The sequence below is a fragment of the Faecalicatena contorta genome (assembly GCF_003149105.1).
In the GTDB taxonomy this organism is placed as follows: Bacteria; Bacillota; Clostridia; order Lachnospirales; family Lachnospiraceae; genus Muricomes; species Muricomes contortus_C.
The window spans coordinates 361,363-419,033 of the sequence record NZ_QGDS01000001.1 but is presented as its reverse complement, the minus strand read 5'-3'; the positions used below and the strand labels follow the sequence as shown (position 1 = coordinate 419,033).

The window sequence follows — 57,671 nt, the reverse complement described above, 5'->3', positions numbered from 1 at the left end:
ATTCTTTTTCACTACTAATTCGATTACCTCGTCTACATATGACATCCTTTTTTACCTCCTAAAATATAAAATTGCGGGATTACAATGCATCCCGCAGTTTGACTACATTGTCTACCTGTCTATTTTAAAATTTGATTGCAGTTTTGTCAATCATAAATTTCATTTTATGAAAATGTTATCACTTTATAAACATAGCTGTCGAAGAACTTTCTCTAAGGTATCCCGGAACCATCTATTTTGATTCTACGTGAAATAATACAATATTTTTATTTTGGGGAAAGAAATAAGATATTGATAAACTGCATTTCCAGTAATTCTTGATTTTTGAAGTTTTGCAGGAATTCATTATTAATCATTCAGTTTTTAATTTTTTCATCAAATTTCCCGGAATAATAAGATGTAATAGAATACAGCTTTGTAATCCTGCCAAATCTATTGAAAGAATCTCTAAAATATAATATTATCAAAGTGTAACATTCTGTTTATGTAATATAGAAAGGAATTATTATATGAATAAAAAAATGACAGCCATTTTATTTGCTTTGCTTGCCGCTATACTTTATGCGGTTAATATTCCTTTATCTAAAGTGTTATTGAAGGATGTAGAACCAGTATTTATGGCTGCATTTTTGTATTTTGGGGCTGGTTTAGGGATGTCAGTCTATTCTGTATTTACCGGGAAGCTCAAAAATGAAGACAAGCTTACGAAAAAGGAATTACCTTATACAGTAGGAATGATTATATTAGACATTGCAGCTCCTATTTGTTTGATGATAGGTTTGAATGAAGCAAGTTCTGCAAATGCATCCTTGCTGAACAATTTTGAGATTGCTGCTACTTCAGTGATTGCTTTATTTATTTTTAAGGAAGTCATATCAAGAAAGATGTGGCTGGCTATTTTGCTGATTATTTTATCAAGTATCTTACTTTCATTTGAAGGCGTGGAAAGTTTACAGTTTTCATATGGTTCCATCTATGTTTTATTGGCTTGTATGTGCTGGGGCTTAGAGAATAACTGTACCAGGATGTTATCTTCGAAAAGTACAATACAGATTGTAGTACTAAAGGGGGTATTTTCCGGTTTGGGATCCTTTGTTGTTGCTGTTATAACAGGAGAGCGCCTTCCGTCTCTTATTTATATCGTATATGTCCTTGTGCTGGGATTTGTATCCTACGGCCTGAGTATTTTCTTTTATATAAAAGCGCAGAATGAATTGGGGGCTGCAAAGACAAGTGCATGCTATGCAGTATCACCTTTTGTCGGAGCACTGCTATCCTTCGTTATTTTAAGGGAAGCTTTATCAAAAACCTATCTGATTGCTCTAATAATCATGGCTGCCGGCACAGTACTTGTTGTTTTAGACACGCTGCTTATCAGACACAGGCACCGTCATACACATACGTTTGTACATACTCATGACGGCAATACACATGAACATATCGTAGTGCATGAGCATGGGCACCGCCACCTGCTCAATAAACAAGGTAAACATTTTCATAAACACATTCACTCAAAGATGTAATTCCATACAAAATCACCCCTGCTTCATATGGAAGCGGGGGTGAAGTATCTGCCTTGACTGCAATAATTTTCTTAAAGTTGTCAGCGTCCTATAAAATTCCAAAATTTATTTTTTAACTCATGAATAGACACCAATCCGGGTAAATCATCCCTTTTTTCTCTGTAGAATGTACGGGCAAAATCCACTGTATATATTAAAATCAATACTGCACCTGCAATTCTTCCTATACGGAAAGGAATTGCATTTACAATCCGCTCTACAAACCCATGGAGGACACCAAATAAAATCAATGTATATAATCCCCAGGCCAGGGTACTCTCAAGACACAGAATGCCTTTATAATTAAAGGGCTTGTCCGTGTAGTTCCACCATATCTCTCCAAACAGCCTTTCCATAATTCTTGCAGTAATCCATTCGATTGCTGTTGCCAATATGGCACCCAGTAAAAATAACAGTACCCGGTTATGGCTGTACGGACTCAACAAAAAATAAACGGTCAGGGCACCCACTCCATAAATCGGGCATAGAGGACTTTTCGAAAATCCCCGGTTCGTCAGCTTTCTGTTACAGATTGACATATAAATGGACTCCACAATCCATCCAAGGACGCTGTATGTGAGGAACCACAGCACCACATGATACAGATCATTCCCAAATATCATCCTATTCCACATGTTTACATCTCCATTTTATCCTTGATATTCTAAATATCCCGAAAGATTCTCTAATCGCAGTGGATTGAGACAATATTATCTTCTTTTCCACCAAAATACAATCCTTCAGGAGGTGTTTCATATAATAAGGAACCTGCATTCCCTGTTATATAAAAATAGAGTGTCTTTCAACACTCTATTTATCTGCACATATTAATTATATTTACGTTTTCTAGCAGCTTCAGATTTTTTCTTACGTCTTACGCTTGGCTTTTCGTAATGCTCTCTTTTACGAATCTCCTGCTGAATGCCAGCCTTTGCACAGTTTCTTTTGAATCTGCGTAAAGCGCTATCTAACGTCTCGTTTTCTTTAACGATTACATTTGACATAGTCTCACACCTAACCTCCCCTCCAGCCTTGTATTGTGCATCATACGACTGTTCGGGTATTTTTATTGCACTACAAAAGATTATATCATATTTTCGCTAAACGTCAACTGTTTATGGCAAAAAAACTAAGAAAGTTGTCCTTTCAGTACTTCCGGCGTTTTTGCAAGTGCTTCTTTAATGCCTGCCGGATTTTTCCCGCCGGCCTGTGCCATGTTCGGGCGTCCGCCGCCTCCGCCGCCTACCAGACCTGCGATTGACTTAATCAGATTACCGGCATGGGCACCCTGCTTCATGGCACCTTCTGTTGCAGTTGCCATAAGATTTACTTTCCCTTCATTTCCAGATGCCAGAACAACAACGCCTTCACCCATTTTATCTTTTAACTGATCTCCCAAATCGCGCAGTCCTGCCATATCTACGCCATCTACCTCTATAGCCAGAAGCTTTGTGCCCTGTACCTCCTGTATCTGATTCATGACATCACCCATTGCATCCTGAGCAAGACGGTTCTTTAAACTTTCTACTTCTGCATGAAGAGCTTTATTTTCAGCAGTCATATGAGAAATCTTTTCAGCCAGATTATCCGGAGCTGCTTTGAGTACCTTTGCAGCTTCATTCAGCTTTTCTTCCAGATTGTCATAGTAATCTAATAGCCCCTTTGAAGTCAGTGCTTCAATACGTCGTACACCTGCCGCTACACCCGTCTCGGAAATAATCTTGAACGCCATGATTTCACTGGTATTCTTTACGTGTGTACCTCCGCAGAATTCAATAGAGAACCCTTTCATATTTACTACACGTACAATATCGCCGTATTTTTCTCCGAAAAGTGCCTGTGCACCAGTTTTCTTTGCCTCTTCTATTGGCATATTCTGAATATCAACGGCCAGGGATGATGCGATCTGTTCATTGACAATGTTTTCAACCTGCTTTAATTCTTCTTTTGTTAAAGCTGAAAAATGTGTAAAATCAAAACGGAGACGGTCTTCGTTTACGCTGGAACCTGCCTGCTCTACGTGAGTGCCAAGAACCGCCCGTAAAGCCTTATGAAGTAAATGTGTGGCACTGTGATTTCTTGCTGACAAAGCACGTTTCTGGGCGTTCACAGACAATTCTGCCTTATCCCCTGTCCGGATCATCCCTTTCACGACCTGCCCTGCGTGTCCTATTTTTCCGCCTAAAAGCTTGATTGTATCTTCTACCCTGAATTCTCCATCTGCTGTACGAATGATACCTGTATCCGCAGCCTGACCGCCGCTGGCAGCATAAAATGGAGTATCCATCACAAAAATGGTTCCTCGTTCTCCTTCTGAAAGCGCATCCACAATTTCAGTCTCAGAAGTTAATACAGTAATCTCAGACTCATAGTCCAGGTTTTCATAGCCTACAAATGTACTTGTGACATTTGGGTCAATAGACTCATACACGGTCACATCCGCTCCCATATAGTTGGTCACGCCACGTGCGGCACGTGCAGTATTCCGCTGTATTTCCATAGCAGCCTGGAATCCTTCTTCGTCCACATGCATTCCTTTTTCTTCCAGTATTTCTTTTGTCAGATCAATAGGAAATCCATAAGTATCATACAATTTAAACGCGTCTTCACCAGACAATGTTTTCTGTTGCCCTGCCTCCATTTCCGCGACAATGTCAGATAGAATTCCCAGCCCCTGGTCAATGGTCTTATTAAACTGTTCTTCTTCCTTTGAAATTACTTTAAGAATAAAATCTCTCTTTTCTTCCAGCTCCGGATAACCATCCTTAGAGCCTTCTATAACAGTTCCAGCCAGTGAAGGAAGGAAATTATCCTCGATATTCAGCAGTCTTCCGTGACGGCATGCCCTGCGCAGCAGACGGCGCAGTACATATCCTCTTCCCTCATTGGACGGCATAATACCATCAGATATCATAAATGTAACTGAGCGGGCATGATCTGTAATTACGCGGATAGAAATATCAGTAAGAGAATCTTTTCCATACTCCACATGAGCAATCTGGCATACATGGGTACGGAGTGCCTTGATCGTGTCAACGTCAAATATAGAATCTACATCCTGCACTGCCGATGCAAGCCTTTCCAGGCCCATTCCTGTATCGATATTCTTCTGTTCCAGTTCTTCGTAGTGTCCCTTTCCATCATTATCAAACTGGGTAAACACATTATTCCATATTTCCATATAACGGTCACACTCGCAGCCTACCGTACAGTCCGGGCTTCCACATCCGTATTTTTCGCCCCTGTCATAATAAATCTCTGAACAGGGACCACATGGACCGGAACCATGTTCCCAAAAATTATCTTCTTTTCCAAACTTAAAAATACGCTCTGCAGGAATTCCCATCTTTTCATTCCATATTTTAAAAGCCTCATCATCGTCTACATATACAGATGGATATAACCTGTCCGGGTCAAGGCCCACAACGTCTGTCAGGAATTCCCATGACCATTCAATGGCCTCATTTTTAAAATAATCTCCAAATGAAAAGTTCCCCAGCATTTCAAAAAATGTGCCGTGGCGTGCAGTCTTTCCTACGTTCTCAATATCTCCTGTACGGATACATTTTTGGCAGGTTGCCACTCTCTTCCTCGGAGGAATCTCCTGTCCTGTAAAATATGGCTTCAACGGCGCCATACCTGAATTAATGAGCAGAAGACTCTTATCATTGTGTGGCACTAAAGAAAAACTTTTTAGTACCAAATGCCCTTTACTTTCAAAGAATTCCAAAAACATCGTTCTTAATTGGTTCACTCCATATGGCTGCATAATCTAGCCCTCCCTGTTTCTTTATCTGAGGCAGCATTTTCTGCCTTTATATGTGTATCATTATAGTTTGCATCTGACTCTGGAAAAAACATCATAAAATGTCCAATATTCCGCCAAATACCCTATCCAATAGAAACAGAGTGGATATTATCCACTCTGCATGCCTAACCTATCATATCATAGCCGTAAAAGTTTTTCAAATGTTATTTCAGTTCAATATCAGCCAGTTCCTTAGACGGAATGCTGCTGGAAGAATTCTTCACATAATTGTTGAGAGCTTTTTTGGCTTTTGCTACTGGAATATTTGTTCCTGCTCCTGCAATACATCCTCCCGGACATCCCATACCTTCAATCAGGCATCCGTTCATTTTCCCGGCTTTTGCCAGTGTCAGAATCTTTTTACATTCAGCAAGTCCTTCAGCATGTTCAATATTTACGTCCACATCGGGATAGTATTCATTGATACATTTTTCAATAGCTTCCGCAACACCGCCTGCACAGGCATAGCCGCGTCCTGCACCTGTAGCATCATGGAAGGAAGACTCTGCTTCATATTTGCTCAGATCAATTCCTTTCGCGTCAAACATAGCCTGAACTTCTTCAAAGGTTACTACAAAGTCTACATCGCTGCGGACAGACCTTCTGGAAGCCTCTAACTTTTTAGCTGCACAGGGACCTATGAATACAACCTTTGCATCTGGATTTTCCTGCTTGATTGTTCTTGCTGTAGCTACCATAGGAGTTAGTTCCCGGGAAATCTGATCAATTAAGTCCGGGAAAAACTTTTTCGCCATCATTGCCCAGGAAGGACAACATGACGTCAGAAGAAAGGGCAGATCCCCTGATACTACCTTTTCCACATAGTGATGAGCTTCTGCAACTGCACCGATATCCGCTCCAAGAGCAACTTCATATACTTCAGAAAAGCCCAGTTCCTGAAGGGCGGCCTTGATATTCCTTTGGGTAATATAATCCCCAAACTGACCGATAAAAGCAGGAGCAATCTCAGCTATGATTTCTCCGCCCTCCTGCAATGCACGGGTGAGCTGGAATATCTGAGATTTATCAGAAATGGCTCCAAACGGGCAGCTTACCATACACATTCCGCAGGATACACATTTATCTGTATCAATATACGCTCTTCCGTATTTATCTGATATAATTGCATTTACACCGCAGGCGTTTTTGCAAGGTCTTTCTTTTTTAGCTATGGCATCATAAGGGCAGGCAGATTTACATTTCCCGCATTTGATACATTTTTCCTGGTCGATGTAAGACTTTCTTCCTTCTACAAAAGAAATTGCATCTTTTGGACAGACCTCATGGCAGGGATGTGCAAGACAGCCTTTACACATATTGCTGACCTCATATTTATTTTCTTCACAGCTTTCACAGCCTGAAGGAATTACCTGCATAAGCGGCGGCTCGTAATACTTTTCTGAAATATTACTAAATTCCACTCCTGAGGTAAGATGTACTGGTTTATTCTCCGGGCGCAGTGACAGGCCCATGGCAAGACGAAGCCGTTCCCTGACTATTGCCCGGGCGCGGTAGGTGCTCTCACGGTATTTTTCAGTGTCATCATTTACAATTTCATAAGGAATTGCTTCCATATCATCCAAAAGCGTATCCGCATTCGCTTTAAAGCCCAATTTCGCAACTTCCGTAAACACTTGTCTCCGAATTGCCCTTACCGGGGTCTGCAGTCCTCTTATCATAGGTTCTCATCCTCCTGAATTCCCTTGAAAAACGGCAGTGCTTCCACTGCCGGGTTCACAATCATTTATCTTGCTGCCAATACTCGGTAAGCATATTTCAACATATCCTATTGAACACTAGCAGTTCAATAAGTATACCTTTTTGTAAAATAATCGTCAATACTTCCGCTTGTATAAAATAGGGTACATTTATCGCTTCCGAAACAGATCCTGGGCATAATAAACAGACTGCATTGCATCCTTCCCATAGAAGTCAGCTCCAATCATATCCGCATATTCCTGGTTTAAAACTGCGCCTCCAACCATAACTTTACAGTCCGGCACATTCTTTCGGAGCTGAGTTATAGTTTCTTCCATGCTGACTACCGTAGTTGTCATAAGAGCACTTAATCCTACAAGATACACCTCTTCCTCTTTTGCCTTTTCCACAATCAGCTCCGGTGCCACATCCTTGCCCAGATCGATGACATCGAAACTGTAGTTTTCCAGCAGAACCTTCACAATATTTTTTCCGATATCATGAATATCCCCCTTTACGGTGGCCAGTATAATCTTATTTTTCTTTTCGCGCTCCCCGCTTTCTGCAGGCAGGGATTCCTTTAAAATGGCAAACGCTGCCTTTGCAGCTTCCGCACTCATCAAAAGCTGAGGCAGGAAAACAGTTCCTTTTTCAAACCCCTTCCCTACATAATCCAGTGCAGGTATCAGATGTTCATTGATAATATCCAGCGGAGCCTGTTCTTTTACCAGTGATTCCGTGATATGGTGTGCCTCTTCCCTCAGTCCCTTTTCTATTGCCGCTTTGAGAGACATCTCGGCAGCACCGGAGGATACAAAAGGTGCCGCGGGGTTCTCTCCTGCATATTGGGAAATATATTTCTCACAGTTGCTATCCAGATTCATGAGAGCATGATATGCATAATATGATTTCATCATGTCCCCGGAGGAAGGATTGATAATTCCTGCACTCAGGCCGTTTAACATAGCCATTGTATAAAAGTTTGAATTAATAACAGGGCGGCTGGGCAGACCAAAGGAAATATTCGATACGCCGAGAACTGTGTTGACACCCAGACCTTCACGCACCTTTTTTAAAGCTTCCAGTGTTACCTTTGCTCCCTCTGGTTCAGAGCTGATTGTCATAGCCAGCACATCAATTACAATATCCTTCTTGTGTATTCCGTACTTTCCGGCTTCAGTAATGATGCGCCGGGCAACCTCTGCTCTTCCATCCGCTGTTTTAGGAATTCCTTCTTCATCCAGGGTAAGCCCGATGACAACCCCGCCATATTTTTGTATCAGAGGAAATACGGCATCCATAGATTCCTGCTTTCCGCTGACGGAGTTCACCATAGCCTTGCCGTTATAAATGCGCAGAGCCGCCTCCATGGCTTTCGTATCCACAGTATCAATCTGGAGAGGAAGACTGGTCACACTCTGCAATTCTTCCACCACTTCTACCATCATGGCTGCTTCGTCTATGTCAGGAAGCCCTACATTCACATCCAGAATATGTGCACCCTGATCCTGCTGGATGATACCTTCTTTCAGGATATAATCCATGTCATGTTCTTTCAGTGCCTGTTTAAATCTCTTTTTCCCGGTTGGGTTAATACGCTCGCCGATGATTTTAGAACCCTGTCCCAGACATACAGACTGTCCGTAAGAAGAAACTATTGTAATGTCTTTTTCCATGACTGGTTCAGGAGTCATTCCACGGCAAAGTTCTGTCATTGCCTTGATGTGCTCAGGTGTGGTGCCGCAGCATCCGCCGATAATAACAGCCCCCTGGTTTACAACCTCCTGCATGGTAGCTGCAAATTCCTGAGGGAGAACATCATAACATGTTTCTCCCTGAATCTGCTTTGGCAGACCAGCATTGGGTTTTACAATTACAGGCAGTGAAGTGTACTGGAGTATCTGGTTAAGAATGGGAAGCATCTGACGCGGCCCCAAACCACAATTAATGCCTAAAGCATCCACGCGAAGTCCCTCCAGAAGTGCTACAACTGCAGGTACATCCGCTCCAGTAAGAAGCTTACCTCTCTCATCAAAAATGGTAGTTACAAATACCGGCAGGCTGGTATTTTCCTTTGCGGCTAATACGGCTGCTTTCAGCTCATAGGTGTCGCTCATCGTCTCAATATGAATCAGGTCAGCTCCTGCCTGGGCACCGTAAATCATTACTTCACTGAAGGTTTTATAAGCATCCTCAAAGTCCAGGTCTCCCATGGGCTTTAAGAGCTTTCCGGTAGGTCCGATGTCCAAAGCAGTGTAAATTGTCTTCCCAGCCGTTTGTGCTTCCCCGGCTGCTCTTTTCGCATGTTCCACTGCTGTATATACGATTTCCTTAAGGGAACAGGATTCGTCGTGAAATTTCAATGCATTCGCTCCAAATGTATTCGTCAGTATAATATCACTGCCTGATTCGATATATTTTTTATGAATGTCTGTAATGATGTCTGCATGGGTTATATTCCATGTTTCCGGAAGCTCTCCGGGCTTTAAGCCCTCCGCCTGAAGTAATGTTCCCATACCGCCGTCGAAAAACAGCAGCTCTTTTCCTAATCTGTCTAAAATCATAAAGTATCCCTTCTATATGTGCAGTCTTTTTTGCCGCAGGATTCGCAGCCTTTGATGTGACATTTTTCCATTGTGGCGCTGGCGCCTATGACAGCTGTGACGGACTTTGTCGGAGTCATCATATAACTGTCTGTCATAGTCAGTCCGATATGCTTTGCACAGTCCAGCATCTGCATGAGTACAGCCTGATGGCGGATATCAAAATCCCCATATCCGGGGCTGAACCTGGGCCTGAGATAAAGTCCCTCAGCTTCGAGTTCTCTGCCGATATTACGCTGGCATTCATCACAATATTCTTCCAGCATGGCGGCTGCACATGCCTGGTGTATTACTGCCTTAGCCATATCAGTTAGAGATGTTCTTGTAATCAGCCTGTCAACTTCTGTTCCCAGGGTTGCACCAAATAGCACAATCTTACTGCATCCCCGGAGATTCCGCCCGAGATTCCGACTTTGTATCTCCGCTTTGCCGATTATAAACTTGTCATCCGCTATCTGCTCCAAATCAAAGATGCGATAGATGGATTTCCTGCCTGCAGCAGCTTCCAGATTCCTGAAAGAATCTGAAATCAGTGCAAGAGTAGAATCGTCTACCGCATGCTTTCCATATCCCAGATAACGGATGGCTTCTTTTGTCAGCATATCCATCTGTTATACTCCTAGCTCTTTATAATTTCTGATAAATTAGACATAATTGCTTCTGCGATTTCCGGCTTATTCATAGAATAAATGTGAATGTTCTTCACACCATTTGCCAGCAGGTCAATAATCTGATCCGTGGCATAGGCAATGCCTGCCTGCCACATGGCATCCGGGCATCCGCCAAATCGATCCAGGATAGCCAGAAACCTTCTGGGGAATATAGTTCCGGACAGCTCTTGGCTTCGCTTCATCTGCGCTGCACTTGTAATAGGCATAATACCTGGCAAAATAGGTACTGTGATACCAGCCTCCCGGATACGGTACAAAAAGTTATAGTGGATATCATTATCAAAGAACATCTGTGTAGTCAGAAAGTCTACTCCTTTGTCCACCTTTTCCTTCAGGAATCCGATGTCCTCCTTCTTATTCTCACTTTCCACATGCCCTTCCGGATAGCATGCTGCACCAATACAGAAATCCCCGTTTTTATGTATCTCCTCAACCAGCTCGGATGCATGCTGGAAGCGGTCTTCCGAGGGGAATGTCATTCCTTCCGGAATGTCCCCGCGCAATGCCAATATATTTTCGATACCAAGCTCTTTCAGATTCTTTATTACATTTCTTACTTCATCCTTTGTGGAAGAGGCACAAGTGAGATGGGCCAGGCTTTCCACACCCAGGTCTTCCTTAATATGCCTTGCAATTTCTGCCGTATTCTTACTGGTTCCTCCTCCGGCTCCATAAGTAACACTGATAAAATCGGGTTTCAATTCTGCAATTTTATCTGTGGCCTTCAATACCCTGTCAAATCCCGCGTCCGTTTTGGGCGGGAATACCTCAAAGGATATATGAATTTTGTCTTCCCTCAGTCTGTCTATAATCTTCATGTCATTCGTTCTCCTGTTTTGTATCTTAAACTGTCTTTCGAACAGTTTTTTTCTTTATTCTTCAATCAGGCTTTTATATAATTCCTGATATTGTTTTGCAGAATTTTTCCACGAAAAGTCCTTATTCATGGCGCGTTCTACAATTTTATTCCAGTCACGCTTCTTATCGTAATAAATACGTTCTGCATAACGGATTGTGCTCAGCATTTCGTGTGCATTGTAATTAGAAAAACTAAATCCTGTTCCAGTTTTTTCGAATTCATTGTATGGTTCTACGGTGTCTTTAAGTCCTCCGGTTTCTCTCACAATAGGAATCGTGCCATAGCGAAGGCTCATAAGCTGGCTTAAACCACATGGTTCAAACAGCGACGGCATCAGAAATGCATCGCATGATGCATAAATTTTGTGGGATAAGTCTTCCGAATAAAAGATATTTGCGGACACCTTTCCTGAATATTTCCATGCAAAATGCCGGAACATATTCTCATATCTTGCATCACCTGTACCAAGTACAACAATTTGTACTTTATCCTGGCATAATTCGTCCATGATATAATCTATCAGGTCGAATCCTTTCTGGTCTGTCAGTCTGGATACCATTCCAATAAGCATGGTTTTGGAATCCTTCTCCAGGCCCAGTTCCTCCTGCAGAGCCAGTTTATTTAATGGCTTATTCTTGCGGAAGGTGTCTACCGTAAATTTCCTGGCAATCCTGGAATCCAGGAAGGGGCTGTACTCCTCGTAATCAAGTCCATTCACAATACCACACAAATCATTGGAGCGTGCCCTCATCAGGCCGTCAAGTGATTCTCCGTAGAATGGAGTCTTAATCTCCTCAGAATAAGTCTGGCTGACAGTTGTAACCTTGTCTGCATATACGATTCCGCCTTTCAGCAGATTGGCATCTTTGTATGCCTCCATTTTATCTGGTACAAAATAATACTCCGGCAGTTCCGTAATCTGACGGACAGTCTTAGTATCCCATATACCCTGGAACTTGAGATTATGTATCGTCATAATGGTCTTAATTCCTCTGTAATATTCTCCTAGGTAGCGGAAATTGTCAATATAAACCGGTATCAATCCAGTCTGCCAGTCATGACAGTGGATTAGGTCAGGACGGAATTCGATGACGGGAAGGATACTGAGTACTGCTTTTGAAAAAAATGCAAACTTTTCAATATTCCACTTGGGATCTCCATCATAAGGAGCAGGACCGTTGAAATAATACTCATTGTCGATAAAATAAAATGTAATATTTTCATAGACACATTTCATAATTCCCACATATTGATTCTGGCCGGCAATGTCCATATAGAAATGTTCTTGATATTCCATCATATCTTTCCATTTTTGATTTATACAGGAGTATTTTGGCAGTACAACGCGTACATCATATTTTTTCCTGTTAAAATATTTTGGCAGTGAGCCTACAACATCCGCAAGACCTCCGGTCTTAATAAACGGTACACATTCTGAAGATGCAAATAAAATGTTTTTCATAGATACCCTCCCATTCCTTAGTACTAAGTGCAATAACTTTACCCGCTTGCAATCGAACTACTTTTAGACATTATAACTCATTTTACGAGTAAAGGAAAGAATTATCTGTGCTTATATTCTAGTTGGATGGTATCTGCAATCAGGGCTATAAACTCTGAATTTGTCGGTTTGCCTTTTCCGGTGCTGACTGTATAGCCGAACAATTCATCCAGTGTATCTAACTTACCGCGGTTCCAGGCAACTTCAATGGCATGGCGTATAGCACGCTCCACCCGGCTGGAGGTTGTCTGATATTTTTTTGCAACGGTAGGATAAAGCACCTTCGTGATTGCGTTGAGTACATCCATGTCCTCAACAGACATCATAATTGCATCTCTCAGGTAATGGTATCCTTTGATATGGGCCGGTATCCCAATTTCATGCAGCATATTTGTGACACGATTTTCAAGGTCCTCTTCCCTGGAATGGGTATTTACGGTTAATTCTTCATTTTTCTTATCGTGATTTTGGAACATGTTTCTTACAGTTTTGATACGATTCACTAACATTTCGTTATTGAAAGGTTTCATGATGTAGTAATTTGCGCCTTTGTTGAAAGCATCTTCTGTAATTTTTTCCTGTCCAACCGCTGTTACGACAATAAAATCAGGGCGTTTTGTCATAGTTTTATCTTGATTAATGCGCTCCATAACGGTTAATCCGTCCATTTTCGGCATAATCAGATCAAGAAGAACCACATCAGGCTGTTGATTTTTGATGATTTGACACATCTCTTCACCATTTTTAGCCTTTCCCACCACATTGAGTTCCTTGTCCATGTTGATAATCTCTTCCAGCAGATTCAGAATTCTTTCATTATCATCAGCGATGGCCACGTTCAAATGTTCCATAATCCCTCTCTCCTCTAAGGACCCGGACTGAGAAACGCCACGCGATTATTATATCTGCCAATCCTTGCAGAATCAAGGGTAATTTGTTTCATTAATTCGACAAACAACGTCACAAGGCTGTCACGCAACATTTCTCAGCATATTTTCTATAAAAATACCGTAGCCTTTTGTGGAATCCTGTACAAACACATGAGTTACTGCACCTATCAATTTTCCATTCTGCAAAATGGGGCTGCCGCTCATTCCCTGTATAATTCCGCCTGTTTTCTCAAGAAGTGCGGGGTCTGTAACCTGAATGACCAGACCTTTGTTCACTTCTTGTCCGGAATAGTCGATATCTGTCACTCGAATATTATATTCCTGAACCTCATTATCAATGAAGCAACGTATCGTCGCGTCACCGATTTCTATTTCATCTACAGAAGCAACCTCAACAGGAAGCTGTTCTGTAAACAAGTCGTCGATTTTTTCTACTTTTCCATAAATCCCCGCATCTGTGTTTTTTTCAATTGTACCAAGTTCATTATACCCATTATACACAATAATTCCTTCCATGCTCCCCGGAATCCCATTTTCACCTTTTTTTATGGAGTGGATGCTGGTTTTATATAAAGTGCCGTCGGCAATGGAGAGTAATACATTGGTATCGGTATCATGTATCCCATGTCCCAGAGCTCCAAATTCACTGTTTCCCGTCAGAAATGTAATCGTTCCCAGTCCTTGTATATTATCTCTCACCCAGATTCCTAATTTATACTCATTAGGTCCGGATTCCACTGGTTTGATTTTAACATCCAGAATTTCCTCGTTTCTTCTAAGCTGAAGAATAACCTCCTTTTCATTTAATTTCTTTAAAGCATTTATCAGTTCTTTTTTATTTTCAATCGCTGATCCATTTAGCCCGGTAATATAATCACCTGATTTTACAAGGTGGCCCGCAGGTTCGTACTCTACCCCGTCTACTCCTTTAATATGTTCTGTGTCCAGAACCATGACTCCGTCAGTTTCCATATAAATACCCACAGGCATACCGCCAACCAGAACAGTGTCGCTGCTGATAGCCTCAGTACTGACTTCCGTCTTCTGGTCCATGGCATCTGCGGCAATCCACCCGAAATAAGCTGCAGCAGATAAAAAAGCAGCAGAAAACAGAACGAGCATTTTATTCTGCCAGTGTCTCATGCACCCACATCCTTTCTTTATTTTTTATAAAGACAAAAAAACAGATACCAATTCGGTATCTGTTTTAGTATGTGTGCATGTAGTCTGTTTCACACTAGTATTATATTTCACTCTTTGCCATTTCTTTCATTTCGGCAGCGCTCTCCAAAATTTTACTGGTTATGTTCGCTCCACCAAGCAGTCTTGCTATCTCTTGAACCGAGTCTTGTTCTTCCAGGCAGAAGATTTCTGTTTTTGTTATATTTGATTTTGATTCTTTACGAATCAGATAATGGGCATCGGCCATAGCTGCTATTTGGGGAAGATGGGTAATACATATAACTTGCCTGCTTCTGCCTATCACACGCATTTTCTCTCCAACTCTGCCGGCGGTAATACCGCTGATTCCCGTATCTATTTCATCAAAAATTAAAGTAGGCGTGTCCTCTTTATCAGCCAGTACAGATTTGACTGCAAGCATAATCCTGGAAAGCTCGCCGCCAGATGCTACATTGCCTAATGGCTTTACAGTTTCACCTGGATTCGTAGACATATAGAACTCACCTTCATCTACTCCATTTGAAGAATAGACATCCAGCCTGCTGATTTTCATTTCAAACTCTACCTCAAGAAAATTTAAATCATTTAATCCTTGTTTAATCTCTTTCACAAAGATTTGTGCGGCTTTTTTTCTCGCTTTTGTCAGTGCATCTGAATATTTTTTCAATTCCTTTTCACTGTCTGCATATTTTTTTTCTAGTTCTGCAATATAGTTTTCATAATCTTTCAGTTCATTTAGTCTTTCTTTTTTGGCGCTGCAATATTCTTTGATTTCATTTACATTATTTCCATATTTTGCCTTTAAATAATTTAATAAGTTCAGGCGGTTTTCTGTCTCATAATACTCTTCCTCAGAAAATTCAAAACTTTTTTCATATTCCGACAGCTCCCGGTTAAAGTCATTCAAAAGGCTGTCAATCTCTACAAGCTGCTGATACAGGGCTGCCCCCTGCTCGTCACAGTCTTCAACACTCTGAAAGCAGCGGATAGCACGGCTTAGAAAGTCACTGGCATTCCCCTGGGCACTCTCGCTTGTATATCTGTATGTTTCTGCGATGCTTTCTGTGAAACGTCTGCTTTTTGTCATACGCTGATATAGGGTGTCCAGTTCCTCGTCTTCCCCATCCTGCAGCTCAGCCTCTTCTATTTCGCGGATTTCGAATTCAGCAAGTGAGATTTCTTTCCTCCTGTGCTCCTCGTCCAGACCTGACTCTTCCAGTGTCCGTCTGCACTTTTGAAATTTCCGGAATGCCGAAGAAACGGAAGCTTTCAAAGCTCCTACTTCGTCCCGGGCATATGTATCCAAAAGGGCCAGATGGTTTTTCTTATGGAGGAGGGCCTGATGTTCATGCTGGCCGTGAATATCAATTAAAAGGCTGGCCACATCCTTGAGAATCCCCATATTAACTGTTTCACCATTAATCTTGCTGATACTGCGGCCTTCCATTAGCTTCCTGGTCAGCACAAGCATTCCATCCTCCGGAAAAATATCCAGTGTTTCCAATTGCCTTCTGACAGCCTCATCCTCTACTGAAAATGCCAGCTCCACAAGTCCGAATCCGGCACCCTGCCTCAACATATCGGCATTGTATCTGCCCCCCAGGGCAAGATTTACAGAGCCCAGAATAATGGATTTCCCGGCTCCTGTTTCTCCAGTCAGAATATTGAGTCCCGGCTGGAATTCTACTTCAATTTCATCAATTAATGCTAAGTTTTTTACGTGCAGATATTGTAACATATATTTTCCCTAATTCCCTTTTGACACAATCTTCCGAATCTTGTCCATGACAGCTACGGTTTCTTCTGCACTGCGGATTGCACACATAATCGTGTCATCTCCTGCAATACATCCCACCACTTCTTTCCATTTCATAGCGTCCACTGCGGCAGCCACTGCCATTGCCATACCGGATACAGTCTTAATTACAAGGATATTCTGTGCCATATCCATAGAAACATAGCCATCCCTCAGCACACGAATATACTTTTCACTCATCCCATCCTCTTTTGGCTTCAGGATTACATACTTCTGCTTACTGCCATCCACAGATACCTTTGTAAGCTTCAAATCCCTGATATCCCTGGAAACCGTTGCCTGAGTCACTTTAAACCCGGCATGCTTTAAACGTTCCGCCAGCTCCTCCTGCGTTTCAATATTATTCTGGCTGATTAGTTCAATGATTTTTGCATGGCGACTGACTTTCATGATTCTAGTTTCCTTTCATTTTTTTGCGCAATGTTTTCATAAAGCTTTCTTTACTGAGCTTGACTAACTTTGTTGTTTCTGACGCTTTTTTTATAAAAACTCTATTTCCCGTTACGAGAGGAATTGTGTTAGTACCATCAAAGGTAACAGAAGCATGCTCCACTCTGCCGTACCGCCCCTTCCCGATTTCCACTTCGATGGTATCTTCCGATGACAATACGATACTGCTTGTATTCAGTGCATGAGGGCAGATAGGCGTTATAACAAACATGCTTGCCGTAGGCTCCACAATGGGGCCTCCTGCCGAAAGGTTATATCCTGTCGTTCCTGTAGGCGTAGAGATAATCACTCCGTCAGCTTCATAACTGTTCAGCAGCTCCCCGTTGACGTAGATATTAAAGTGTATGACGCGAAGGGATCCTTCCCGGGTAACCACAATGTCATTTAGTGCTACATGTTCCCCCATATACTGCACCTTGCCGCGCATCATCATCCGTTCTTCAATGACGGGCCTGGAATGAAATAATGTATCCAGAGCGCTGCGGAAATCCTGCACCTCCACTTCTGTCAGATACCCCAGTGTACCCAGGTTAACGCCAAGCAGCGGAACATTGTAGCCCTCCAGCTCCCTTGCCGAGCGGATGAAGGTTCCGTCACCTCCCAGTACCAGTGCACAGTCCATTCCTTCAGGAATCGTCCCCGCTATGATATTTCCTTCTTCATCTTTTTGGGACAGAATACCTGTTTTGCCGTTTTGCCTGATATATTCCAGGATTTCATTTGTGATGCAAAAGTCAGCATCTTTCAGTTTATTTGTTATAATGTAAAAATTATCCATCATATTCCTCTTACTTCGTCAATGTTTCAAATGCTTCCTCTACCACTGTTTTTAAGTCAATTTCTATTTCAGGCGCATCTGTGCTGCATTTCTTTAGATGTATCAGATATTCAATATTGCCCTCCGGCCCCTTAATTGGAGAAAAGTCAATATTTTTCACTTCAAATCCGATAGAATTTGCATACACCGCTACCTTTTCTATTACCTCATGGTGGGTGCTCTTCTCCCGGACTACGCCTTTTTTCCCCACCTTTTCTCTGCCTGCCTCGAATTGCGGCTTAATCAGAGCTACAATCTCTCCACTCTCTTTCAGATAGTTGCGGATAGGCTCCAGCACTTTCGTCAGGGAAATAAAAGAAACGTCTATGGAGGAAAAATCCACGGGCTCCCCGATATCCTCAGGGGTAACATAACGGATATTGGTTTTTTCCATGCATACTACACGGCTATCCTGCCTCAGTTTCCAGTCAAGCTGTCCTCTGCCTACATCTATGGCAAATACCTTTAAGGCACCGTTTTGCAGCATACAGTCGGTAAATCCTCCTGTGGAGGATCCCACATCCGTACATACCTTGTCCTTCACATTAACGTCAAATCTGGCGAGGGCCTTTTCCAGCTTCAGGCCGCCCCTGCTCACATAAGGCAATAGGTTTCCTTTTATTTCGATTTGTACATCCTGGGAAAATGCAGATCCGGCCTTATCTTCCCGCTGTCCTTCTACAAAAACATTTCCGGACATGATAACCGCCTTCGCCTTTTCCCTGGATTCTGCCAAACCGCGTTTTACCAGCAGTATGTCTAGTCTTTCCTTCATCCTGTTCTTTATCCTACGCTTTCCTGTTCCTTATTGTTATATACTCCGTAATAATTCTTTTCGTAACTGTTTTACAGTCCAGCCCGACCTCACAGCGCAGCACATCTACACTGCCATGCTCTATATAATCATCTGGAATTCCAATATTGAGCACATGAGCATCCAGGTAGGCACGGGACATGTATGTAAGCACCTGCTCCCCATAACCGCCGGTCAGAACATTTTCTTCTATCGTCACAAAAAGTGTGTGATCCCGGACCATTTTTTCCAGTATTTCTGTATCCAGAGGTTTTATAAAACGGGCGTTGACCAGACTGCAGCTGTAGCCGATGTCTTTCAGCTCTGTACGTACTTCCTCTGCCAGGGCAGCCATATGTCCAGCAAAGAAAATCACAATATCCTCCTCTTCATAGAGAACTTCACTTTTTCCATATGCAATAGGAGTGCGGAATTCCTTCAGACCTTCATAAGCATCTCCTCTGGGATATCTCAGCGCAATAGGATATTCAAAATCCACGGCAAATCTCACCATGTCTGCCATCTCCCAGCGGTTCTTTGGTGACATAACGGTCATATTCGGGATCGTGGACAAAAAGGACAGGTCAAACAAGCCCTGATGCGTCTCGCCATCACTTCCTACCAGACCTCCCCGGTCCACTGCCAGAACAACCGGCAGCTTTTGCAGACAAATATCATGAATTGCCTGGTCATATGCGCGTTGCAAAAAGGAAGAATACAGTGCAACAACCGGTTTCATGCCCCCTGCGGCAAGACCGGCAGCAAAGGTCAGTGCATGTTCCTCTGCAATTCCCACGTCAAAAAAACGTTCCGGAAAATATTTCTGAAAACGTGAAAGTCCTGTGCCGTCTGCCATGGCAGCCGTAATTGCAGTGATCTTATTATCCTGCCGGGCAGCGTCGCAGAGTACTTTAGAAAACACATCTGTATAGCTGTCCTTTTGAGCGGTACCTTTTGATTCTCCTGTCTCTACTTTAAAGGGTCCGGTTCCATGAAAACGGGAGGGGTTTTCCTCCGCAGGCTTATAGCCTTTCCCTTTTTTTGTCAGAACATGGACGAGAACCGCATGGTTCACTCTCTTTGCCTCATTAAGAATCTTGCAAAGCTTTCTTACATCATGACCGTCTACGGGACCAAGGTAGGTGATTCCCATATCCTCAAAAAACATGCCCGGAACAACAAGTTGTTTGATACCGCTTTTGGTTTTTTTCATTTGGTGTAAGATTTTTTCCCCCTGTACAGGTATCTTTAAAAGGGTATCTTCCACTCCTCTTTTCAACCCGGTGTAGGCCTGAGCTGTACGCAGACCATTCAAATACTGGGACATTCCTCCCACATTTTCAGAGATGGACATATTATTGTCATTCAGAACAATAATAAAATTACTTTTCAGCCGGGCAGCATTGTTCAAAGCCTCGTACGCCATACCGCCTGTCATGGCCCCGTCACCGATGACAGAAACAACAGAATGGGACTCTCCAAGAATATCCCTGGCAGCCACATACCCCATTCCGGCGGAAATAGAAGTGGAACTGTGCCCCGTATCAAAGGCATCACAGTCACTTTCTTTTCTTTTCGGGAACCCGCTCATACCTCCGTATTTGCGCAGGTCATCAAACCCCGCCTGCCTGCCTGTTAAAAGCTTGTGGGTGTAAGCCTGATGTCCTACGTCCCAGATCAGCTTATCTTCCGGCAGAGAAAAGACAAGGTGTAATGCCATGGTAAGTTCTACCACACCCAGATTTGAGGCCAGATGTCCTCCAGTTTTACTGATTTTTTCAACCAAAAATTCCCGAATTTCTTTTGATAAAATTTCCAGTTCTTCCGGATTCAGCTCTTTTATATCATTTTCCTTTTGAATTTTTTCTAATATCATAAGGAGACCTCCCTATTTGTCTCTATCTATCAGTGATTCCAATAATTGGGGAAGATATTCGTCCTTCGGCTTCAGACTCATAAGAAGCTGTACTGCCTCATGAGAAATTTTCTCAACCAGTGCCTTTGCTTCTTCAAGCCCCTTCCAGGTGACATAGGTGGTCTTTTCATTTTTTTCGTCGCTGTGTATTGGTTTTCCCAGAACTTCCTCGGTGCTTGTTACATCAAGGATATCATCCTGAATCTGGAAAGCCAGACCTATCTTTCCTGCAATTGCTTCTACTGCGTCTACCTGTTTTGCATCTGCACCTGCAAGAATTGCCCCAATCATCATAGATGCCTCAATCAGGGCACCTGTTTTCAGTTTGTAAATGAAATCCAGTTTTTCCCCGGATATGACCTCCCCGGCAGACTTCACATCTACCACCTGTCCGCCAATCATTCCATAAATGCCGGCCTTTGACGACAGAATCTGAATTGCCTTTCCTATCCGGCAGCTCTGCTCCGGCTCTATATCAAAAGCTTTTGCTGCCGTTTCAAAAGCACAGTTAAGCAGTGCGTCACCGGCCAGAATCCCCATATCTTCACCGTACACAATATGCGTTGTCTTTCTTCCCCTGCGGTAATCATCATTATCCATAGCAGGCAGATCATCGTGAACCAAAGAATAGGTATGAATCATCTCTATAGCTGCCATAAAAGGCTCAATCACCTGGCTCTTTCCGCCCAAGAGTCCATAAGTCTCCTGCATCAGCATAGGGCGGATACGTTTGCCCCCTGCCATCAGGCTGTATTCCATAGCTTCCATAATGACTGCCTGGTAACCTTCCGGCTTTGGAAGATAGGCACGCAGTACATTTTCAATTGCTTCTACTTTTCTTTGATATGTTTCCTTAAAATTCATGGGCCTCTCCATCCTCGTCCAGTATCTGTACTTTCTTTTCTACAGTATCTATCGTTGTATTACACTGTTTTAATAGGTTCATCCCTTTCTGATAGAGTTGGAAGGATTCCTCCAGGGTAACTTCTTCTCTCTCCAGCCTGGAAATCACGCCCTCCAGACCTTCGAACAACTCTTCTAAAGAAGGGGTATTCTCATTCTGCATTTTATTCTCCTGCTCTGCCACCTGGCTTCACCTCCGTCATACTTTTTACTTCTGCCTCCATGTATCCATCCGTCACATAAGCCTGTATTATGTCTCCAGGAGAAACCTGTTTCACAGATTTAATATTTTCTCCTTTTGCTCCTTCTATATAAGAATAACCATGATTTAACTTTTCTAACGGTGAAAGACCTTTTATCTGCTCCAAATATAGTGCAAACTGGTGTTTTTTTTCCTCCAGGCTGCGTTTCATCAGCATCCGCAGCTTCTGTTCCATATCTGCGGCGTACTGTCTTTTCTCTATAAGTTTCTGGCGGGGATGTGCAAATCTTAGTTTCAGCGCCGCCTGTTCACTTCTCATTCTCTCTTTGGAAATCCTCTGTGTTATGGTTCTTCTCAGGCGGATTTCATATTCCCGCATAAGTCCTGCTGTCCCAAGGTATTCATAAACCGCCAGCTCCGCCGCCGCTGACGGGGTCGGTGCCCGTAAATCTGAAACATAGTCTGCAATGGTCGTGTCTGTCTCATGCCCTACGGCAGATATCACAGGTACACGGCAATGGAAAATAGCCCGGGCTACTGCTTCCTCGTTGAATGCCCATAAATCTTCCATAGAGCCTCCGCCCCGCCCCACAATCATCACATCCACACCTTTCTTTTCCAGGGTTTCAATTCCACGGACAATGCTGGATGCTGCGCCTTCTCCCTGTACAAGGGCCGGATACAGAATCAGCTGCACATAAGGATTCCTTCTGGATGCGATATTGATAATATCCCGGACTGCCGCCCCTGTGGGCGCAGTTACGATGCCGACTGTTTTGACATACTTTGGAATAGGAAGTTTGTATTCCTGGGCAAACATCCCCATCTCCTCCAGCTCCCGCTTCAGCATCTCAAATTTTTCATATAAAAGACCGGCTCCGTCCAGTATGATTTCCTTGGCATAAAGCTGATATTTGCCGTCTCTCTCATAGACACTGACTGAGCCAAGGGCAATCACCTGCTGTCCCTCCTGCATACGAAAAGAAAGCCCTGACCGTGACCCTGCAAACATCACACAGGGAATCGTGCCGGACTCGTCTTTTAAGGAGAAATAGATATGTCCTGAAGTATGATATTTGCAATTAGAAACTTCGCCTTTTACATAAATTCTATTCAGCATGAAGTCCTGGGCAAACATATTTTTAATATATGCATTTACCTGCTTTACCGTATAGACGTTACGCATAGCAGCCTCCTAAAATGAAGTTCTTTTCGCTAAGCTCGTAAGAACCTCGCTAATCACTGTCGGTCAGCTTTGCAAGTACTCCATTGACAAAAGAAGGGCCTTCCTCTCCGCTGAACCGCTTTGACAGTTCTACCGCCTCATTGATAGCTACGCCCATGGGAATATCTTCATCCCATTTCATTTCATAAACAGCAAGGCGCAGAATTGTTAAATCCACCTTATTCATACGGGTAGTTTTCCAGCCTGTTGTCTTCTCATTCAAAATTGTGTCAATCTCGGTTACTTTTTCTATCACTGCCCGTGTCTTGTTCTTTATATGCTCTTTCTCTTCCTCTGTAGCACTTTGAAGGTAATCAAGATAAAGGACCAGATGCTCCGGTATATCTTCCATATCAATAAACTCTATCTGAAACAGCATCTTAAAAATATGCTCTCTAAGTTCCCTTCTTACCATATCGGCTCCTTTCCATTCACATCCTGCCACCCCGAAGCGCGGTCGCTTTAGCGGCCATTTTCATTATGCGCGCAGCGCGGTCCCCGGTCGGGTTTTTATTTAACAGGAAAAGTACCTTCCTGTTAAATAAAAAAGGATGTCTTACGACATCCCCTATTATACTACACTTCTGCTATTGTTTGCAATGAAAAGGTTATTCCTGGCTTTCCATTTCCACACCCGCTACTTTGATGTTGACATCAGCCACTTCCAGACCGGTCATGTTTTCCACGGCATTCTTCACCTTTTCCTGTACTTTGGAAGAAATCTCCATGATGCTGTAGTTATATTTCAGGTTCAATGCCAGGGAAACGGTTACTACTCCCTCAAGCACATCTACCTTCACACCTTTTGAAAGGTTCTTCATGCCTAGTTTGCTGACCAGTTCATTCGTAATATTTCCGGCCATAGATGCCACGCCGTCAACCTCTGTGGCAGCAAGGGCAGCAATAATTGCAACTACTTCGTCCGCAATCTTTACCTCTCCCATGCTGGAATCGTTCTGTATAGTATAAGTATTTCTTTCGTCCTTTGTCATCGTAAAAACCTCCTGTTTGGATTAATTTCTTCCCATATTATAACAAATATCCACCTGTTTGAAAAGGACAATATCAAGACTGTCCGAACTCAGAGAGTTTTAAATCCTTATTTCTGTCCAGAGTCATGCGTATACTCCATTCATGTGCAAACAAAAGCAGAGGTCTGTCTTTTAAGTCCTTAATCTTCTTCATATCGGAAGTTCCTACCAGTTTATCCAGATTAATTTCCTTATTCTCAATCCAGCGGATATGTTCGTAGGGAAGGTTCTCCAGTTTAATTTCTACATTATATTCATTTTGCAGGCGGTACTTCAGCACATCAAATTGCAGGACTCCGACTACACCTACAATGATTTCCTCCATTCCGGTGTTGTATTCCTGGAATATCTGAATAGCACCTTCCTGTGCTATCTGGTTGATGCCTTTTACAAACTGCTTACGCTTCATAGTATCTACCTGGCGTACCCTGGCAAAATGCTCAGGAGCAAAAGTAGGAATTCCTTCATAAGTGAACTTGTCCTTTGAAGTGGTCAGCGTATCCCCAATGGAAAAAATCCCCGGGTCAAATACGCCGATAATATCTCCGCCGTAAGCGGTTTCAATCATCTTTCTCTCACTGGCCATCATTTGCTGAGGCTGGGAAAGCCGTACATCCTTTCCTCCTTGAATATGATATACAGGCATACCGGCTTCAAACATGCCTGAACAGATTCTCATAAAAGCAATTCTATCTCTGTGTGCCTTATTCATATTTGCCTGAATCTTGAATACAAAAGCGGAGAAATCCTTTTCTGTCATTGGATCTATCTCCCCCTGGTCAGACATTCTGGGAAGCGGAGAACTGGTCATTGCCAGAAAATGTTTCAGAAAGGTTTCAACGCCAAAGTTTGTAAGCGCGGAACCAAAGAAAACCGGTGAGAGCTCTCCCTGGCTGACCAGCTCCTGATCAAACTCCGCAGCAGCGCCGTCCAAAAGCTCTATCTCCTCTTCCAGCGTGACACGTGCTTGCGTATCAAGTATCCAGTCCAGTTCCGGATTATTAGCATCAAGCTTCTTCACTTCCCCCACAGAGGTTCCTTTATGTGTGTCTGAAAACAACTCTACTTCCTTTTTCTGTCTGTCATACACTCCTTTAAATTCCTTACCTGAGCCAATAGGCCAGTTCATCGGACATGTTGCGATGCCCAGCTCCTTTTCAATATCGTCCAGCAGATCAAAGGTATCCTTTGCTTCTCTATCCATTTTATTAATGAACGTGAAAATCGGGATATGCCTCATCACACATACCTTAAATAATTTGCGGGTCTGTGCTTCCACTCCCTTAGACGCATCAATTACCATTACCGCCGAGTCTGCAGCCATCAGTGTCCGGTAGGTATCTTCGGAGAAATCCTGATGTCCCGGCGTATCCAGGATATTGATGCAGTATCCGCCGTAATGAAACTGCAATACGGAAGAAGTAACAGAAATACCTCTCTCCTTCTCGATTTCCATCCAGTCTGAAACTGCATGTTTTGCTGTTGCTTTTCCCTTTACAGAGCCGGCATGATTGATTGCCCCCCCATAAAGCAAAAACTTTTCAGTCAGGGTGGTTTTACCGGCATCCGGGTGGGAAATAATGGCAAACGTCCTTCTTTTCTTTATTTCATTTGTAATCTCTGACATATTTATAATCTCCAGTCTTCATTTAGCATACTAAGTAAGTTTATCATAAGACGAAATCTGCCGCAATTAGTTACTGGAAATATTCTGCCCATTTTCCCAAAAATATTCTTTTCCAGAGTATCTTTTTACTCTCCGCCTGTTATTTCTCCTTCACTGATAGGCGTAATAACAACATTTTCCGGTGCAATACTGGTCTTTCTTGTTACAATATCTTCAATTTGTGCACGGTTGGCATCTGTCAGTTCCGCACTCTTTACAACGATATCTGCAGAATCGGCTGTTAAGCTTACCACAGCTTCTGAAAATCCTTTTGATGCCATCAGTGTCTCAATTGTTACTTCCTGCTCGGATAACTGTGTCATCTGTACCATCTGTGCAATCGCATCCTGTTTTTCTGCATCACTGATGTTTGTATTATCAATGATAGCCTGTAAGGTTTCCTTATTCTGGGCACGTACCTGTTCTCTGGCTACTTTAGCCTGTGCTACAGTTTTATCTGTTCCGCTGCTTGTCAATACTGCTTCTCCTGGTGTTCCATCCACCTCGGAATCCGTACTTGCTATATCCCCGGTGCCTGTTTCCAGGTCTTCCTCCGATATATCCAGTAGCTCCTTATTCGCCAGCTCTGCATTTGCCTCTGTAGAACTTTTCTCTGACTGTCCGAACAGCCGGCCTGAATAATTCAGGTATCCGGCAATGGCAATCATAATTGCCAGGGTAGTAATGATGATCTGATTTTTCTTAAATAAACGCTTCACTTGGAATCCTCCTTTTATGTATCAGTCCTTTTCATTATTTTTATTTTATGCGCCTCTACACCGAATAATGCCTGGATTGCTTCCGTAATATTCTGCACCACTACTGCATTATCCCCGCCCTGTGCAATGACAATCACACCCTCAATATCCGGTGTCAGCTCTTTACTTACATAGGGAGATTGGGAACCGTCAGAAGACTGCTCATAGATACTTGTTTTATCTGCCGTGTTATCCCGGACAGACCGTGTCCCACCGGAACTGTCCTCTTCCTCCGTAGTTTGGCTGCTGCTTTGCTGGTCCTTTTCTACGACCTTCTGACCGGAGGATTTCAACGTAATCATTACTTCGGCTTTTCCAACTCCCTGCACATATTCTAAAGCCCTGGAAATGCGTTTTTCCAGATACTGCTCATACTCCTCATCAAAATTGGGGTTAGAAGTGCCGGTACTCCCCGGACTGTCAGCATTTCCTGTGATGTCCGCCGTTTTTTTATCTGATGTTGGAATTACAATTACGACAAGCAGAATCCCCACAAGCAGAAGAATTAAAAGCTGGTTTTTTCCGGGGAGCCTGTTTTTATCTTTTAGCTGCCTTAATATTTCTTTCCATTTATTCTCCAATTTGAATGTCCTCCACTTTTATCTCATTAGAGGTATCCTCTGTCTCTTGCTCCCCTCCTGTATGATATTGGTATTCATTGGGAAGGAAGTCCAGAATATCCAAATCTTCAAAATATTTTTGCTGTTTTTCAATATCTTCCTTTGACATTTCATACTCTTTGCTGTGATACAGCTTATAAAACTGCTTTTCAATTCCGGTGAGCTTTAAGATTGGTGTCAGCATCAGCAGTATCATAACCATTCCGGAAAAAAACTGAACATATTTTTTATATCCCTTTCCAGGTATGATCTGAAGCACTGCTGTGACAATTACAAGAAAAAATGCCAGGTTTTGGATCCAGTCATATAAATAATCAAACATTCCTCTTCCCCTCTATCTTCCGGGTTAAGTGGTGGTAGCAGTTACAACTGCGATTGTCAGCAGAAATAATACTCCTGTTGAAAATACCACTTTTACAAGAAGCTCATACCCTTCACTCACACTACTGATACAGTTTGTAATCCTTTTATCAGAAACAGGCTGGACCAAGGCTGCCGCCAGTTTATACATCAGCATCATAAAAACAACCTGTAAAATAGGTACCGCACAGATGGAAATTAGTATGACTGCCCCTGCCATCCCAATCCCGTTTTTAATTAGTACGGCAGTACCCAATACCACATCTGCAACTCCTCCGATTGCATTTCCAATTCCCGGTATGGCCTGGGCGGTCCTTGTCAGGGCGCTGCGCCTTAATGCATCAATGGCAGGTGCAAGCATACCCTGAATGATATTAATTCCAATTACAAGAGTAACCAGTGTTTTCAGAATCCAGGAAACCAGCTTTTTTAAAAGCTCTGCAAATTGGGACAGATACTCCTCTTCTGCCAGGTAATTCATCACCTGTACCATGATATAAATATTGACGATTGGCAGGAGGAACCGTAAAATCAAAGCCTCCGCCACATAAATTAAAAATAATACGATGTTATAAAAAATCAGTGAGCTGCTGCTTCCTGATGCAATCGCTACCGCAAGAAAATAGCTTGGACACAGTACCCTCATAAAATCCAGCAGTACTTCCAATTGTCCCTCAATTCCTTCCATTGCAATCCGAAATGCATTGAGGCACATTGTAATCAAAAGCATATACAAAACATAAAAGCTAATTTCTGATACCTGTTTGTTTTGAAAGGCATTGGAAAAGTTTGTAAAAACAGCAGCTATAATTGCGATTAGGAGCATATAGACCAGATTTTGCCTGTTATGTTTGAATTCATAAAAAAACCGGTCCGATATAAACTGTATAATCTCTTTTCCCGCATTTTCTCCATCTCCCTGTATTAGGGAGGATACCAATTCCTGAAAGCTAAGCTTTTTCTCCGGGAATATTTTTTTCAGACTGTCATCTATTTCTGCAAAATCAAATTCCGAGAACAGTTTATTTTCTGTTTCAGTCTCAACTGCATCATAGTCCACCTCATCCAAGGCCTGTACCTCATCAGAGGCTGTCTCCTGCCCGGATTCATTACCGGTGGCATGCACAGTCATACAAGTCCCCCAAAAAGCACCTAAAAGCAGAGCCATAAAAATCAGAGGAATTAAAATGACACGGCCATATAATTTTCTTTTTTCTCTCTTCATGCCAAAAACTCCCGGATTGTTTCTAAAAGAGCAAGTAATACAGGCATTCCAAGGGCCAGTATGGTCAGCTTGCTGAAGATTTCAATTTGTACAGCTATTGTCTGATAGCCTGCATCCTTACAAACGCTGGAAGAGAACTCAGCAATATAAGTAATCCCCACCATTTTCAGCATGGTAGCAATGTAACTTGTATCAATTTTAATGAATTGGTTCACTTGGGCCACGGCTTTTACGAATAACTCCAGCCTGTCTACAATACATGCAAAAATAAGAATACTAATTGCCACGCTCATGTAAACCCCATATTCTGATTTTCCGCTTTTAAGCTGTATAGACAAAAGGGCACCTATTACACCGATCGCCCCTATCTGAATCATGCTCATAGAATATTGCTCCTTTCAAAACTGCCGCCGGAAAACATCTATAGGGAAAATAATTGTTTAATAGAAGTGAATAAATCATATATGTAAGGCAGTACCCATGATAATACAAGTATCAATCCTGCAAAGCTGGCGAGAAACGCATGTTCGTCCCGTCCGCTGTGCTTGAGCACCTGGCTTAAAATAGAAACCAGTATCCCGACTGCCGCAATTTTAAATATTAGATTTATGGTCATGGAAGCCTCCCGTTTACGTCAAATTAGTATGACAACCAGAAAAATTCCCCCCATCACACCAAGACAGTTGCCAATTCTTTTCTTTGCTGCCATCCCTTCTCTCACTTTTTCTATTTCCAGCTCCAGTCTGTTCAAATAAAGCTGCATTGTTTTGCTTGAAGTATCTCCGTCCAACTGGCCCAAGAAAGTTCCCAGTTCTTTTAATTGAATAGAATGTACACTTTTTAAGCGAAGTTCACATAGGTATTTGTCTATGGACCTGTTCCATATCTTGGAAAATCCATTCTCTTCCCGGGCTTCAACCTGCCGTTCCATAGCCCTGAGCCAGGTCCGGTATGGTTCTTTTACCCTCATAGAAACTCTTCCAAACACCTCACCAAGAGGGGCATTGGAGTATTCCATCTCACCTTTCAGCATATACACAATATGGCGGATATATAAAAGCTTTTCCAAATACCGCTGCAATTCCGTCCCATATACAACGCCTGCACCTGTAGTTGCAGCAATAATCAACAGGCTGCCTATAAATCTTTGCATAACAGGCTCCCCCGTTCATCATAAACTGCCCGGATTTCTCCGGGGGTTCTCTCATTTCCCAGTATAATATAACGTTCAAACCTGCGTTCCCGAATCAGTTTTCCCAACACAGGCTTATCCGTAGCTTCATCCATAGACATTCCATGTACACTTGCAATCATCTTACAGCCGCACTGCATGGCATATTCAATGGCATGGATATCCTCGGGGGACCCAATTTCATCTACTGCTATGACCTGAGGTGCCATAGAGCGTATCAGCATAATCATTCCCTCTGCCTTAGGGCAGCCATCTAATATGTCCGTACGCATCCCCAATTGATTTTGGGGAATTCCCAGATAACATCCGCCAATCTCAGAGCGTTCATCCACCACTCCCACGGTGCAGCCTTTGGTATACATATTTCCGTCAGATATCTGGCGTATCAAATCACGGATTAATGTTGTCTTCCCGCAGCGGGGCGGCGAAATCACCAGTGTATGGCATACCTGTCGGTTCTTTGTAATAAAAGGCATTACCCTGTCCGCGCATCCCAGAACCTCATGGGACATTCTTACATTTACAGACGAAATATATTGCAGATTTTTCACCTTATTACCTTCCAGTATTGCTTTTCCCATCATACCCACACGATGTCCTCCTTCAATCGTAATAAATCCCTGTCTCATCTCCTGTTCATAAGCGTAAAGGGAGTAATGGCTGATATATTCCAAAGTCTCTCTAACTTCCTCCTTAGTAACTAAATGCCCCTGCTCCTGTCCTGACGGCAGAAGCCGTTCCTCATTGTTATATACCAGGCTGAGAGGCTTCCCAATCCTCATTCGAATCTCCTGTACTTTCCTAAAATCAAGTCCCTCCGCTTCTACAACAGCCCGGACAGACTTTGCAAGCACCTGGAGCACTTGCTGTTCTCTGCTTTCTATATTCATCTTGTCCACCTCTTTAAACAATATATGTAGACATCTTGAAAATATGCCTGTAAATGATTTGCGCGGAGAAGATGGATTTTTGGCGGTTGTAATTGCCGGTTAGGAAAAAATTTGTTACAATAAATGCATTATTCCAGTGAAGAACTTTCCGCACAAGCCAGTGTACTTGATAACCTGACAAAACAATTTAAATTGTCTTAAAAATTTTCTTATAGCGGTTTTTTCATTGTATTTATACATGCCAGAATTTATACAAAAAACCCTCCCCAAGGCACTTCGAAAGTACCTTGAGGAGGGTTTATCTCATATGACCGGCAGCTTTTTATTCTGCTACATCTCTCATACTGAAACTAAATCTTCCCATTTTATCTTTACCCATACATACGACTTTCACTACATCGCCCAGTTTGAGTACATCTTCTACCTTATTTACTCTTTCTTTGGAAATTTTAGAAATGTGTACCATTCCTTCTTTTCCAGGCGCAAATTCTAAAAATGCACCAAATTCTTTGATACTGATTACCTTTCCTTCAAATACCTGCCCGGCCTCGAAGTCCGTAGTAATTGTTACGATGATTTTTGCTGCGTTATCCATGTTCTCTTTGTCTGTTCCACAGATAGATACAGCACCATCGTCTGTAATATCTATTTTCACACCAGTCTGCTCAATAATGGCGTTAATGGTCTTTCCTCGCTGCCCTACCACATCACCAATTTTCTGAGGATCAATCTGCATCTGCATAATCTTCGGTGCAAATTGTCCAACCTCTGCTCTTGGTTCTGCGATAGCTTTGTTCATGACTTCATCTAAGATATAAGTCCTTGCTTTCTTGGTAGATGCGATTGCTTCTTCAATAATCTGTCTTGTCAGTCCATGAATCTTGATATCCATCTGGATAGCTGTGATACCTTTGTGAGTACCGGCTACTTTAAAGTCCATGTCTCCGAAGAAATCTTCCAGCCCCTGAATATCTGTAAGAACTAAATAATCATCATCTGTATCTCCTGTCACCAGGCCCGCAGAGATACCTGCTACTGCTGCTTTAATCGGTACACCGGCAGCCATCAGGGACATACTGGATGCACAGATACTTGCCTGTGAGGTGGAACCATTAGACTCAAAAGTCTCTGATACCGTACGGATTGCATAAGGAAATTCTGCTTCACTAGGCAATACAGGTATCAGTGCCTTTTCAGCAAGTGCGCCATGCCCGATTTCACGGCGTCCCGGTCCTCTGGATGGTCTGGTCTCCCCTACAGAATAAGACGGGAAATTATAGTGATGCATGTATCGTTTGGAAGTTTCTGCTTCATCCAGTCCGTCAATTCTTTGTGCATCAGATAAAGGCGCCAGTGTGGTTATAGTACAAATCTGAGTCTGTCCACGGGTAAACATTGCAGCACCGTGTACCCTGGGAATCAAATCGATCTCTGCATCTAAAGCACGGAGCTGGTCGATTGCACGGCCGTCAGGACGCTTGTGGTCTTTTAAAATCATCTTTCTGACAGTCTTTTTCTGGTACTGGTATACGGCTTCATCCAATACAGACATCCATTCTCCGTTTTCGGCAAATGCTTTTTCAAGTCTGTCTTTGATGACACGGATATTCTCTTCTCTTACCTGTTTCTCATCTGTAAAAACAGCTTCTTCCATCTCAGAAGGGGGTACGATTTCTTTGATTGCTGCGAACAACTCTTCCGGCACTGCACAGCTCTCGTAAGAATGTTTCTCCTTTCCACATTCTGCAACAATTGTCTCGATAAAAGCAATAACCTGCTGATTCATCTCATGTGCTGCAAAAATGGCATCTATCATCTGAGCCTCCGGCACTTCATTGGCACCGGCTTCAATCATAATTACTTTTTCTTTTGTAGAAGCGACTGTAAGTGTAAGATCTGAAACTTCTTTTTGTGAAGCAGTAGGATTGAACACAAACTCTCCGTTTACCAATCCTACCTGTGTTGTAGAAGTCGGTCCATCGAAAGGAATATCAGAAATACTTGTAGCAATAGCTGCTCCAAGCATTGCTGTCAGCTCAGGACTGCAATCCTGATCCACAGACATAACCAGATTCTCCAAAGTTACGTCATTTCTGTAATCCTTTGGGAACAAAGGTCTCATCGGCCTGTCAATAACACGGCAGGTAAGAACCGCATTCTCAGATGCCTTTCCCTCTCTCTTATTAAAGCCTCCCGGAATTTTGCCTACGGCGTACAGTCTTTCATTATATTCCACACTGAGAGGGAAGAAATCAATCCCTTCTCTTGGTTTTTCGGATGCTGTTGCCGTACAAAGCACCGTTGTATCTCCATAGTGCATCAATACAGCACCATTTGCCTGTTTGCCGACTCTGTCCACGTCTACCCGCAGAGTTCTGCCGGCCAGTTCCATTTCAAATTTTTTAAACATATTTGTCTCCTTTAAAATACAATTATTCGGACAGGAGACTCCGAAACTACTGAAAAACACATTAGAATCCGCTAATATCCTTTTCAGTGGTCTCGGGTGTTTCTCACCTGCCCACAACCTTAAATATTATATCATAGGAAAATCCTTTTCGCAAGCAAAGGAATCTTGGATGTTTCCTATTATATAAAAAGAGTTCCGATGCAAATTATATGCAGGCGGAACTCTAATGGATTTGAAATTATTTTCTTAATCCAAGTTTTTCAATCAAAGCACGATATCTTTCGATATCTGTCTTCTTCAGATATGCAAGCAGACCACGTCTCTGTCCTACCATTTTCAGAAGCCCCCTTCTTGAATGGTGATCTTTCGGGTTAGATTTGAAATGATCTGTCAGTTCGTTGATTCTTGCTGTCAGAATTGCAATCTGTACTTCCGGAGAACCTGTATCTCCTTCGCTTCTTGCATGCTCTGCAATGATTGCCTGTTTTTTATCCTTAGCGATCATGTTTATTTCCTCCTTTTATTTTTTGTAAAAACGCCTGACATTAAGCAACGGTTGGAGTCATCCAATTACCGAACGCCGGCTGAATTTATACTTGAGTAGTTTAACATACAATATTACTGATGTAAAGGCACTTTACATATATTTTCACTTAATATTTCCCCAAATCAGAAGTGAATGCGGTCACATCTTTATTATCTCCGGATTCATTTTCCCAATGGGAAGTCATTGAAACTTCACTATTTCTCATAGATGATTCCAATTTGAACCGCCCAACCTCTCCCCGCAGCGTAACTGCCTGGGCAGACATTTCTTCACTTGTTGCAGAGTTCTCTTCTGCAGTGGCAGCGTTGGTCTGCACTACAGCCGATACCTGAGTAAGACCCTCTTTTACTTGCTCGATTGCATCGCTCTGTTCAGCGGAAGCCTGCTCAATTTTTGTGAAGCTTTCTGTAACCTTGTCAGTACTCTCGCCTACCTCCAGCAGAATCTTTGCTGTTTCAGCCGTAATTTGAGTCCCCCTTGACACGATAGCAACAGAACTATGAATCAAATCTGCTGTCTGCTTGGCTGCCTCAGCAGATTTTGCGGCAAGGGTACGCACTTCATCTGCCACCACAGCAAAGCCTTTCCCGGCCTCTCCTGCGCGTGCTGCTTCTATAGCAGCATTCAGAGCCAGAATATTCGTCTGGAATGCGATGTCCTCAATCACCTTTGTGATATTTGCAATCTGATCTGAGGATGAGCCGATCTCCCTCATGGCATCTGTGAGCTTTATCATATGTTCATTTCCGGCAGCGACATCGGTTCCGGTCTTCGTTACATATTGAGTTGCTGTTCTAACATGCTCCGCGTTCTGTGCTGCCTGATCGGCAATACTCATAACAGAAGCACTAAGTTCTTGTATGGAAGCCGCCTGCTCTGTTGACCCTGCGGCCAGTGCCTGAGCTCCTTGTGAAACCTGATCTGCTCCCACACTAACCTGCTCAGCAGTGTCATTAATGAGATGCAGCGCATGATTTAAGGAGGAGGAGATGTCTCCAAAAGCCATCTTGATAGATGCAAACTCACCTACATAGTCTTCTTCAAGATGAATACGCATATCCCCCCGTGCCATAGCCTCTAGTGTACGGGTAATTTCACCGATGTATGCAGTATATCTGCGCAGCTGAACAACGGTACGGTTCATCGCTTCACCCATTTGGCCGGTCTCATCTGCAGAACTTGCGTCTACACTAATATCCAGGTTACCTTCCGCAATCAAGTTCGCCGTGTTGGTAAGCTTTTTCATCGGAGTAACAATCTGTTTTGAAATCAACAAGACGATGATTACAACAACAATTAACGCAATGGCGAAAATAATCAGCATTGTAGTCTGAATTGCAGTATAAGCCTCATTGTATTCCGCATCCGGCAGTCCTGTGGCAACCATCCAGCCTGTTTTCCCAACGGCAGAAAGATAGCCGTGGCTGTGTGTACCTTTAGAAGTATACTGTATTTCTCCCGTTTTCTGGGACTTCACCGCGTCTTTGATATTACCGGACATATCTGTATCTGCAATATTCTGGTTAATATAGTCAGCAACGGGATGATGGATTACCTGACCTCCGGCAGTTGCCAGAATAAAATAACCGGTTTCCCCTAAAGTATAAGAGGACATCACCTCCCCAAGCTTATCCAGTGTAAAATCTACGCCGGCCGCCCCAGCAATTTCTGTGGTGCCTGATTTATATACCGGAGCAATAACACTTACTATATGTTTCTTCGTAACGGTGTCTTCATATGGCTCTGTTATAATCGTTTTGCCGGCAGACTGAATCTCTGAAAACCAGGGACGGCTGTGAACATCCCAACTGTCATCAGAAAAGAATCCGCTGTCATCCGTCAGCTGGCTTGTATCCACATCTGCAATCCAAACAGATAGAAGAGAGTCACTATTGGCATCCTTTACTGCTTCCAGAGTTTTTTTTACCGACAAAAAGCTCTGGGCATCTGCCATTTTCACACTTCCTGAAGCTTCCTGAAAAAGAGTTCCCATTTCACTGTTCTGAGCCAGGGAATCTGCCATCTCAAAGTATTTGACAAAATAGCTGTTGATATCATTGGAAGCTGATTGTGACTGGGCATTCAGTTCACTGTTTCTGAGCTCAATTACGGAACTAGCGGTAATCTTCATAACAATAAGAATCAGAACAACAAATGAAAGAACAACCATTCCCCCTATATACATTAAAATCTTAGTAGAAATACTTCGAAATCCCTTTCTTTTTCCCGCCTTCCCCTTCTCTTTCCTTTTCTTCTCCATGTTGAAAAGCTCCTTTCAAAATGATTTAGTACGCTACTCTCATCCAGATTGTACATGTTACACATGTATTGTTGCGATTCATTCTATCACTAAACTTGGTATAGTTCAATAAATATTTCGACAAATTTCGACAAAGAAATTTACGGAGTTTTATGAAAACTTCCGATGTAATAAATACGTTTATATACAAATAAAAATCATAAGTAAGTTATATTCTTTGCTGTATCCCTCTCAAATTCGAATTTACTTTTATATAGTAAGATGTTAAACTAGTTCTATCTTGGGACAAGCTCCCTGCCTCTGCAGGCGGGAGACTTGAAGATTTACATATGATTATTACGGGAAAGGAATTTGGTTTATGATGACAAAGAAAATAGGTTTTATTGGTCTGGGCCTTATCGGCGGTTCTATTGCAAAGGCAATCCGCCAGTATCATCCGGACTATGAACTTCTTGCCTTTGATAAAAGCAAGGAAACTCTGGCCCTGGCGGTCCAGGAAGGTACCATCCAGACCTCCTGCTCTACTATTGACGGAAATTTTGAGGGATGCAGCTATATTTTTCTCTGTGCCCCCATTGCATATAATACGCCTTATCTTACGCAATTAAAGGATTTTATTCATCCGGATTGTATTCTTACGGATGTGGGAAGTGTAAAGACCTCAATCCATGAGGAGGTTATCCGGCTGGGAATGGAAGAAAATTTTATCGGGGGACATCCTATGGCTGGTTCTGAAAAGAGCGGGTACCCTAATTCAAAGCCTGTTCTGATCGAGAATGCTTATTATATCCTGACGCCTTCTGCAAAGGTCCCGGATAAAAAGGTTTATGAGTACCGTAATTTTGTAGAATCGCTCAAATCACTTCCTATTATATTGGATTATAAGGAGCATGATTACATTACCGGAACTATCAGTCATCTGCCTCATATTATTGCGTCCAGTTTAGTGAATTTCGTGCGCGAGACAGATACGAAGGATGAGCTGATGAAGAATCTGGCTGCTGGTGGTTTCAAGGATATTACGAGAATTGCCTCCTCCTCTCCTATTATGTGGCAGCAAATCTGTCTCAAGAACCAGGAAAATATTTCCCGGATTCTGGGTGATTATATTGAAGTGTTAAAAAAAGCCAGGGAATCCATAGATGAAGGCTCAGAAAAAAATTTGTTCACCTTGTTCGAATCTTCCAAGGATTACCGGGATTCCATGCCCAACAGTTCTGCCGGGCCGATTAAAAAGAGTTTTGCAGTTTACTGTGACATCATTGACGAAGCCGGGGGAATCGCTACAATTGCTACTATTCTTGCAAGTAACAATATTAGTATTAAGAATATTGGCATTGTGCATAACCGTGAATTTGAGGAAGGTGTGCTTCGTATTGAGTTTTATAACGAATCCGCTGCGGCTAAAGCCGCCGAACTGCTGCAAAAATACAGATATATTGTTTATGAGGTATAACAAAGGAAGAAAGGATAACAGAATATGGAATTAACTAACATTACCGGATTAAAAGGGCAGGTCACAATCCCCGGAGATAAATCAATTTCCCACCGTTCCATTATGCTCGGCTCTATTGCAAAAGGGATTACCGAGGTACATAATTTTCTGGAAGGAGCGGACTGCCTGGCTACAATAGAGTGTTTCCGTAAGCTGGGAATCGAAATTGAGAAAAACCAGGACACTGTTGTTGTCCATGGGAAGGGACTTCATGGATTAACCCCTCCCACAGATATACTGGATGTAGGAAACAGCGGCACCACTACGAGACTCCTTGCTGGAATTCTCTGCGGACAGGAATTTGATTCTAAGATTTCAGGGGATGAGTCTTTGAATTCACGCCCTATGAAACGCATTATGGAACCGCTGACTCAGATGGGCGCCAATATTTCCAGTATTCTGCGTAACGACTGCGCTCCTCTTTATATCACTAAAGGGAAGCTTCATGGTTTTCACTATGATTCACCTATTGCTTCTGCCCAGGTGAAATCCTGTATTCTCCTGGCCGGACTTTACGCAGACGGAGAAACTTCTGTCACTGAGCCAAATCTCTCCCGCAACCATACGGAACTCATGCTCAAAGAGTTTGGGGCAGACCTTATGTCTGCACACGAACTTACGAATACCCGTACAACAGCGTCTGTCCGGCCGTGCCAGGAATTATACGGGCAGAAAATCACGGTTCCCGGGGACATCTCTTCTGCTGCATATTTTATTGCTGCCGGACTGCTCGTTCCAGATTCCGAAATATTAATCAAAGACATTGGTATCAATCCAACCCGTGCCGGTTTTCTTAAGGTGTGTGAGGACATGGGAGGAGACATTATTTTACAAAATGAACATTTCTGCGGAGGGGAAAGAGTTGCTGATATTCTTGTACGTACCAGTAATCTGCATGGTATTACGATTGAAGGAAGCATCATTCCTACATTAATCGATGAAATTCCCATCATCGCTGTTATGGCGGCTATGGCGGAAGGAACGACCATTATACGGGATGCGGAAGAATTGAAAGTTAAGGAAACCGACCGGATAGAAACCGTCACCGATAATTTAAAAGCAATGAGCTGTGATGTAACGCCAACCTTTGACGGCATGATTATAGAAGGCGGAAAGCCGCTTTTGGGAGCAACCATTCACACCCTGCTGGACCACCGGATTGCCATGGCTTTTAGCATTGCCGCACTGGTGGCAGAGGGGACAACCAACATACTGGACAGTGACTGCGTGGATGTATCCTATCCCTCCTTTTATGACACATTTGAACTGCTGCTTTAAATAGGAAAAGCACTTTCCTATTACACATAGAAACTCCCCCCCGGCACGTGGATTTCACTGCCGGAGAGGGCGTTTTTTATATCGGCCATGCTTTGGCGGAAAAGTCCGGTAAGCCCGACTACTTTGTTCTCTGATTTTTATATTTCTTCTTTTTTCAATTCTGCCAGCATTTCCAACACTGTTTTCCCGGTTCCCGGGTGGTGCTTATATGGTGCAATTTCCTGCAGCGGCTTCAACACAAAATCCCGCTTCTGCACTTCCATATGGGGAATACATAAAGTTTCAGATTCAAAAATCAAGTCATCATAAAATAGGATATCCAAGTCCAGAGTTCTCGGCCCCCAGCGGACGGTTCTTTCCCGTTTTGCCTCCTGTTCAATCTGATGCAGGGCATCCAGCAGTTCTTCCGGGGACAACAATGTTTTAAGTTCCAGGCATCCATTGAGGAAATCATCCTGCTCTACCATCCCATAAGGGGGAGTAATCAGCCAGGAGGATGTTTTTACGACCCGGCAGCCCGGAACATGATTCAGAGCCTCTGTGGCGCTGTCCAAATATTGCTGCTTATTTCCCATATTAGAGCCCAAAGCAATATAAGCGGTGTGCCACTGCCGCTTAATTTTTACGGAAACATATTCCACAGGCAGCCCTACAGGCGCCCACGGTTTTTTCACCTCCAGCTCTATCTTCTCTAAATGCCTTGTATGAAGCAGGAGTTCTTCAGCCAGACTTTCCGCTGCCCGCTCAATAAGCTGATAGGTGTGTTCCTTCATATAGGTATCTATAAACTGACTGACCTCCCCATAGTGAATGGAGGCAGTCAGATCATCGGTCTTCCCGGCATTTCTTGTATTTGTATACAGGGTGGCGCAAATGAGAAATTTCTGCCCCAGCACATTTTCCTCCGGGAATACCCCGTGATTTGCAAACACCTCTAAGTTTTCTATTTTAATCTGATCCATCTTTATACCTCATGTTTCCTCAGAATAGCCTTTGTCATTTGTATGGCACGCCTGTTTCCTTTGACATCGTGCACGCGCACAAAAGAGCATCCGTTTACAATTCCCAACACAGTTGTCACAAGAGTCCCTTCCTCTCTCTGGTCTGAGGGAAGGTCTAAAGTCAGGCCGATTACACCTTTTCTGGAGGTCCCAAGAAGGATGGGGTATTCCAGAGTCTTTAAATGGTTCAGTTTTTTGATGATTTCCAGATTCATTTCGTAGGTTTTCGCAAATCCCACCCCTGGGTCCAGAATAATCTTGTCCTTCTCAATCCCCGCATTCCTGGCCATATCCACACTCATCTGCAAATCTGCCAGTACATCCGGCAAAAAATCTTCATATTCTGCTTTTTCCCTGTTATGCATCAGACAGCAGGGTACCTGGCTTTTTGCAATCACCTCTGCCATGGTGCCATCATATTTCAGGCCCCAAATATCATTCACCAAATCTGCTCCAGCCAAAATAGCCGCTTCTGCGACTTTACTTTTATACGTATCAATAGACAGGGGCACATCAAACTCTCCTTGCAGCCTTTCCAGCACAGGCGCAATCCGCTCGATTTCCTCTTCTTCTGTAATTTGTGTGTGTCCGGGACGGGTAGATTCCCCGCCTATATCCAGGATATCCGCACCGTCCCGGACCATTTCCTGGGCATGTTTCAGGGCAGCATCTATGCGGTTGTATCTGCCGCCGTCAGAAAAAGAATCCGGCGTCACATTCAAAATTCCCATGATGTAGGTTTGATTCTCTGTGTCAAATTCTCTGTTTCCTATTTTCATATTCTCAGCACTCCTATTCAGTATTCAATCGTTGTATTCTTTTTTTCACTGCTCCAACTGCATTCTGCCTCTGCCGGACAGGAATAGCAGGCCCTGGATAATTTATCACTTTCATATAAAAGCCGTCCAAGAACTGTCATATCAGGAACAAGTCTCCGGTGTTCCAAAATCGCCTGCAGAATCACCTCTTTTTCTTCCTGAGAAAACATGCCAATGTCATTTAATATGATCTCTGCGATTTCCCTTCCCGCCATTTCATGAGGAGTGCCATCCTCATACTGCCTGAATTTCCCGATATCATGAAGTAGGGAGGCGGCATAGATGACTTCCTTTTTCAGACCCATGTCTGCCTCTAAATTGCGTATATAAGCAATGCGCGCCACATCCAGAAGATGAGTCATCTGGTGTCTGCAAAATTTCCGCTTTACTTCCGCATCTTCCAGTTTTTTATAATTTACCACATAAAGTGGATGCTGTCTGATTTTTTCCAGTGCTTCCATATTTATACCATTTGAAAGAATAAATTCACGAGTTCCGGGTTATTTTGAAATTCTCCCCGTTTTGCAACGGTAACGGTTTTACTGCCTGGCTTCTTAATTCCCCGCATTGTCATGCACATGTGCTCTGCCTCCAGCATCACCAATACTCCTTTTGGATTCAAATTCTCCACCAGGGCATCTGCAATCTGTACGGTAAGCTGTTCCTGAAGCTGTAATCTTTTGGCAAATACCTCTACCGTTTTTGCCAGCTTGCTTAAACCGACCACTTTTCCGTCAGGGATATATGCAATATGGGCTTTCCCATAAAACGGAAGAAGGTGATGCTCACAGGTGGAATAAAAGGTAATATCCTTCTCCACCACAATCTCATTGGTACTCACCGAAAAAGTTTTTCCAAGATGCTTTGCCGCATCCTCCTCCATTCCCCCGCAGATTTCTTCATACATCCGGGCAATGCGGTCCGGTGTCTCCAAAAGCCCTTCCCGGTTCACGTCCTCCCCGATTCCTTCCAGCAAAAGCTTGATTCCCTGCATAATCTTTTCCTGATTCATCATTCCTTCTCCCCCATTCTTTCAAGTTCAAGACAAACCAGCTCTGTAACCTGTCCAAGATAAGACAGTGATCCAAATGCCAGTATTACATCATTTCCTTTCGCCGAAAACAAAGCCGCCTTTACAGCCGCCTCAATATCCTGTTTTGCCTCTGTATTTTTACAATAAGGCTTTACAGCACATTCTAGTTCACTGGCTTTCAGGCTTCTATCTGAATCCGGCAAATCCACCGTATAAATCTCATCTGCCAAAGGTGCCATAATAGAGGCAATTTTATCATACTCCTTATCGCGGAATACCCCCATAATAAAAATAAGACGCCTTCCATTAAAATAACGTTCCACAGATTCCCGGAGTCTGAGGACTGCATCTTCGTTATGAGCTCCATCTATAATAAACAAAGGATTCCGGTTAATACATGTAAATCTTCCCGGCCATGTTGCTTTGCGTAAACCTCTTTTTACTGCAACGTCGGAAACCGCATACCCTGCTGTCCTCAGCAATTCTATTGTTTCTAATGCTGTTACCGCATTTTCAACCTGATGTCTGCCCGCCAGAGAAATCTCAATGTCCTCCAGGCCCCGGTAAGAAAAACGCTGCCCGTTCCAGTCTTCTCTGCTGACTTTAGCTTCTCCCATATCCGCAGTCCGTATGCTGCATTTCATTTCCTCAGCCTTCCTGCTGAGCACCTTCAGAACCTCTGGCTTCTGCTGTGCAGTCACAACGGTGCATCCCGGCTTTATAATTCCGGCTTTAACTGCAGCTATTTCTTCCAATGTATCCCCAAGAAAGCCCATATGGTCCCTGCTTATAGGCGTGAAAACAGAAGCCACTGTATTCTTTACAATATTTGTGGCATCCAGTTCCCCGCCCAGCCCTGTTTCTAAAACTACAAGATCACAATTCATTTTCCGGAAATACAAAAAAGCTACCGCCGTCTCTGCTTCAAATACAGTAGGGCTTCCCTTGCCCTCCGCTTCCATACGTGCAATAGCTTTCTGAACTTCTTCCACTAATTCTGCGAAATCATCTTCCGGTATCCATTTTCCATCTACCTGAATCCGCTCTAAATAGGAAACTACTGTTGGTGAAACATATCTTCCTGTTCTGTATCCTGCCTCACTTAATATTGTAGAAGTGTATGCCAGTACAGATCCCTTGCCATTCGTTCCTGCGATATGTATGAACTTCAGGCTATCCTGTGGATTCCCAAGTTCACCCAACAGACCTCGAATCATGTCCAAACCAAGTACACTTCCGTATTTCGACACTTCGTCCAAATATACCCTTGCTTCTTTATAGGTCACGTTTCTTATTTCCTTTCCTCGTTATGTTGTTACCACTGTTGTCAATCATAGCATTAAATCCAGTTTATCACAAGAGAAAGAAGAAAAAAGGAAACCTGATTTTGTGCTTCAGGTCCCCTTTTTTAATCAAAGTGGATATTCTTAAATTACTTCTTTAAACATGAGAAACATCTTCCGTAGAGTTATGAAGCAGCTTATGTTCCTTGCCCTTTAAAATCCCTTCATAAACTGTGGTCACAATCGGATTCTGATTTGAGAGCTTTATCTGAGCCATATTATCAATCTTATAGATTCCGTCCAGTCTTGCCTTCTTCGTCCTTGGTCCTATTGGTACAGGCTGCCCGCCTCCGGCGATACATCCTCTCTTGCAGGCCATTACTTCAACAAAATCATAATATGCTTCGCCTGCTTTTATTTTATCCAGTACTTCTGCCGCAGACTGTAAACCATTCACCACTGCAATCTTTACTTCCCTGTCGCCAAGCTGTATTGTGGCTTCTTTTATGCTGTCTACACCACGCACTCCTGTAAAGCTGATTGCTTCCAAATCTTCTGCACGGTTGCTGTCAACCAGACGGCGCAGTACTGCCTCGGACACACCTCCCGTTACACCAAAGATTGCACCGGCACCTGACGCAATACCAAATGGCATATCCATAGCCTCCGGCTGCACCTGGGCAAGGTCAATTCCTGCCTCCTGGATCATGCGGGTTATTTCTGTCGTAGTCAATACATAATCCACGTCCTGCTCCCCGTCTGTAAAGTGCTCCGGCCTTTTAATCTCTGCCTTTTTGGCGGTACATGGCATAATGGATACAACCATTGTCTTCCGGGTATCCTTCTCTGCATTCATCCGGGCCTCTTCTTTTATCAGAGCACCGAACATCTCCTGAGGTGAACGGCAGGAAGAAATATTTCTTCTGAATTCCGGATATTTTTTCTCACAGAATGTCACCCATGCAGGACAGCATGATGTGAACAGCGGAAGGCTCTCATCGGCCTCTAAACGCTCCAGGAATTCCTTAGACTCTTCCATAACAGTCAGGTCCGCACCAAAGTTTGTATCATAAACCTCAGCAAACCCAATTCTGCGCAGGGCTGCTACCAGACGTCCAAGTGCATTTTCACCTTTCTTGATTCCAAACTTATCTCCAATTGCCACCCGTACCGCAGGAGCAATCTGAGCTACCACTCTTATATTCTTATCAGACAGTATCTTCCACACATCTCTCACATTCGGCTTGAGGGTGATGGCTCCTGTGGGGCAAACTGCACGGCACTGCCCGCATCCCACACAATCTGTCTCAGCCAAATCTTTATTAAATGCGGGAGTTACCTGCATTTTCGAGCCACGGAACGCAAAATCTAATATACCCAGCCCCTGGATCTCATCACAAGTTCTAACACAGTCACCGCATAAAATGCATTTGTTTGGATCTCTTATGATACATTCTGATGTCAAATCCAACGGAAGCTGTTTTTTATTATTTTCAAAACGGACTTCCCGTACCCCTAGCTGTCTGGACAGCTTCTGCAATGTACAGACACCGTTCTTGGCACAGGTCGTACAGTCGCGGCAGTGGGAAGCTAAGAGAAGCTCAAGAATCATTTTTCTGTGATGCTGCAATTTGGGTGTGTTTGTGTAAATTGTCATCCCGTCTCTTGGGGTTTCCGAACAAGACGCAAACACTCTTCCTCTTTCATCTTCGACCACGCACATACGGCATGCACCATAGGTGGACAATTCGGAATGATAGCAGAAAGTAGGCAGATCTATCCCTGATTTTCGGATGATAGAAAGAACATTTTTCTCGTTTGTAAATGTCACCTTTCTATTATTGATTGTCATATAACTCATGCTTATTTCCTCCTACCCTTCAATATATATTGCATTAAATGCGCAGGTACTTTCACAGGCACCGCACTTAATACATTTCTCAATATCTATGACATATGGTTCCTTTATCCGTCCGCTGATTGCATTTACAGGACAGCTTCTTGCACACTTGGAGCAGCCTTTGCAAAGTTCAGGGCTAATGATGAATTTTCTGAATGCGGTGCAGGTGCGGGATGCACACTTCTTATCCGACACATGTTCTACATATTCATCCCGGAACAGCTTTAATGTACTCATAACGGGCAGGGCAGCACTCTTTCCAAGTCCGCACAGCGCAGTTTCTGTAATTGTAGATGACAGTTCTTCCAGTAAATCCAAGTCTTCCAGATTTCCGTTGCCTGCTGCGATTCTTTCCAGAATTTCAAGCATCCGCTTCGTTCCTTCCCTGCAGGGAACACATTTTCCGCAGCTTTCGTTCTGGGTAAAGTTCATAAAGAACCTTGCTACTTCTACCATACAGGTATTCTCATCCATGACAACCAGTCCACCGGAGCCTATCATGGCCCCCATCTTTTTCAGGGAATCAAAGTCCAGACTTACATCCAGATGAGGTGAAATCAGACATCCGCCGGAAGGTCCGCCAATCTGTACCGCCTTAAACTCCCCGTCATCCTTGATTCCTCCGCCGATATCATAAATAACTTCACGCAGAGTCGTCCCCATAGGAACCTCAATCAGCCCTGTGTGCTTTACACTTCCTGTCAGAGCAAAGGCTTTTGTTCCAGGACTGCTCTCAGGTCCGATACTCTTGAACCATTGAGAACCCTCAAGAATAATCAAAGGTACGTTCGCGAATGTCTCCACATTATTTAATACAGTTGGTTTGCCGAATAATCCCTGTTCCACGGTTCTTGGCGGCTTTACACGGGGCATTCCCCTGTTTCCTTCGATGGATGCAGTTAGTGCGCTGCCTTCCCCGCATACGAAAGCTCCCGCTCCCCGGTTAATATGTAAGTGGAAAGAAAATCCTGTTCCTAAAATATTATCCCCAAGCAGACCACATTCCTCTGCCTGTGCAATGGCCAGCTTCAGCCTGCTGATTGCCAGAGGATATTCTGCACGGACATAAACATATCCCTCCTTTGCCCCAACTGCATAGGCTGCAATCATCATACCTTCTATCATCTTATGAGGGTCGCCTTCCATGATGCTTCTGTCCATAAATGCACCCGGATCCCCTTCATCGCCATTACAGACCACATAGCGTATTTTTTCATTCTGTCTCGCTACCTGGGACCATTTGTAACCTGTATCAAAACCTCCGCCCCCGCGTCCCCGCAGGTTAGATTCGGTAATTTCCTGGATAACATCTCCCGGCTTCATATGGAATAATACTTTCTCCAATGCCTCGTATCCACCTGTAGCCATATATTCCTGAATATGTTCTGCATCAATGTGGCCGCAATTTTTCAGAACATGCCGTGTCTGCTTCTTATAAAAAGGAATATCCTCCTGCTTCTGGTATTCCACATCCCCCTGCTTAAATAGCAGATGAGAAACCACCTCTCCTTTTTCAATTGTTTTGTGGAAGATTTCCTCACAGTCTTCCAACTGCACCTTTGTATACAATATACCATGAGGCTCTATCTTCACAAGCGGTCCCATCTCGCAAAAGCCATGACATCCGCTCTTCTTAATTCCAATCTCACCATCTTTATGTGCAGCCTCTGCCTCAAAGTGAACTTCTATATCCGGGTTTTCATTCACTAATTCGCACATTCTATCATAAATGGCGCCGGATCCTCCTGCCAGGCATCCTGTGCCGGCACAAATCAGCACCCTGCATTTACTTTGTTCTATCCATGTTTTAGAAACTTCACGAACCTGTCCGAGAGCTTCCCTGCTTTCAATTCTTTCCATCTTTAGGCTCCTCTCAACTCGTGAATCAATTCTGTTGCCGCATCCGGAGTCATAGCCGGATATACTTTGTCATTCACTGTCAGAACCGGTGCAAGGCCGCAGGCGCCCAGACAAGAAACTGTTTCCAAAGTAAACATCATATCCTCTGTGGTGGCCTTCTCTTTAGAAAGCCCTAATTCACTGTAAAGCCTTTCCAGAATTGGAATAGATTTTCGTACATGACAGGCTGTTCCATCACAAATCTTGATTATGTACTTGCCTTTTGGCTCAAAAGAAAAATTTTCATAAAATGTCGCAACACTATATGCCTTTGCCTCGTTAATCCCCAGCTGCTCTGCCACATAGCTTAAAAGCTCCGACGGCAGGTAGCGGTATTCCGTTTGAATGTCTTGAATAATGGGGATAAGAGATGCCTGTTCGGCTCCATGAGATGCTATGATTTCATCTGTCTTATCATAGTAAATCTGTTCTAACATAGGGGGTACCTCCTCAAATGATGTTTCACTAAATGTTTCTTGATAGTTAAAAAAATATCAATCTTTCATCATTATATTAGAAAGTGCCGTAATAAGCAATAGTAAATTTTATTTTCTTTATATGTTGACGGGACAGGCATCTAATAATATTTTAAAGTAACCTTTTTCCCCATTTTTTCAGCTACTGTGTTTAACTGCTCTACCAGATTCATTCTTAAACTAAGATCAAAGCTTAGTTCCGAATCCTGATGTGTTTCATTAACTGCTGTCCCTACGAATAAGTTTAGCTCTGTACACTCTTCAATTAATATCTTCGCAAGCTTTGAAGCACCGTTATTGGCATCCAGCTCATCAAAGAATTCCACATCAAATTCATCGTTGACATAACGCTTTAACAACTTTAATGCCCTGCCTAATGTCAAAATTCCTTCTGTCACCAGATCCAGCCCCTCTATTACAGCCATTGGAGGTACGTCAGGATGATTATAATCTACCTTTGTAGTAATATCTTTCCTCAGGGCACGGGCCGCTATGTTGGCGCTGGTCCCTCCAGATACAATCTTTTTTCCTTCCATATGCATGAAATCATACATAATCTTCTCATCATCCTCTTTATTTTTCGGCGGGCCTGTAAAGATATTTACTACTCTTCTCTCAATAATTCTTGCAACAGCAACTGTCGTATCATCTCCCGGCTTCTGCATATACAAATCATCACAGGCCTGACTCAGCAGTGCGGCAAGCCTGGATGCGGACAGTGTTTTTTGGGTACACTTCAGGGTGTATTCTGCCATATTCTCCCAGGTCCATCCCTGGAGATTCAATATTTCTCCCGTGCCTGCATAAATCACACCATCGCTCATCAGCACAAAGCAATCATTCTGCTCCACCCGGAAGCAATATTCATGGATTTTCTTGCCTTCTATAATCCTTTCCTCACAAGGATAGTTTATAATCTTTTTATCACGGATGAATAAACAGGCCGGATTATCATACTCTACCAGATGTGCAAACCCGTTATGGAAGATTTGAAGGATGCTGAAAGTCGCGTAGGCGGCATTCCGTACACGGCAGACAGGCAGCGTCTTGGCAATGGTTTCTACGCAGGAATCAATGTCTGCTCCTTCATGCAGCATAGTTCCGAGAATTTTAGAAGTTAGAGTAGCCAGGATGTTGGCTTTCACACCGCTCCCCATTCCATCAGCTAAAATCACAATGTCGGAGTTTTTCGTTTTTAATATCTCGACCTTATCCCCGCACAGCTCCTCCTTATGCTTGTTCAGGCTTTTCCAGGCTACATCAATACTTACGCTCATGTCATTCCGCCCCCTCATTGAGAATGGTATCCCGAAGTTTTGTTAGTGTTACCTTCGTTTCCGCAGTTGTCTCTCCTAAGAGTCCTGCTATTTCCTGGGCAACCATCATCTGTTTTTCAATGACCTTCTGTGCCATTTCCATCATCTCTGCATTTAGATTGTAGCGCTTTTCCTTGATTTTTTCTTCCTTTGTCACATCCTGGAAAATCACAAGCACAGAATCCATGTTTTCAATATATACAGTGGTCTCCTCCGCGATGATATTCTCATGCTTAAATTCTACCTTTTTGTGGATGATCGTCTCTTTTGTGCGCAAAGTTTCCTCAATATCTCCTGCTTCCATAAATTCAAAAATAAAACGCTGCACCGCCTCTTCCCTGCTGATTCCTAAAAATCTTTGTGCTTTGTTATTACATTCTATAATACGCATATTGCTGTCAACAATAAATATCATGTTTGGTGTCACATCCAGCACTACATTAGACATGGATTCAGCCTGAGTCAATGCATAAGGCATACACATGGAAAGCTCCGCCTTATTCTGGTAGACTGCAACCGCCTTATCCCGGCAAGTGGGATAACCACAAGCCCCACAGTTCAACTGATCTTCAGCAGAATATTTCCCGGTAGATTTCAAAATTTCCTCAATTTCTTCTTCCTCAGGCACCGCATCTGTCAGGTGCCTGTCCTGGAATTCTTTTGCAAGTTCTCTGGTGCTCATATCCGGCAGGTCCTTCACTGCATTATAGGATACCGCGTTTGCAATTTTTACCTTTGCTTTTACATAAGAGGTATTCCATCTTGCAGAAGCGGGGCCTTTTGTGCAGCCACCCTCACAGACGTTTGCCTCAATAAAGCAGTGGTCCAGTTCTCCTCTTTGCAGGGACTCCAGCATTTCCATACAGTTTGCAAGTCCGTCTACATAAACTTTGTGATATGTATCGGCATCTTCTTCTGCCACCACGGATTGGATAATCCCTCCGCTGACTGGATAGATACGGTTGACCTTTGGATCAGGATTGCCCACAGGCATATTCTGACAGGTGGCAATCTGAATCCCGGCTTCTTCCAGCCAAATAGCCAATTCTTCAAATGTAAGAATAGCATCAATGGCACCAATCACTCTTTCATCTCCGATAGCTTCTTGTTTCTTTGCAATACAAGGCCCCAAAAAGACAACCTTTACATCATCCCCGTACAGTTTTTTTATGTATCTTCCATGGGCGATCATGGGCGATACTACCGGGGCAAGCAGTGGAACACAGTCAGGATAATACTTCTCCACAAGGTCATTGATGCTTGGGCAGCACGTGGTAATAATATTCGTCATCTTCTTTTCACGTAGAATTTTCTTATATTCATCCGTCACCATAGCCGCGCCTTCGGCTGTCTCCCTGACCTCAGAAAATCCCAGCTTATGAAGGGCATCTACAACCTGGCCGGGAGAATCGAAATCCAGTACTCCCAGGTAGGACGGAGCTATGGAAATAATGGTTTTATATCCCTGCTTTAAATACCTTTTTACCCGCTCCATATCACTGGCAAATGTTTTGGCATTCTGAGGACATATCTCCAGACAGCGCCCACAGTTGATGCAGTGGTTTTTCAAAATATGTGCCTGCTCACTTTGGACGGAAATGGCCTTCACTTTGCAGTGACGCACACATTTGTAGCAGTGCCGGCATTTCGCATCTTTAAAATCAATCACTCTCACGATTCCATGCTCCTCTCATCTTACACGATTTAGAACACCGTAATGCGGCCCGTATCATCCGCTATCACGGTGTTCTCTCTGCTTATACCGCTAAAGGCTTGGTCTTTTCAAGCCTTAGCAGCAAAGTACATCCTGTGGGCTAAGGTGGGGTATTTTCGCACCTTAGTCACATGGATGTTTCGCTTTTTAATTAATGCTGCGTTTTACATAGGTTGTATGTAGTATATGATGTGCTTTTTCACCGCCGGGTTCACCAAGAAATTCCTCATATAATCTCTTGATAGAAGGGTTCTCATGTGATTTTCTGATTGCCTTTGCCTCATCATTATCATACAATGCCTTTGCGCGGATAGCTCTGACATCCACATAGTTTCGCACTTCTGCGTGTACCTGTGGCTGTCCCCCGCCGTTCACACATCCGCCCGGGCAGCCCATAATCTCAACAAAGTGATAATCTGCTTCTCCTGCGCGGACCTTATCCATAATCTGCTTTGCATTGGACAAGCCGGAAGCAACTGCCACCTTCACGTCCATTCCTGCCACATTGTAAGTCGCTTCTTTAATCCCTTGCGTACCGCGGACTTCCTGGAATTCTACATTTTCCAGTTCTTCCCCTGTCAGTGTTTCTACTGCCGTACGCAGTGCTGCTTCCATAACACCGCCGGTAGCGCCGAAAATAACACCCGCTCCCGTAGACTCACCCAGCGGATCATCAAAGGGTTCGTCAGGCAGGCTCTTAAAGTCAATGCCCAATTTACGGATCAAACGTGCCAATTCCCTTGTTGTGATAGAAATATCTACATCAGGTACTCCGGCCGCATTCTGGTCCTCACGGTCAATTTCAAACTTCTTCGCGGTACATGGCATTACGCTGACACATACGATATTTTTTGGATCAAGCCCCATTTTTTCAGCATAATATGTCTTTGCAACCGCACCGAACATTTGCTGAGGTGACTTGCAGCTTGACAGGTGTTCCAGCTGATCCGGATAATAATGCTCACAGTATTTAATCCATCCCGGTGAACAGGACGTCAGCAGTGGAAGAACCCCGCCGTTTTGCACACGCCCAAGGAATTCATGTGCCTCTTCTATAATTGTCAAATCTGCACTAAAGTCAGTATCAAAGACTCTGTCAAATCCAATTCTCCGCAGTGCGGCAGCCAGTTTGCCCTCTACATCGGTTCCCATAGGATAGCCAAACTCTTCTCCCAGGGCTGCTCTTACAGAAGGTGCCGGCTGTACAATCACATGTTTGCTCTCATCTGCGATTGCCGCAAGCACATCATCCGTAAAATCTTTCTCATACAATGCACCTGTGGGACAGGCTACAATACACTGTCCGCAGGATACGCAGCTTGTATCTCCCAGCCCCATATCAAAAGCGGAGCCAATGAATGTTGAAAATCCTCTGTTATTCGGTCCGATTACTGCTACAGACTGAACCTTCTCACAGACAGCAGTACATCTTCTGCAGAGAATACATTTGTTATTGTCACGGATCATGTGGGCAGCACTTTCATCCAGCTCATATTCAGGGGATTCCCCTTCAAAGTAATTTTCATCTTCTACGCCCAATTCCTGACAAAGCTCCTGCAGCTCGCACTTGCCGCTTCTTACACAGGAAAGGCATCTTTTATCATGAGTTGAAAGAATCAGTTCCAGCGTGCGTCTTCTGGATTCAATCAGTGCAGACGTATTCGTAAGAATTTCCATTCCCTCATTGATCGGGTGCACACAGGCTGCAACCAGATTCCTTGCGCCTTTTACTTCTACGACACACATGCGGCAGGCACCAATCTCATTGATTTCCTTCAGAAAACACAAAGTTGGGATTTTAACTCCTGCAATATGTGCCGCATCCAGAATCGTAGAGCCTGCCGGTGCACAGACATCCAGGCCATTGATTTTTATATTTACATTTTCCATTTTTCTATCCTCCATTACTCTTTGTAAATTGCACCGAAACGGCATTTTTCCATACAGGCACCGCACTTGACACATTTTTCCGGATTTATCATGTGTATTTCTTTTACGCTGCCGGTAATTGCATCTGCCGGACAGACTCTTGCACATAAAGTACATCCCTTACATTTGTCTGCATCAATCTTGTACTGGAGCAAGTCTTTACATACCCCTGACGGGCATCTCTTATCGGTGATATGTGCAACATATTCATCTCTGAAATAACGGAGAGTAGAAAGTACCGGGTTAGGTGCTGTCTGCCCCAAAGCACACAGAGAATTGGATTTCAGATGATAACACAGTTCTTCCAGTTTATCCAAATCGGCCATCGTTGCCTGGCCTTTCGTGATTTTTTCCAGAATCTCCAGCATACGTCTTGTACCAATACGGCACGGTGTGCACTTACCGCAGGATTCATCTACTGTAAATTCCAGGAAGAATTTTGCAATGTCTACCATACAGTTGTCTTCGTCCATAACAATCAGACCGCCTGACCCCATCATGGAGCCGATGGCAAGCAGGTTATCATAATCGATGGGCACATCAAAATGCTCAGCCGGGATACATCCACCGGATGGACCTCCCGTCTGTGCAGCTTTGAACTTCTTGCCGTCAGGAACACCGCCGCCGATTTCTTCAACAATCTCCCGCAGTGTGGTTCCCATTGGAATCTCCACCAGACCTGTATTGTTAATCTTACCGCCAAGAGCAAATACTTTCGTTCCTTTTGACTTCTCCGTACCCATAGACGCAAACCACTCCGGGCCGTTCACAATAATCTGAGGAATATTTGCATAAGTTTCAACATTGTTCAAAATGGTAGGTCTCTGGAATAATCCCTTTACTGCGGGGAACGGCGGACGGGGTCTCGGTTCTCCTCTATTTCCTTCGATGGAGGTCATAAGCGCTGTCTCTTCTCCACAGACAAAGGCACCTGCGCCAAGTCTCAGTTCAATATCAAAATCAAAGCCGCTTCCAAAAATATTTTTTCCAAGCAGACCGTATTCTCTTGCCTGGTCTATTGCAATTTCCAGACGCTTTACTGCGATTGGATACTCTGCACGTACATAGATGTAACCCTGGGATGCACCGATGGCATAACCTGCAATTGTCATTGCTTCCAGAACAACATGAGGATCACCTTCCAATACGGAACGGTCCATAAATGCTCCCGGATCACCTTCATCCGCATTACAGCATACATACTTCTGCTCTGCATCATTTGCTGCCGCAAATTTCCACTTCAATCCCGTGGGAAATCCGGCGCCCCCTCTTCCTCTCAGACCACTGTCCAAAAGAATCTGAATAACATCCTCCGGTGTCTTTTCTGTCAGCACGACTCCCAATGCTTCATAACCGCCTGTCCCTATGTACTCCTCAATATTCTCCGGATTGATAACACCACAGTTGCGCAGTGCAACTCTTCTCTGCTTTTTGTAGAAGTTCGTCTCATTCAGTGGGAGAATATCGTCTGTCTTTGTTGTTTCATCGTAAAGAAGACGTTTTACAACCCTTCCTTTTAGCAGATGCTCTGATACAATTTCCGGGATGTCTTCTTCCTGAACCATGGAATAAAACGAGCCTTCCGGATAAACTATCATAATAGGACCCAGGGCACATAATCCGAAACAACCGGTTTTTACAACGCCGACTTCTTCCTGCAGCTCCTGTGCTTTAATCTCTTTTTCCAGCTTATTTATAATCCTCTGGCTTCCGGAGGAAGTACAGCCTGTTCCACCACAAACCAAAACATGCGAACGATACATAATCATTTGCCTCCTTTTTCTTATTCAGCACTCTTTTTTGCAGCGCCTAATGTGTATTTTGTCACCACCTGGCCATCCAGCAAATGCATTCTCAATACTTCCATCGCTTTTTCAGGAGTCATTTTTACATATGTAACTTTCTCCTTGCCTGGTTCCATAACCTCAATAATCGGCTCATACTGACACAGCCCGATACAGCCTGTCTGGGTCACATTAATATTTAAAAGTCCCTGTTCCTGGACTGCATCTGAAAGAGCGGTCAGAACCGGTCTTGCACCACTTGCAATACCACAGGTTGCCATTCCTACAATCACTCTGGTCTGGTCTTCATTTTCTGCGCGGACTCCGACTTTTCCCTGCATTTTTTCTCTGATTGCGCGTAATTCTTCAAGAGATTTCATATATTTCCTCCATTCCTATCCTCTTCCCACTGCTTATACTACTTAATGAGGTTCTTTCGAACTTAGCAGCATGGTTCTTTCCTTCCTATATATCCGCCCCCTGGTCTGTTTCCTCTTTATTGGATTTGAGATATTCTTTAATGAACCCTGAAACTTCCGGATTGGAGAACGAAATATCTTCCCCTAATATCTCCCGGATTTCCCGGGTATCCAACACAAATTCATTCTCGTCATATTGATATGTATAGATAAAATGAATCTTTTCATTAAAAACAACCAGCGTATAGATTGTTGTATTTATATCACCCAGCGGCATTCTGTCTATATGTGATAATTTAAAAACAGCTTTTACAACTGTTCCTTTTCCCAGCTCTGACACAATGGAAAAGCTTCCTCCCGTACTTTCTGCAGCTTGTTTGAAAAAAGGCACTCCCAAACCTACTCTTCTCGTAGTCCTAGTTGTGTAAAATGGGTCCTGCACCTTTTCTACCTGTTCTGCAGACATACCACAGCCGTTATCCTTGATGACAACAGTCAGCGTGTCCGCTGACTTCAGCACAGAAACCCTTATTTCAATAAGTGATGCTCCTGCACATACAGAATTTTCAGCCACATCCAATATGTTCAGCGATATTTCCGGCATCATAGCTATTCGTATTTTGCTAAGACATCATCAATATCATCTACTGACAGGCGGCCGTACACCTCGCCGTTTACCATCAGGACCGGTGCCAACCCACAGGCCCCTACACAGCGGCAGGCATCCAGGGAAAACTTCCCGTCCGGTGTGCACTCTCCGCCTACAATCCCAAGCTTTTCCATCAATGCATTGTAAATATCTCCCGAGCCTTTTACATAACAGGCGGTTCCAAGACAGACGGAAATCTGGTATTTTCCCTTAGGGCTTAATGTGAATTGTGAATAAAATGTTGCTACACCGTAAATCTTTTCCAGAGGGATTCCTGTTTCATTGGAAATTATCGTTTGTACCTCTATTGGAAGGTAGCCGTAGATATCCTGGGCTTTTTGTAAGATTGGCATCATTGCACCTTTTTCATCTTTCAGCTCAGATATCACTTTTAATAATGATTCTTCTTGTTCCTTTGTTCCTGAGAACGGAACTGTCTCCTTCTTTGCGAGCATCACTTGACCTCCATTTTTTATTTTATCTATAATTTACATTATGATATCATGATATATGACTATTTTCCAGCATTATTTATTTGTATATTTGTTGGTTTTTGCTGATATCTTTCTCAAATTCGGAAAAATTTTTCTAAAATTTAACCTATTCCATTTCCTTTTTTTCTTGTTTTTTATAAGTTTGGCATAATTGTGAACATTGCTTTTTGCCTGCCCAAATGCTATACTAAATGCAAGTTTTTACCTTACATAAACACTTTTCTACGGGAGGGCCTATGACAATAAAGGAAATTCAGAAACTGCTGGATGCCGATATTTTATTCGGAGAAGAATTATTGGATTTGGATACAACGTTTGCCTTTTCAGCCGATATGATGAGCGATGTCCTTGCTTTTGCGGAACAATGCTCAGTGTTAATTACCGGTTTGTGCAATCCTCAGGTTGTAAGGACTGCGGAGATGCTGGATATTGCCTGTGTTATCTTTGTACATGGCAAAATGCCGGATGAGCATATTGTGGCACTTGCACAGGGAAAAGGAATGGTAATTCTTTCTACCGGTCATTTCATGTTTACTACATGCGGTATCCTCTATGAACATGGACTTAGAGGAGGTGTTTAAATGGAAGAACAGTTAATATTTACCTATTCCATATCAGGAGATGATTTCACACGTGCCGGAGAAGCCAGCAGTGATATTAAGAATAAGCTGAAGATGCTCGGTGTTGATAACCAGGCCATCCGAAAGGTTGCAATCTCCATGTATGAAGGCGAGATTAATATGGTGATTCACGCCGACGGCGGCGAAATCACTGTCACCATTTCCAATGAGGAAATCATTATGGTACTCGCTGACAAAGGTCCTGGAATTGCTGACATTTCTAAGGCCATGCAGGAGGGATATTCTACGGCCCCGGAAGAAGTCCGCTCCCTTGGCTTTGGCGCCGGGATGGGGCTTCCTAATATGAAAAAGTATTCCGATGAATTTCAGATAGAGTCCGAGCTGGGCGTGGGGACTACAGTTACTATGAAAGTACACCTGTTATAATTTCCGTTTTTTCTGAAATAACATGACAGAAAGGAGCCATCATGGATAAATTTATGCGTTCTGTCCGTTTGAAGACGGAGGCCTGCCAGGGCTGTATTAATTGTATTAAATACTGCCCCACCCAGGCCATCCGGGTACATAATGGGAAAGCTCATATTATAGATAAATTTTGTATAGATTGCGGCCGGTGTATCCGCTACTGCCCCCATCATGCCAAAATTCCAATCTATGATTCTTTAAATGTACTAAACCGTTACAAATACACGGTAGCGCTCCCTGCACCATCACTCTATGCGCAGTATAACAATCTCACCAATGTAGATATTGTATTGAATGCCCTGCTTAAACTAGGATTTGATGATGTTTATGAAGTCAGCGCCGCCGCAGAATTAGTTTCCGAAGCCTCCAGGGAATACATGAAAGCCCATGCGGATGAAGGGCCGTTTATCAGCTCTGCCTGTCCCTCTGTGATACGGCTGATTCGCGTGAAGTTTCCTTCACTCCTTTCCAAACTTCTGCCTATAAAACCTCCGGTAGAAGTTGCCGCTGAGATTGCCAGAGCACGGGCAATTGCAGAGACAGGGCTCCCTTCAGAGGATATAGGGATTATCTTCATATCGCCTTGCCCCTCCAAAGTTTCTTATGTCAAGGCACCCCTTGGAATTGAAAAAAGCAGTGTTGATAACGTAGTAGCAATCAAAGATATTTATCCGCTGCTCCTCCCTCATATGAGCCGGGACGAAAGCCATCTCAAACCTCTTTCCAAGTCCGGGCGTATCGGGCTCGGCTGGGGCAACTCAGGTGGGGAAGTAGGGGGCCTTTTAATTGACAGCTATCTTGCTGCCGACGGTATTATAAATATTATGCGTGTTCTTGAAGAGATTGAAGATGAAAAAATACACGGCCTCAAATTTATCGAATTGGGTGCCTGCAACGGCGGCTGCGTGGGCGGCACTCTTACTGTGGAAAATGCCTATGTAGCCACAACCAAGACCAAGCGTCTTCAGCGTTATCAGCCCGTGTCACAGAGCCATCTGTCTGCCCACCCTGAACTGGAAAATATCGGTTGGGATGACGGAATCCAATATGAACCGGTATTCCGATTGGGTAATACTTTCAAAGAAAGTTTAGAGATGATGAGCACTGTGGAGGAGCTGACAAAGAAGTTTCCGGGGCTGGATTGCGGTTCCTGCGGAGCACCCACCTGCCAGACTCTCGCCGAAGATATTGTAAGGGGGGCAGCCACCAGTAATGACTGTATCTATGTTCTGCGTGAGCATATTGCAAGTCTTTCCAAAGAGATTGATTTCCTCTCCAAGGCC

The 57,671-nt window shown here is 43.4% G+C and carries 54 protein-coding genes (2 of these 54 only partly in view); 6 read left to right on the top strand and 48 right to left on the bottom strand.

The genetic code is table 11. From position 1 onward, the window contains the following. Positions 1-45: the 5' portion of an NADP-specific glutamate dehydrogenase gene (gene gdhA, locus A8805_RS02035; protein ID WP_109708531.1), read on the bottom strand. Its footprint begins 1,290 nt before the window's first position; only the first 45 of its 1,335 coding nucleotides appear in the window; the start codon lies at positions 43-45; its stop codon lies off the left edge, out of view. 464 nt (positions 46-509) lie between these two features. On the opposite strand from gdhA, the gene A8805_RS02030 reads away from it, so the two are divergent. After that, on the top strand, positions 510-1,523 hold the full coding sequence (locus A8805_RS02030) for a DMT family transporter (protein ID WP_109708530.1): 1,014 nt from the start codon (positions 510-512) through the stop codon (positions 1,521-1,523). Positions 1,524-1,603: 80 nt separating this feature from the next. Here A8805_RS02030 and A8805_RS02025 read toward each other — a convergent pair whose 3' ends face one another. From A8805_RS02025 to A8805_RS01870, 32 genes are all read right to left on the bottom strand, one after another. Next, positions 1,604-2,197, bottom strand: a complete 594-nt coding sequence (locus A8805_RS02025; RefSeq protein ID WP_109708529.1) for a putative ABC transporter permease — start codon at positions 2,195-2,197, stop codon at positions 1,604-1,606. A 192-nt stretch (positions 2,198-2,389) separates the two neighbouring features. Then, positions 2,390-2,566 carry a 30S ribosomal protein S21 gene (rpsU, locus tag A8805_RS02020; protein WP_004054229.1) on the bottom strand — a complete coding sequence of 59 codons (177 nt, stop codon included), beginning with the start codon at positions 2,564-2,566 and terminating at the stop codon, positions 2,390-2,392. Positions 2,567-2,691: 125 nt separating this feature from the next. Next, positions 2,692-5,331, bottom strand: coding sequence for an alanine--tRNA ligase (gene alaS, locus A8805_RS02015; protein WP_109708528.1), 2,640 nt, complete (start codon positions 5,329-5,331; stop codon positions 2,692-2,694). 203 nt (positions 5,332-5,534) lie between these two features. Further along, on the bottom strand, positions 5,535-7,049 hold the full coding sequence (locus A8805_RS02010) for a 4Fe-4S dicluster domain-containing protein (RefSeq protein WP_109708527.1): 1,515 nt from the start codon (positions 7,047-7,049) through the stop codon (positions 5,535-5,537). Between the two features lie 189 nt (positions 7,050-7,238). Beyond that, entirely contained in the window at positions 7,239-9,632 is a 2,394-nt protein-coding gene (locus A8805_RS02005; protein WP_109708526.1) for a homocysteine S-methyltransferase family protein, read from the bottom strand. Further along, the gene (locus tag A8805_RS02000) at positions 9,629-10,279 is read right to left on the bottom strand and encodes a vitamin B12 dependent-methionine synthase activation domain-containing protein (RefSeq protein WP_109708525.1); all 651 of its coding nucleotides are present in this window, start codon (positions 10,277-10,279) and stop codon (positions 9,629-9,631) included. The genes A8805_RS02005 and A8805_RS02000 overlap by 4 nt, the downstream gene beginning before the upstream one ends. Before the next feature lie 11 nt (positions 10,280-10,290). Next, positions 10,291-11,160, bottom strand: coding sequence for a methylenetetrahydrofolate reductase [NAD(P)H] (gene metF, locus A8805_RS01995; RefSeq protein ID WP_109708524.1), 870 nt, complete (start codon positions 11,158-11,160; stop codon positions 10,291-10,293). 54 nt (positions 11,161-11,214) lie between these two features. Next, the gene (gene glgA, locus A8805_RS01990; protein WP_109708523.1) at positions 11,215-12,663 is read right to left on the bottom strand and encodes a glycogen synthase GlgA; all 1,449 of its coding nucleotides are present in this window, start codon (positions 12,661-12,663) and stop codon (positions 11,215-11,217) included. 101 nt (positions 12,664-12,764) lie between these two features. Further along, positions 12,765-13,553, bottom strand: a complete 789-nt coding sequence (spo0A, locus tag A8805_RS01985; protein ID WP_109708522.1) for a sporulation transcription factor Spo0A — start codon at positions 13,551-13,553, stop codon at positions 12,765-12,767. Positions 13,554-13,673: 120 nt separating this feature from the next. After that, the gene (gene spoIVB / locus A8805_RS01980; protein WP_109708521.1) at positions 13,674-14,735 is read right to left on the bottom strand and encodes a SpoIVB peptidase; all 1,062 of its coding nucleotides are present in this window, start codon (positions 14,733-14,735) and stop codon (positions 13,674-13,676) included. A 100-nt stretch (positions 14,736-14,835) separates the two neighbouring features. Then, positions 14,836-16,512: a DNA repair protein RecN gene (gene recN / locus A8805_RS01975; RefSeq protein ID WP_109708520.1), complete on the bottom strand. Its 1,677-nt coding sequence runs from the start codon at positions 16,510-16,512 to the stop codon at positions 14,836-14,838. Between the two features lie 9 nt (positions 16,513-16,521). Continuing rightward, positions 16,522-16,980, bottom strand: coding sequence for an arginine repressor (argR, locus tag A8805_RS01970; RefSeq protein WP_109708519.1), 459 nt, complete (start codon positions 16,978-16,980; stop codon positions 16,522-16,524). A 4-nt stretch (positions 16,981-16,984) separates the two neighbouring features. Next, positions 16,985-17,818, bottom strand: a complete 834-nt coding sequence (locus A8805_RS01965; RefSeq protein ID WP_109708518.1) for an NAD(+)/NADH kinase — start codon at positions 17,816-17,818, stop codon at positions 16,985-16,987. A gap of 10 nt (positions 17,819-17,828) precedes the next feature. After that, complete coding sequence (locus A8805_RS01960) at positions 17,829-18,632, bottom strand: TlyA family RNA methyltransferase (protein WP_109708517.1); 804 nt, start codon at positions 18,630-18,632, stop codon at positions 17,829-17,831. A gap of 13 nt (positions 18,633-18,645) precedes the next feature. After that, a complete protein-coding gene (gene dxs, locus A8805_RS01955; protein WP_109708516.1) occupies positions 18,646-20,526 on the bottom strand; it encodes a 1-deoxy-D-xylulose-5-phosphate synthase in 1,881 nt (626 codons plus the stop codon). A gap of 12 nt (positions 20,527-20,538) precedes the next feature. Next, positions 20,539-21,429 carry a polyprenyl synthetase family protein gene (locus A8805_RS01950; protein WP_109708515.1) on the bottom strand — a complete coding sequence of 297 codons (891 nt, stop codon included), beginning with the start codon at positions 21,427-21,429 and terminating at the stop codon, positions 20,539-20,541. After that, on the bottom strand, positions 21,419-21,631 hold the full coding sequence (xseB, locus tag A8805_RS01945) for an exodeoxyribonuclease VII small subunit (protein WP_109708514.1): 213 nt from the start codon (positions 21,629-21,631) through the stop codon (positions 21,419-21,421). The genes A8805_RS01950 and xseB overlap by 11 nt, the downstream gene beginning before the upstream one ends. A gap of 1 nt (position 21,632) precedes the next feature. After that, positions 21,633-22,856 carry an exodeoxyribonuclease VII large subunit gene (gene xseA, locus A8805_RS01940; protein WP_109708513.1) on the bottom strand — a complete coding sequence of 408 codons (1,224 nt, stop codon included), beginning with the start codon at positions 22,854-22,856 and terminating at the stop codon, positions 21,633-21,635. A 49-nt stretch (positions 22,857-22,905) separates the two neighbouring features. Further along, positions 22,906-23,310 (bottom strand): transcription antitermination factor NusB, encoded by a 405-nt coding sequence (nusB, locus tag A8805_RS01935; RefSeq protein WP_109708512.1) that lies wholly within the window; start codon positions 23,308-23,310, stop codon positions 22,906-22,908. A gap of 193 nt (positions 23,311-23,503) precedes the next feature. Beyond that, positions 23,504-23,887 carry an Asp23/Gls24 family envelope stress response protein gene (locus A8805_RS01930; RefSeq protein ID WP_109708511.1) on the bottom strand — a complete coding sequence of 128 codons (384 nt, stop codon included), beginning with the start codon at positions 23,885-23,887 and terminating at the stop codon, positions 23,504-23,506. A gap of 73 nt (positions 23,888-23,960) precedes the next feature. Continuing rightward, positions 23,961-25,553 (bottom strand): peptide chain release factor 3, encoded by a 1,593-nt coding sequence (locus A8805_RS01925; RefSeq protein WP_109708510.1) that lies wholly within the window; start codon positions 25,551-25,553, stop codon positions 23,961-23,963. 125 nt (positions 25,554-25,678) lie between these two features. Next, positions 25,679-26,311 (bottom strand): SpoIIIAH-like family protein, encoded by a 633-nt coding sequence (locus A8805_RS01920; RefSeq protein ID WP_109708509.1) that lies wholly within the window; start codon positions 26,309-26,311, stop codon positions 25,679-25,681. Positions 26,312-26,325: 14 nt separating this feature from the next. Next, positions 26,326-26,931, bottom strand: coding sequence for a stage III sporulation protein AG (locus tag A8805_RS01915; RefSeq protein ID WP_109708508.1), 606 nt, complete (start codon positions 26,929-26,931; stop codon positions 26,326-26,328). Beyond that, positions 26,921-27,292, bottom strand: coding sequence for a stage III sporulation protein AF (locus A8805_RS01910; protein ID WP_109708507.1), 372 nt, complete (start codon positions 27,290-27,292; stop codon positions 26,921-26,923). The genes A8805_RS01915 and A8805_RS01910 overlap by 11 nt, the downstream gene beginning before the upstream one ends. 24 nt (positions 27,293-27,316) lie before the next feature. Then, positions 27,317-28,555: a stage III sporulation protein AE gene (locus A8805_RS01905; RefSeq protein WP_109708506.1), complete on the bottom strand. Its 1,239-nt coding sequence runs from the start codon at positions 28,553-28,555 to the stop codon at positions 27,317-27,319. Then, positions 28,552-28,938, bottom strand: coding sequence for a SpoIIIAC/SpoIIIAD family protein (locus A8805_RS01900; RefSeq protein WP_109708505.1), 387 nt, complete (start codon positions 28,936-28,938; stop codon positions 28,552-28,554). Before A8805_RS01900 ends, A8805_RS01905 begins: the two co-directional genes overlap by 4 nt. A gap of 38 nt (positions 28,939-28,976) precedes the next feature. Next, a complete protein-coding gene (spoIIIAC, locus tag A8805_RS01895) occupies positions 28,977-29,171 on the bottom strand; it encodes a stage III sporulation protein AC (protein WP_109708504.1) in 195 nt (64 codons plus the stop codon). Positions 29,172-29,189: 18 nt separating this feature from the next. Beyond that, positions 29,190-29,708: a stage III sporulation protein AB gene (locus A8805_RS01890; protein ID WP_109708503.1), complete on the bottom strand. Its 519-nt coding sequence runs from the start codon at positions 29,706-29,708 to the stop codon at positions 29,190-29,192. Continuing rightward, complete coding sequence (spoIIIAA, locus tag A8805_RS01885) at positions 29,693-30,637, bottom strand: stage III sporulation protein AA (RefSeq protein WP_109708502.1); 945 nt, start codon at positions 30,635-30,637, stop codon at positions 29,693-29,695. Before spoIIIAA ends, A8805_RS01890 begins: the two co-directional genes overlap by 16 nt. A 322-nt stretch (positions 30,638-30,959) precedes the next feature. Next, positions 30,960-33,047, bottom strand: a complete 2,088-nt coding sequence (locus A8805_RS01880; protein ID WP_109708501.1) for a polyribonucleotide nucleotidyltransferase — start codon at positions 33,045-33,047, stop codon at positions 30,960-30,962. A gap of 238 nt (positions 33,048-33,285) precedes the next feature. After that, a complete protein-coding gene (gene rpsO / locus A8805_RS01875; protein ID WP_109708500.1) occupies positions 33,286-33,552 on the bottom strand; it encodes a 30S ribosomal protein S15 in 267 nt (88 codons plus the stop codon). Positions 33,553-33,700: 148 nt separating this feature from the next. Further along, the gene (locus A8805_RS01870) at positions 33,701-35,854 is read right to left on the bottom strand and encodes a methyl-accepting chemotaxis protein (RefSeq protein WP_109708499.1); all 2,154 of its coding nucleotides are present in this window, start codon (positions 35,852-35,854) and stop codon (positions 33,701-33,703) included. Positions 35,855-36,212: 358 nt separating this feature from the next. Here A8805_RS01870 and A8805_RS01865 point away from each other — a divergent pair, with 358 nt between their 5' ends. Next, the gene (locus tag A8805_RS01865) at positions 36,213-37,310 is read left to right on the top strand and encodes a prephenate dehydrogenase (RefSeq protein WP_181392712.1); all 1,098 of its coding nucleotides are present in this window, start codon (positions 36,213-36,215) and stop codon (positions 37,308-37,310) included. 24 nt (positions 37,311-37,334) lie between these two features. Beyond that, entirely contained in the window at positions 37,335-38,627 is a 1,293-nt protein-coding gene (gene aroA / locus A8805_RS01860) for a 3-phosphoshikimate 1-carboxyvinyltransferase (protein WP_109708498.1), read from the top strand. Between the two features lie 137 nt (positions 38,628-38,764). Here aroA and folK read toward each other — a convergent pair whose 3' ends face one another. The 15 genes from folK to A8805_RS01785 form a co-directional block, all read right to left on the bottom strand. Then, entirely contained in the window at positions 38,765-39,589 is an 825-nt protein-coding gene (gene folK, locus A8805_RS01855) for a 2-amino-4-hydroxy-6-hydroxymethyldihydropteridine diphosphokinase (RefSeq protein WP_109708497.1), read from the bottom strand. Between the two features lie 2 nt (positions 39,590-39,591). Continuing rightward, entirely contained in the window at positions 39,592-40,407 is an 816-nt protein-coding gene (folP, locus tag A8805_RS01850) for a dihydropteroate synthase (RefSeq protein ID WP_109708496.1), read from the bottom strand. Positions 40,408-40,424: 17 nt separating this feature from the next. Next, the gene (locus tag A8805_RS01845; RefSeq protein WP_109708495.1) at positions 40,425-40,907 is read right to left on the bottom strand and encodes an HD domain-containing protein; all 483 of its coding nucleotides are present in this window, start codon (positions 40,905-40,907) and stop codon (positions 40,425-40,427) included. Between the two features lie 2 nt (positions 40,908-40,909). After that, positions 40,910-41,461, bottom strand: coding sequence for a GTP cyclohydrolase I FolE (gene folE / locus A8805_RS01840; RefSeq protein WP_109708494.1), 552 nt, complete (start codon positions 41,459-41,461; stop codon positions 40,910-40,912). Next, positions 41,458-42,765, bottom strand: a complete 1,308-nt coding sequence (locus A8805_RS01835; protein WP_109708493.1) for a bifunctional folylpolyglutamate synthase/dihydrofolate synthase — start codon at positions 42,763-42,765, stop codon at positions 41,458-41,460. Before A8805_RS01835 ends, folE begins: the two co-directional genes overlap by 4 nt. A 154-nt stretch (positions 42,766-42,919) precedes the next feature. After that, positions 42,920-44,623, bottom strand: a complete 1,704-nt coding sequence (locus A8805_RS01830) for a [FeFe] hydrogenase, group A (protein ID WP_109708492.1) — start codon at positions 44,621-44,623, stop codon at positions 42,920-42,922. A 12-nt stretch (positions 44,624-44,635) separates the two neighbouring features. Then, positions 44,636-46,522, bottom strand: a complete 1,887-nt coding sequence (locus A8805_RS01825; RefSeq protein ID WP_109708491.1) for an NADH-quinone oxidoreductase subunit NuoF — start codon at positions 46,520-46,522, stop codon at positions 44,636-44,638. A 2-nt stretch (positions 46,523-46,524) separates the two neighbouring features. Next, a complete protein-coding gene (locus A8805_RS01820; RefSeq protein WP_109708490.1) occupies positions 46,525-46,998 on the bottom strand; it encodes a complex I 24 kDa subunit family protein in 474 nt (157 codons plus the stop codon). 140 nt (positions 46,999-47,138) lie between these two features. Then, positions 47,139-48,314 (bottom strand): SpoIIE family protein phosphatase, encoded by a 1,176-nt coding sequence (locus A8805_RS01815; protein ID WP_109708489.1) that lies wholly within the window; start codon positions 48,312-48,314, stop codon positions 47,139-47,141. Position 48,315: 1 nt separating this feature from the next. After that, positions 48,316-50,028, bottom strand: coding sequence for a [Fe-Fe] hydrogenase large subunit C-terminal domain-containing protein (locus tag A8805_RS01810; protein ID WP_109708488.1), 1,713 nt, complete (start codon positions 50,026-50,028; stop codon positions 48,316-48,318). Positions 50,029-50,214: 186 nt separating this feature from the next. Beyond that, positions 50,215-51,957 carry an NADH-dependent [FeFe] hydrogenase, group A6 gene (locus A8805_RS01805; RefSeq protein ID WP_109708487.1) on the bottom strand — a complete coding sequence of 581 codons (1,743 nt, stop codon included), beginning with the start codon at positions 51,955-51,957 and terminating at the stop codon, positions 50,215-50,217. Between the two features lie 14 nt (positions 51,958-51,971). Then, positions 51,972-53,759 (bottom strand): NADH-quinone oxidoreductase subunit NuoF, encoded by a 1,788-nt coding sequence (gene nuoF, locus A8805_RS01800; RefSeq protein ID WP_109708486.1) that lies wholly within the window; start codon positions 53,757-53,759, stop codon positions 51,972-51,974. Between the two features lie 20 nt (positions 53,760-53,779). Further along, positions 53,780-54,160, bottom strand: coding sequence for a (2Fe-2S) ferredoxin domain-containing protein (locus A8805_RS01795; protein ID WP_109708485.1), 381 nt, complete (start codon positions 54,158-54,160; stop codon positions 53,780-53,782). An 85-nt stretch (positions 54,161-54,245) separates the two neighbouring features. Continuing rightward, positions 54,246-54,806 (bottom strand): ATP-binding protein, encoded by a 561-nt coding sequence (locus A8805_RS01790; protein ID WP_109708484.1) that lies wholly within the window; start codon positions 54,804-54,806, stop codon positions 54,246-54,248. Positions 54,807-54,808: 2 nt separating this feature from the next. Then, positions 54,809-55,303 carry a complex I 24 kDa subunit family protein gene (locus A8805_RS01785; protein ID WP_109708483.1) on the bottom strand — a complete coding sequence of 165 codons (495 nt, stop codon included), beginning with the start codon at positions 55,301-55,303 and terminating at the stop codon, positions 54,809-54,811. Between the two features lie 275 nt (positions 55,304-55,578). Between A8805_RS01785 and A8805_RS01780 the strand changes: the two genes are divergently transcribed. The 3 genes in view from A8805_RS01780 to A8805_RS01770 are tightly spaced (at most 41 nt apart) and all read left to right on the top strand, a layout consistent with a single transcriptional unit that may run on beyond the window. Then, positions 55,579-55,923, top strand: a complete 345-nt coding sequence (locus tag A8805_RS01780) for a DRTGG domain-containing protein (protein WP_109708482.1) — start codon at positions 55,579-55,581, stop codon at positions 55,921-55,923. Next, positions 55,924-56,349, top strand: coding sequence for an ATP-binding protein (locus tag A8805_RS01775; protein ID WP_109708481.1), 426 nt, complete (start codon positions 55,924-55,926; stop codon positions 56,347-56,349). A gap of 41 nt (positions 56,350-56,390) precedes the next feature. Next, on the top strand, positions 56,391-57,671 hold the 5' portion of the coding sequence (locus A8805_RS01770) for a [Fe-Fe] hydrogenase large subunit C-terminal domain-containing protein (protein ID WP_109708480.1). Its footprint extends 123 nt past the window's final position; 1,281 of the gene's 1,404 nt are visible here — the first part of the coding sequence; its start codon is at positions 56,391-56,393; its stop codon lies off the right edge, out of view.

Bases quoted from the DNA above. Each gene is read 5' to 3' on its own strand.
- A8805_RS02030 (WP_109708530.1), top strand. From the start codon at position 510: ATGAATAAAAAAATGACAGCCATTTTATTTGCTTTGCTTGCCGCTATA.
- A8805_RS02025 (WP_109708529.1), bottom strand. From the start codon at position 2,197: ATGTGGAATAGGATGATATTTGGGAATGATCTGTATCATGTGGTGCTG.
- rpsU (WP_004054229.1), bottom strand. From the start codon at position 2,566: ATGTCAAATGTAATCGTTAAAGAAAACGAGACGTTAGATAGCGCTTTA.
- alaS (WP_109708528.1), bottom strand. From the start codon at position 5,331: ATGCAGCCATATGGAGTGAACCAATTAAGAACGATGTTTTTGGAATTC.
- A8805_RS02010 (WP_109708527.1), bottom strand. From the start codon at position 7,049: ATGATAAGAGGACTGCAGACCCCGGTAAGGGCAATTCGGAGACAAGTG.
- A8805_RS02005 (WP_109708526.1), bottom strand. From the start codon at position 9,632: ATGATTTTAGACAGATTAGGAAAAGAGCTGCTGTTTTTCGACGGCGGT.
- A8805_RS02000 (WP_109708525.1), bottom strand. From the start codon at position 10,279: ATGGATATGCTGACAAAAGAAGCCATCCGTTATCTGGGATATGGAAAG.
- metF (WP_109708524.1), bottom strand. From the start codon at position 11,160: ATGAAGATTATAGACAGACTGAGGGAAGACAAAATTCATATATCCTTT.
- glgA (WP_109708523.1), bottom strand. From the start codon at position 12,663: ATGAAAAACATTTTATTTGCATCTTCAGAATGTGTACCGTTTATTAAG.
- spo0A (WP_109708522.1), bottom strand. From the start codon at position 13,553: ATGGAACATTTGAACGTGGCCATCGCTGATGATAATGAAAGAATTCTG.
- spoIVB (WP_109708521.1), bottom strand. From the start codon at position 14,735: ATGAGACACTGGCAGAATAAAATGCTCGTTCTGTTTTCTGCTGCTTTT.
- recN (WP_109708520.1), bottom strand. From the start codon at position 16,512: ATGTTACAATATCTGCACGTAAAAAACTTAGCATTAATTGATGAAATT.
- argR (WP_109708519.1), bottom strand. From the start codon at position 16,980: ATGAAAGTCAGTCGCCATGCAAAAATCATTGAACTAATCAGCCAGAAT.
- A8805_RS01965 (WP_109708518.1), bottom strand. From the start codon at position 17,818: ATGGATAATTTTTACATTATAACAAATAAACTGAAAGATGCTGACTTT.
- A8805_RS01960 (WP_109708517.1), bottom strand. From the start codon at position 18,632: ATGAAGGAAAGACTAGACATACTGCTGGTAAAACGCGGTTTGGCAGAA.
- dxs (WP_109708516.1), bottom strand. From the start codon at position 20,526: ATGATATTAGAAAAAATTCAAAAGGAAAATGATATAAAAGAGCTGAAT.
- A8805_RS01950 (WP_109708515.1), bottom strand. From the start codon at position 21,429: ATGAATTTTAAGGAAACATATCAAAGAAAAGTAGAAGCAATTGAAAAT.
- xseB (WP_109708514.1), bottom strand. From the start codon at position 21,631: ATGCAGAATGAGAATACCCCTTCTTTAGAAGAGTTGTTCGAAGGTCTG.
- xseA (WP_109708513.1), bottom strand. From the start codon at position 22,856: ATGCGTAACGTCTATACGGTAAAGCAGGTAAATGCATATATTAAAAAT.
- nusB (WP_109708512.1), bottom strand. From the start codon at position 23,310: ATGGTAAGAAGGGAACTTAGAGAGCATATTTTTAAGATGCTGTTTCAG.
- A8805_RS01930 (WP_109708511.1), bottom strand. From the start codon at position 23,887: ATGACAAAGGACGAAAGAAATACTTATACTATACAGAACGATTCCAGC.
- A8805_RS01925 (WP_109708510.1), bottom strand. From the start codon at position 25,553: ATGTCAGAGATTACAAATGAAATAAAGAAAAGAAGGACGTTTGCCATT.
- A8805_RS01910 (WP_109708507.1), bottom strand. From the start codon at position 27,292: ATGTTTGATTATTTATATGACTGGATCCAAAACCTGGCATTTTTTCTT.
- A8805_RS01905 (WP_109708506.1), bottom strand. From the start codon at position 28,555: ATGAAGAGAGAAAAAAGAAAATTATATGGCCGTGTCATTTTAATTCCT.
- A8805_RS01900 (WP_109708505.1), bottom strand. From the start codon at position 28,938: ATGAGCATGATTCAGATAGGGGCGATCGGTGTAATAGGTGCCCTTTTG.
- spoIIIAC (WP_109708504.1), bottom strand. From the start codon at position 29,171: ATGACCATAAATCTAATATTTAAAATTGCGGCAGTCGGGATACTGGTT.
- A8805_RS01890 (WP_109708503.1), bottom strand. From the start codon at position 29,708: ATGCAAAGATTTATAGGCAGCCTGTTGATTATTGCTGCAACTACAGGT.
- spoIIIAA (WP_109708502.1), bottom strand. From the start codon at position 30,637: ATGAATATAGAAAGCAGAGAACAGCAAGTGCTCCAGGTGCTTGCAAAG.
- A8805_RS01880 (WP_109708501.1), bottom strand. From the start codon at position 33,047: ATGTTTAAAAAATTTGAAATGGAACTGGCCGGCAGAACTCTGCGGGTA.
- rpsO (WP_109708500.1), bottom strand. From the start codon at position 33,552: ATGATCGCTAAGGATAAAAAACAGGCAATCATTGCAGAGCATGCAAGA.
- A8805_RS01870 (WP_109708499.1), bottom strand. From the start codon at position 35,854: ATGGAGAAGAAAAGGAAAGAGAAGGGGAAGGCGGGAAAAAGAAAGGGA.
- A8805_RS01865 (WP_181392712.1), top strand. From the start codon at position 36,213: ATGATGACAAAGAAAATAGGTTTTATTGGTCTGGGCCTTATCGGCGGT.
- aroA (WP_109708498.1), top strand. From the start codon at position 37,335: ATGGAATTAACTAACATTACCGGATTAAAAGGGCAGGTCACAATCCCC.
- folK (WP_109708497.1), bottom strand. From the start codon at position 39,589: ATGGATCAGATTAAAATAGAAAACTTAGAGGTGTTTGCAAATCACGGG.
- folP (WP_109708496.1), bottom strand. From the start codon at position 40,407: ATGAAAATAGGAAACAGAGAATTTGACACAGAGAATCAAACCTACATC.
- A8805_RS01845 (WP_109708495.1), bottom strand. From the start codon at position 40,907: ATGGAAGCACTGGAAAAAATCAGACAGCATCCACTTTATGTGGTAAAT.
- folE (WP_109708494.1), bottom strand. From the start codon at position 41,461: ATGATGAATCAGGAAAAGATTATGCAGGGAATCAAGCTTTTGCTGGAA.
- A8805_RS01830 (WP_109708492.1), bottom strand. From the start codon at position 44,623: ATGAGTTATATGACAATCAATAATAGAAAGGTGACATTTACAAACGAG.
- A8805_RS01825 (WP_109708491.1), bottom strand. From the start codon at position 46,522: ATGGAAAGAATTGAAAGCAGGGAAGCTCTCGGACAGGTTCGTGAAGTT.
- A8805_RS01820 (WP_109708490.1), bottom strand. From the start codon at position 46,998: ATGTTAGAACAGATTTACTATGATAAGACAGATGAAATCATAGCATCT.
- A8805_RS01815 (WP_109708489.1), bottom strand. From the start codon at position 48,314: ATGAGCGTAAGTATTGATGTAGCCTGGAAAAGCCTGAACAAGCATAAG.
- A8805_RS01805 (WP_109708487.1), bottom strand. From the start codon at position 51,957: ATGGAAAATGTAAATATAAAAATCAATGGCCTGGATGTCTGTGCACCG.
- nuoF (WP_109708486.1), bottom strand. From the start codon at position 53,759: ATGTATCGTTCGCATGTTTTGGTTTGTGGTGGAACAGGCTGTACTTCC.
- A8805_RS01795 (WP_109708485.1), bottom strand. From the start codon at position 54,160: ATGAAATCTCTTGAAGAATTACGCGCAATCAGAGAAAAAATGCAGGGA.
- A8805_RS01790 (WP_109708484.1), bottom strand. From the start codon at position 54,806: ATGATGCCGGAAATATCGCTGAACATATTGGATGTGGCTGAAAATTCT.
- A8805_RS01785 (WP_109708483.1), bottom strand. From the start codon at position 55,303: ATGCTCGCAAAGAAGGAGACAGTTCCGTTCTCAGGAACAAAGGAACAA.
- A8805_RS01780 (WP_109708482.1), top strand. From the start codon at position 55,579: ATGACAATAAAGGAAATTCAGAAACTGCTGGATGCCGATATTTTATTC.
- A8805_RS01775 (WP_109708481.1), top strand. From the start codon at position 55,924: ATGGAAGAACAGTTAATATTTACCTATTCCATATCAGGAGATGATTTC.